At 42.4% G+C, this 57,671-nt stretch carries 48 protein-coding genes, 6 tRNA genes and 1 rRNA gene (1 of these 55 running past the window's edge); 46 read left to right on the top strand and 9 right to left on the bottom strand.

The window, feature by feature from the left end:
• Both PSI14_RS05675 and glnS read right to left on the bottom strand, forming a co-directional pair.
• A protein-coding gene (locus PSI14_RS05675; protein ID WP_273574904.1) for a beta-N-acetylhexosaminidase crosses the window boundary here: on the bottom strand, positions 1-2,480 show its 5' portion. 226 nt of this gene lie to the left of the window's left edge; the window shows 2,480 of its 2,706 coding nt (coding positions 1-2,480); its start codon is at positions 2,478-2,480; its stop codon lies beyond the left edge, outside the window.
• A 250-nt stretch (positions 2,481-2,730) separates the two neighbouring features.
• Complete coding sequence (gene glnS / locus PSI14_RS05670) at positions 2,731-4,398, bottom strand: glutamine--tRNA ligase (RefSeq protein ID WP_273574903.1); 1,668 nt, start codon at positions 4,396-4,398, stop codon at positions 2,731-2,733.
• 601 nt (positions 4,399-4,999) lie between these two features.
• On the opposite strand from glnS, the gene PSI14_RS05665 reads away from it, so the two are divergent.
• The 11 genes from PSI14_RS05665 (at position 5,000) to PSI14_RS05615 (ending at position 12,438) form a co-directional block, all read left to right on the top strand.
• Positions 5,000-6,286 carry a glycosyltransferase gene (locus tag PSI14_RS05665; RefSeq protein ID WP_273574902.1) on the top strand — a complete coding sequence of 429 codons (1,287 nt, stop codon included), beginning with the start codon at positions 5,000-5,002 and terminating at the stop codon, positions 6,284-6,286.
• A 195-nt stretch (positions 6,287-6,481) separates the two neighbouring features.
• Positions 6,482-7,996: an N-acetylglucosamine-specific PTS transporter subunit IIBC gene (gene nagE, locus PSI14_RS05660; RefSeq protein WP_273574900.1), complete on the top strand. Its 1,515-nt coding sequence runs from the start codon at positions 6,482-6,484 to the stop codon at positions 7,994-7,996.
• A 386-nt stretch (positions 7,997-8,382) separates the two neighbouring features.
• Positions 8,383-9,189: a glucosamine-6-phosphate deaminase gene (gene nagB / locus PSI14_RS05655; protein WP_273574898.1), complete on the top strand. Its 807-nt coding sequence runs from the start codon at positions 8,383-8,385 to the stop codon at positions 9,187-9,189.
• A 24-nt stretch (positions 9,190-9,213) separates the two neighbouring features.
• Positions 9,214-10,371 carry an N-acetylglucosamine-6-phosphate deacetylase gene (nagA, locus tag PSI14_RS05650; protein ID WP_273574896.1) on the top strand — a complete coding sequence of 386 codons (1,158 nt, stop codon included), beginning with the start codon at positions 9,214-9,216 and terminating at the stop codon, positions 10,369-10,371.
• Positions 10,372-10,383: 12 nt separating this feature from the next.
• Positions 10,384-11,607: a DNA-binding transcriptional regulator NagC gene (gene nagC / locus PSI14_RS05645; RefSeq protein ID WP_273574894.1), complete on the top strand. Its 1,224-nt coding sequence runs from the start codon at positions 10,384-10,386 to the stop codon at positions 11,605-11,607.
• 155 nt (positions 11,608-11,762) lie between these two features.
• A tRNA-Met gene (locus tag PSI14_RS05640) sits at positions 11,763-11,839 on the top strand.
• Positions 11,840-11,844: 5 nt separating this feature from the next.
• Positions 11,845-11,929, top strand: a tRNA-Leu gene (locus tag PSI14_RS05635).
• A gap of 69 nt (positions 11,930-11,998) precedes the next feature.
• Positions 11,999-12,073 (top strand) — tRNA-Gln (locus PSI14_RS05630).
• Between the two features lie 83 nt (positions 12,074-12,156).
• Positions 12,157-12,231, top strand: a tRNA-Gln gene (locus PSI14_RS05625).
• A 41-nt stretch (positions 12,232-12,272) separates the two neighbouring features.
• Positions 12,273-12,349, top strand: a tRNA-Met gene (locus PSI14_RS05620).
• Positions 12,350-12,363: 14 nt separating this feature from the next.
• Positions 12,364-12,438: transfer RNA gene (locus PSI14_RS05615), tRNA-Gln, on the top strand.
• A gap of 368 nt (positions 12,439-12,806) precedes the next feature.
• Here the strand turns inward: PSI14_RS05615 and ubiF are convergent.
• Entirely contained in the window at positions 12,807-13,994 is a 1,188-nt protein-coding gene (gene ubiF, locus PSI14_RS05610) for a 3-demethoxyubiquinol 3-hydroxylase (protein ID WP_273574893.1), read from the bottom strand.
• Positions 13,995-14,199: 205 nt separating this feature from the next.
• Here ubiF and miaB point away from each other — a divergent pair, with 205 nt between their 5' ends.
• The 20 genes from miaB (at position 14,200) to ybeD (ending at position 35,372) form a co-directional block, all read left to right on the top strand.
• Positions 14,200-15,630, top strand: coding sequence for a tRNA (N6-isopentenyl adenosine(37)-C2)-methylthiotransferase MiaB (miaB, locus tag PSI14_RS05605; RefSeq protein WP_273574892.1), 1,431 nt, complete (start codon positions 14,200-14,202; stop codon positions 15,628-15,630).
• A 93-nt stretch (positions 15,631-15,723) separates the two neighbouring features.
• Positions 15,724-16,701 (top strand): PhoH family protein, encoded by a 978-nt coding sequence (locus PSI14_RS05600; RefSeq protein WP_306309228.1) that lies wholly within the window; start codon positions 15,724-15,726, stop codon positions 16,699-16,701.
• Complete coding sequence (ybeY, locus tag PSI14_RS05595) at positions 16,698-17,165, top strand: rRNA maturation RNase YbeY (protein ID WP_273574890.1); 468 nt, start codon at positions 16,698-16,700, stop codon at positions 17,163-17,165. The genes PSI14_RS05600 and ybeY overlap by 4 nt, the downstream gene beginning before the upstream one ends.
• Before the next feature lie 72 nt (positions 17,166-17,237).
• Positions 17,238-18,116, top strand: coding sequence for a CNNM family magnesium/cobalt transport protein CorC (gene corC, locus PSI14_RS05590; protein ID WP_273574889.1), 879 nt, complete (start codon positions 17,238-17,240; stop codon positions 18,114-18,116).
• Positions 18,117-18,126: 10 nt separating this feature from the next.
• A complete protein-coding gene (gene lnt, locus PSI14_RS05585) occupies positions 18,127-19,674 on the top strand; it encodes an apolipoprotein N-acyltransferase (protein ID WP_273574888.1) in 1,548 nt (515 codons plus the stop codon).
• Positions 19,675-20,127: 453 nt separating this feature from the next.
• Entirely contained in the window at positions 20,128-21,015 is an 888-nt protein-coding gene (locus PSI14_RS05580; RefSeq protein WP_370688820.1) for an amino acid ABC transporter substrate-binding protein, read from the top strand.
• A 153-nt stretch (positions 21,016-21,168) separates the two neighbouring features.
• Entirely contained in the window at positions 21,169-21,909 is a 741-nt protein-coding gene (locus PSI14_RS05575) for an amino acid ABC transporter permease (RefSeq protein ID WP_273574887.1), read from the top strand.
• Between the two features lie 3 nt (positions 21,910-21,912).
• Positions 21,913-22,587, top strand: coding sequence for a glutamate/aspartate ABC transporter permease GltK (gene gltK / locus PSI14_RS05570; RefSeq protein WP_273574886.1), 675 nt, complete (start codon positions 21,913-21,915; stop codon positions 22,585-22,587).
• Positions 22,587-23,312: an amino acid ABC transporter ATP-binding protein gene (locus PSI14_RS05565; protein ID WP_273574885.1), complete on the top strand. Its 726-nt coding sequence runs from the start codon at positions 22,587-22,589 to the stop codon at positions 23,310-23,312. The genes gltK and PSI14_RS05565 overlap by 1 nt, the downstream gene beginning before the upstream one ends.
• A gap of 211 nt (positions 23,313-23,523) precedes the next feature.
• Positions 23,524-26,106 carry a leucine--tRNA ligase gene (leuS, locus tag PSI14_RS05560; RefSeq protein WP_273574884.1) on the top strand — a complete coding sequence of 861 codons (2,583 nt, stop codon included), beginning with the start codon at positions 23,524-23,526 and terminating at the stop codon, positions 26,104-26,106.
• Positions 26,107-26,160: 54 nt separating this feature from the next.
• Positions 26,161-26,751, top strand: a complete 591-nt coding sequence (lptE, locus tag PSI14_RS05555; protein WP_273574883.1) for an LPS assembly lipoprotein LptE — start codon at positions 26,161-26,163, stop codon at positions 26,749-26,751.
• Positions 26,748-27,779, top strand: a complete 1,032-nt coding sequence (gene holA, locus PSI14_RS05550) for a DNA polymerase III subunit delta (protein WP_273574881.1) — start codon at positions 26,748-26,750, stop codon at positions 27,777-27,779. Before lptE ends, holA begins: the two co-directional genes overlap by 4 nt.
• A 94-nt stretch (positions 27,780-27,873) precedes the next feature.
• The gene (gene nadD / locus PSI14_RS05545; RefSeq protein ID WP_273575050.1) at positions 27,874-28,560 is read left to right on the top strand and encodes a nicotinate-nucleotide adenylyltransferase; all 687 of its coding nucleotides are present in this window, start codon (positions 27,874-27,876) and stop codon (positions 28,558-28,560) included.
• Positions 28,561-28,655: 95 nt separating this feature from the next.
• The gene (gene rsfS, locus PSI14_RS05540) at positions 28,656-28,982 is read left to right on the top strand and encodes a ribosome silencing factor (RefSeq protein ID WP_273574880.1); all 327 of its coding nucleotides are present in this window, start codon (positions 28,656-28,658) and stop codon (positions 28,980-28,982) included.
• 2 nt (positions 28,983-28,984) lie between these two features.
• Positions 28,985-29,455 (top strand): 23S rRNA (pseudouridine(1915)-N(3))-methyltransferase RlmH, encoded by a 471-nt coding sequence (gene rlmH / locus PSI14_RS05535; RefSeq protein ID WP_047769160.1) that lies wholly within the window; start codon positions 28,985-28,987, stop codon positions 29,453-29,455.
• Between the two features lie 36 nt (positions 29,456-29,491).
• A complete protein-coding gene (gene mrdA, locus PSI14_RS05530) occupies positions 29,492-31,417 on the top strand; it encodes a peptidoglycan DD-transpeptidase MrdA (protein WP_273574878.1) in 1,926 nt (641 codons plus the stop codon).
• A gap of 8 nt (positions 31,418-31,425) precedes the next feature.
• Complete coding sequence (mrdB, locus tag PSI14_RS05525) at positions 31,426-32,538, top strand: peptidoglycan glycosyltransferase MrdB (protein ID WP_273574877.1); 1,113 nt, start codon at positions 31,426-31,428, stop codon at positions 32,536-32,538.
• A gap of 12 nt (positions 32,539-32,550) precedes the next feature.
• Positions 32,551-33,498, top strand: coding sequence for an endolytic peptidoglycan transglycosylase RlpA (gene rlpA / locus PSI14_RS05520; RefSeq protein ID WP_273574876.1), 948 nt, complete (start codon positions 32,551-32,553; stop codon positions 33,496-33,498).
• A gap of 275 nt (positions 33,499-33,773) precedes the next feature.
• Complete coding sequence (dacA, locus tag PSI14_RS05515; protein ID WP_273574875.1) at positions 33,774-34,982, top strand: D-alanyl-D-alanine carboxypeptidase DacA; 1,209 nt, start codon at positions 33,774-33,776, stop codon at positions 34,980-34,982.
• 126 nt (positions 34,983-35,108) lie between these two features.
• Complete coding sequence (gene ybeD, locus PSI14_RS05510) at positions 35,109-35,372, top strand: DUF493 family protein YbeD (RefSeq protein WP_273555484.1); 264 nt, start codon at positions 35,109-35,111, stop codon at positions 35,370-35,372.
• 189 nt (positions 35,373-35,561) lie between these two features.
• On the opposite strand, the gene PSI14_RS05505 is transcribed toward ybeD, so the two are convergent.
• The gene (locus tag PSI14_RS05505) at positions 35,562-35,720 is read right to left on the bottom strand and encodes a siderophore-interacting protein (RefSeq protein ID WP_273574873.1); all 159 of its coding nucleotides are present in this window, start codon (positions 35,718-35,720) and stop codon (positions 35,562-35,564) included.
• A 227-nt stretch (positions 35,721-35,947) separates the two neighbouring features.
• Positions 35,948-37,408: a TrkH family potassium uptake protein gene (locus tag PSI14_RS05500; protein WP_273574871.1), complete on the bottom strand. Its 1,461-nt coding sequence runs from the start codon at positions 37,406-37,408 to the stop codon at positions 35,948-35,950.
• 181 nt (positions 37,409-37,589) lie between these two features.
• On the opposite strand from PSI14_RS05500, the gene lipB reads away from it, so the two are divergent.
• From lipB to crcB, 3 genes are all read left to right on the top strand, one after another.
• Positions 37,590-38,225 (top strand): lipoyl(octanoyl) transferase LipB, encoded by a 636-nt coding sequence (gene lipB / locus PSI14_RS05495; RefSeq protein WP_273575048.1) that lies wholly within the window; start codon positions 37,590-37,592, stop codon positions 38,223-38,225.
• 118 nt (positions 38,226-38,343) lie between these two features.
• Positions 38,344-39,309, top strand: a complete 966-nt coding sequence (gene lipA / locus PSI14_RS05490; protein ID WP_273574870.1) for a lipoyl synthase — start codon at positions 38,344-38,346, stop codon at positions 39,307-39,309.
• A gap of 15 nt (positions 39,310-39,324) precedes the next feature.
• Positions 39,325-39,699: a fluoride efflux transporter CrcB gene (gene crcB, locus PSI14_RS05485; RefSeq protein ID WP_273574868.1), complete on the top strand. Its 375-nt coding sequence runs from the start codon at positions 39,325-39,327 to the stop codon at positions 39,697-39,699.
• Positions 39,700-39,823: 124 nt separating this feature from the next.
• On the opposite strand, the gene cspE is transcribed toward crcB, so the two are convergent.
• Together cspE and PSI14_RS05475 are read right to left on the bottom strand one after the other, a co-directional pair.
• On the bottom strand, positions 39,824-40,033 hold the full coding sequence (cspE, locus tag PSI14_RS05480; RefSeq protein WP_273574867.1) for a transcription antiterminator/RNA stability regulator CspE: 210 nt from the start codon (positions 40,031-40,033) through the stop codon (positions 39,824-39,826).
• A gap of 190 nt (positions 40,034-40,223) precedes the next feature.
• The gene (locus tag PSI14_RS05475; RefSeq protein ID WP_273574866.1) at positions 40,224-40,709 is read right to left on the bottom strand and encodes a methylated-DNA--[protein]-cysteine S-methyltransferase; all 486 of its coding nucleotides are present in this window, start codon (positions 40,707-40,709) and stop codon (positions 40,224-40,226) included.
• A gap of 1,521 nt (positions 40,710-42,230) precedes the next feature.
• Here PSI14_RS05475 and proV point away from each other — a divergent pair.
• The 8 genes from proV (at position 42,231) to emrB (ending at position 50,641) form a co-directional block, all read left to right on the top strand.
• On the top strand, positions 42,231-43,433 hold the full coding sequence (proV, locus tag PSI14_RS05470) for a glycine betaine/L-proline ABC transporter ATP-binding protein ProV (protein WP_273574865.1): 1,203 nt from the start codon (positions 42,231-42,233) through the stop codon (positions 43,431-43,433).
• Complete coding sequence (proW, locus tag PSI14_RS05465; RefSeq protein WP_273574864.1) at positions 43,423-44,610, top strand: glycine betaine/L-proline ABC transporter permease ProW; 1,188 nt, start codon at positions 43,423-43,425, stop codon at positions 44,608-44,610. Before proV ends, proW begins: the two co-directional genes overlap by 11 nt.
• 34 nt (positions 44,611-44,644) lie before the next feature.
• Positions 44,645-45,607: a glycine betaine/L-proline ABC transporter substrate-binding protein ProX gene (proX, locus tag PSI14_RS05460; protein WP_370688822.1), complete on the top strand. Its 963-nt coding sequence runs from the start codon at positions 44,645-44,647 to the stop codon at positions 45,605-45,607.
• A 240-nt stretch (positions 45,608-45,847) separates the two neighbouring features.
• Positions 45,848-46,612: an AzlC family ABC transporter permease gene (locus tag PSI14_RS05455; protein ID WP_273575046.1), complete on the top strand. Its 765-nt coding sequence runs from the start codon at positions 45,848-45,850 to the stop codon at positions 46,610-46,612.
• Between the two features lie 5 nt (positions 46,613-46,617).
• Positions 46,618-46,953 (top strand): L-valine transporter subunit YgaH, encoded by a 336-nt coding sequence (ygaH, locus tag PSI14_RS05450; protein ID WP_273574861.1) that lies wholly within the window; start codon positions 46,618-46,620, stop codon positions 46,951-46,953.
• A 129-nt stretch (positions 46,954-47,082) separates the two neighbouring features.
• Positions 47,083-47,598, top strand: a complete 516-nt coding sequence (gene mprA, locus PSI14_RS05445) for a transcriptional repressor MprA (RefSeq protein ID WP_092518158.1) — start codon at positions 47,083-47,085, stop codon at positions 47,596-47,598.
• Between the two features lie 238 nt (positions 47,599-47,836).
• The gene (gene emrA / locus PSI14_RS05440; protein WP_273574860.1) at positions 47,837-49,090 is read left to right on the top strand and encodes a multidrug efflux MFS transporter periplasmic adaptor subunit EmrA; all 1,254 of its coding nucleotides are present in this window, start codon (positions 47,837-47,839) and stop codon (positions 49,088-49,090) included.
• 9 nt (positions 49,091-49,099) lie between these two features.
• Complete coding sequence (gene emrB / locus PSI14_RS05435) at positions 49,100-50,641, top strand: multidrug efflux MFS transporter permease subunit EmrB (protein WP_273574859.1); 1,542 nt, start codon at positions 49,100-49,102, stop codon at positions 50,639-50,641.
• A 166-nt stretch (positions 50,642-50,807) separates the two neighbouring features.
• Here emrB and PSI14_RS05430 read toward each other — a convergent pair whose 3' ends face one another.
• Positions 50,808-51,845 (bottom strand): tRNA/rRNA methyltransferase, encoded by a 1,038-nt coding sequence (locus PSI14_RS05430; RefSeq protein ID WP_273574858.1) that lies wholly within the window; start codon positions 51,843-51,845, stop codon positions 50,808-50,810.
• A 134-nt stretch (positions 51,846-51,979) separates the two neighbouring features.
• On the opposite strand from PSI14_RS05430, the gene PSI14_RS05425 reads away from it, so the two are divergent.
• The 4 genes from PSI14_RS05425 to PSI14_RS05410 all read left to right on the top strand — a co-directional run bounded on the left by PSI14_RS05425 (position 51,980) and on the right by PSI14_RS05410 (position 57,442).
• Positions 51,980-52,651, top strand: coding sequence for a tRNA-uridine aminocarboxypropyltransferase (locus tag PSI14_RS05425; protein ID WP_273574857.1), 672 nt, complete (start codon positions 51,980-51,982; stop codon positions 52,649-52,651).
• Between the two features lie 126 nt (positions 52,652-52,777).
• Positions 52,778-55,420 (top strand): bifunctional acetate--CoA ligase family protein/GNAT family N-acetyltransferase, encoded by a 2,643-nt coding sequence (locus PSI14_RS05420; RefSeq protein ID WP_273574855.1) that lies wholly within the window; start codon positions 52,778-52,780, stop codon positions 55,418-55,420.
• Between the two features lie 183 nt (positions 55,421-55,603).
• A complete protein-coding gene (gene pssA / locus PSI14_RS05415) occupies positions 55,604-56,962 on the top strand; it encodes a CDP-diacylglycerol--serine O-phosphatidyltransferase (RefSeq protein WP_273574853.1) in 1,359 nt (452 codons plus the stop codon).
• 126 nt (positions 56,963-57,088) lie between these two features.
• Positions 57,089-57,442 carry a YfiM family lipoprotein gene (locus PSI14_RS05410; RefSeq protein ID WP_273574851.1) on the top strand — a complete coding sequence of 118 codons (354 nt, stop codon included), beginning with the start codon at positions 57,089-57,091 and terminating at the stop codon, positions 57,440-57,442.
• Positions 57,443-57,505: 63 nt separating this feature from the next.
• Here PSI14_RS05410 and rrf read toward each other — a convergent pair.
• Positions 57,506-57,621: ribosomal RNA gene (gene rrf / locus PSI14_RS05405) — 5S ribosomal RNA — on the bottom strand.
• Between the last annotated feature and the right edge of the window lie 50 nt (positions 57,622-57,671).

Here is a 57,671-nt window from a genome sequence, read left to right as displayed (position 1 = left end):
GCTTTATCCAACTTAGCCAACTCACGCTGTCCTATCAGATTGGCAAAGCGCTCCCAATCATGTTGAAGGAGAGCGGTATCAACATAGTGTGTTACGCCTCCTTTATATTCCCTGCCCTGCTGATATTTCTGTTCCCAGTCCGCTTTGTGCCATGCTCGTTCCGCCAGCGGTAGTAAACGTGGATAAATCATATATTCCATTTGCTCATCGGTACGCACGGTTTCACTCCATGATAGCCCTGACATCCCATAAGCCCCCGGCCAATGTTTATTACTATGGGTGTTAAAGCGGTTGCCATCACGATCCACCGAAGTCTCAGCATTTTGTGGCATGTTATTCGGAGCAAAGCTGAAAATTTTCGCTTCATCATTAAAGCGAGTTGCCCAATAGTAGCCCCGCTCTTTCGGATTGACTTCATATGGCATATCCAGATAGACATAATCAGGGCTGGAAACAACAACTTGATATCCCTTATTCGCCCAATCATTGGCGGAATCATAGCCTCCCCAATAAAGGGTATCCCAGAAATTCACCGCAACATGTTCAGTAGCGAAATCCTTTGCCGATTTAGCGTGCTTCAAACCATCCTGCCATGCCTGCATAGTACTGATGCCGTGGGCATTGACGATTTTGCTGACTTCCATGGCAAAATAACTGGCGAGTTCATCAACATCTTTAATAACACCTTGCGTTATCATCTTCTGGCAAACCTGAGATTTGGCCCACGGTTTATCCTCAATTTTTTGGTTGATAATCCCTTTGCCCGGCACAATCGGCCCATCTTTGTCCTGATATCCTGCGCCCAAACGGATATTTTTCGCTTCATCACCACCAAAATGCCATGTATCCAACGGCAGCCCGGCTTCTTTATGCATGGCAACGACTTCGCTGATAACTTTATCAATAAACCGTTTTGAGGAATCCATACATGGATTAAGATAACTATGGCGATCATAGAACTGCACAGATGTTGTATTTGAGGTATCTGTCGGATCAAGCAAACGATATTCATTAGCCTCCTGCTTTTTGCCCTGTGCCATGAGCTTCTTATAACGTGCTTCCATTGACACAACTGCGGCACGAGCATGGGCGGGTATATCAATTTCTGGGATAACTTCTATTTGGCGAGCTTTGGCATAATTCAGAATATCAATGTAATCCTGACGGCTAAAATAGCCACTTCCCATATTATTGCTATCCGGCCCTGATCCCAATTGTGGCAATAAACACTGAGTTTCACTTAAATCATGACAACGTTGACTGCCTATTTCTGTCAATTCCGGTAAACCGGGTATCTCCAAACGCCAGCCTTCATCGTCACTCAAATGGAAATGGAATTTGTTCAGCTTATAATTGGACATTTGATCGAGCAGGCGCAAAACAGCTTCTTTGCTATGAAAATTTCGCCCAACATCAAGGAAAACACCACGATATTCAAACCTTGGTGCATCTTTTGCCGTCAATGTAGCAATATTTGGAATGCCACTGGCGGGAAGTAAGGAAAACAGTGATTGCAGACCATAGAATACGCCAGATTGATCAAACGCGACGATTTGTGTTCCCTTTGTGGTAATCTGCAACGAGTACGCCCCCTTGACTCGCCAAGGCCCCGTAAATTGGTTTGCGTTTATTTGCGTTGCTATTCGATAACCGCTATCTGTTAAATTAATATCATGGGCTTTGAAACGTTCCCTGATCACTTTAATAGATTCACTGCTTAACCCTCCCAACTCTAGTTTCACTCCGCGGGATAAATCCACATCCTGTGAGTGAATGGAAAGTTCTTTCGGGGTCGGAATAATCTGCCCACGGAGTTTATCCTCGTGGATTGTTGCCACCTGTTGGTTTTTTACAAAACGGTTTTCAGGTGTCATCAGGATATTGTTATCCGTTGTAGTACGTTTCCACTGTTCACCTTCCAGATCAGATAAAAATTCACTGATGTTTTCAGTATCTGTATTCATCAATACCTTGGGTATAGCATCACCGGAAGTCGCATACCAACGTGGCATAAAATCGGTACTGAAAATCTGCCAATATTCATCAATAATCGGTAGCACGACCTTTTCATTGGCCTTGATGCCTTTGAATTTCTCCGTCGGTTCCAGCTTATGTAAATCCCCCGTGATATGGGTGATTTTGTATTGCTCATTGTTCAGTTTCAGGATTTGGCGAATACTGTGAAAATAGAGTGCCCAATCAGAAGAGTCGATCGCCTGATTGCCATTGCTCAAGATAATGTTAACCCGATTACAAGCAGCCGAATCCGCACCAAGAATGGCGCAATCTGTACCATGTGAACCAGCCTGATTATCAATGACTTTGAAATTGACTTTTAACTGACTCAGTAAATCCACAATCTGCTGTGGTGACACTGATTGCTGCAATGGCACTAATGATGCCGTTTCTGCATGAATGCTACCTATAAATCCAACTGTCGTGATAAGTGCTGCCAAGGTACGTAATTTAATGATTTTCATAAATTACCTCGTCCGAATTTATTATTTTTTCGATGGGCAAATTCTTGGGTGAATAATGTACAGATTTGGCCAGCCAATAACCCTACACAACATGTGACTATAAGGCAATTTCTAATCTTAGCTAGAAGAGTTAATTTTCATTACGATTCTATTAAGCATAAAAAAAGCGTGAAGATAATCACGCTTTTTAGTGTATGAATTAATAATGTATGGGTTAAATAACCTGAGTCACATTATCTTTGTGAGCTTGTTACTCTTGTGAGATCTTTGCCCAGGTATCACGCAGACCAACTGTACGGTTAAATACCAGACTTTCAGCACTTGAGAGGCGGCTGTCAGCACAGAAATAACCTTCACGCTCAAACTGATAGGTTTTTTCTGGCAAGGCATTTGCCAACCCTGGTTCTACAAATCCTTTACGAATCACCAGCGACTCTGGATTGATAGTAGACAAAAAGTCATCTTCTGCCCCCGGGTTTGCTCCGCTGAACAGACGGTCATACAGATAAAATTCTGCTGGTACGCCGTGTGCAGCACTTACCCAGTGAATGACACCCTTAACCTTGCGGCCATCGGCTGGATCTTTGTTCAGGGTTTGCTCGTCATACTGGCAATAAATCGTAGTGATATTGCCTTCCGCGTCTTTTTCAACACAATCAGCTTTAATCACATAGGCATTGCGCAGACGTACTTCTTTGCCCAAAACCAGACGCTTATATTGACGGTTTGCTTCTTCACGGAAATCAGCACGGTCAATATACAGTTCACGACTGAACGGTACTTCACGGCTGCCCATTTCTGGTTTATTCGGATGATTAGGCATCGTCAGAATAACTTCCCCTTCCGGCATGTTCTCAATCACCAGTTTCACTGGATCAAGAACCGCCATGGCGCGCGGTGCATTTTCATTCAAGTCATCACGGATACAGGATTCCAACGCCGCCATTTCAACGTTGTTATCCTGTTTAGTCACCCCAATGCGACGGCAGAATTCGCGGATAGAAGCTGCGGTATAACCACGACGACGTAACCCCGAAATAGTTGGCATACGCGGATCATCCCAACCATCAACGATGTTTTCTACCACCAGCTGGTTAAGTTTACGCTTTGACATCACCGCATATTCCAGATTCAGGCGAGAAAACTCGTACTGACGCGGATGGCAATCAATCGTAATGTTATCCAAGACCCAATCGTACAAACGACGGTTATCCTGGAACTCCAGCGTACAAATGGAATGGGTAATCCCTTCCAGCGCATCGGAAATGCAGTGGGTAAAATCGTACATCGGATAGATGCACCATTTATTGCCTGACTGGTGATGCTCTGCAAATTTGATGCGGTAGATTACCGGATCACGCATAACAATGAACGGGGATGCCATATCAATTTTGGCACGCAAACATGCCTTACCTTCAGCAAATTCACCGGCACGCATTTTTTCAAACAAAGCCAGGTTTTCTTCTACGCTGCGATCACGATACGGGCTGTTTTTACCTGGTTCTTTTAAAGTTCCGCGATATACACGGATCTCTTCAGGACACAGTTCATCTACATACGCCAGACCTTTATTGATTAATTCAATAGCGTATTGATACAGGGTATCGAAATAATCAGAAGAGTAGCGAATATTCCCACTCCACTGGAAGCCCAACCACTGTACGTCATTTTTAATCGACTCAACGTACTCAATATCTTCCTTGACCGGGTTTGTGTCGTCAAAACGTAGGTTGCATTGTCCCTGATAGTCTTGAGCGATGCCGAAATTCAAGCAGATCGATTTAGCATGACCGATATGCAGATAACCGTTAGGTTCAGGTGGGAAACGGGTATGTACGGATGTATGTTTACCCGTTGCCAGATCTTCGTCAATAATCTGACGAATAAAGTTTGTCGGGCGGGCATCTGCCTCACTCATCGTTTTTTTCCTCAATGCAAAAAATGCTTCAACATAACCTTCTATAATCCAATAAGCTGAACCGAGAAACAATACTTTGTTAGTGGGAAATGGTGGAACAGCTTTAATCTTATCCAACTGAAGAAATCAAATAATGGCAGGTTGAATTTGTCCTCATTATGGAATGACAGGCTATAAATTAACCAATATCGGAAATTTATAATCGTAAAGACTGGCATATTGCTTGCGATTATGCAGATGCCATAAAACCTCATACCAAACAAGAAGATCAAACTTTGATTTCGCTCTCATGCCAATCTCACGATCCCGAAAAGTAAGTTACTTATAAAAGATAACATACATTTTATATATAATATTATTTAATTTTATTGATTATATGAGTATATATTAAAGACATCAGCTCCCCCGAACACATAATGAGTAGTGTAGAGAGTTGATTAAAGAAAAAAGATCACTATCTGGTTTAACTTTATTCAGAAAATGAAGAGCGACTACTTGATTCTTATACCATTCAGCATATCAACACAACTGGAAGTTTTGCCTTTTCTATTATCACCACATCAATATCAAAATATATCTTATATATCAATAGAGAATGAACATGAAGAATCTATCATCAGGCAATAAAAAGATGATTATAGCAATAGTCATTAATGAAAAATATATATCAAATCACTATACAGATGGATTTAAGGTAGGAGCAACATCATTCACATTAAAAATGGTTAACTACTTTATTAAACAGCAGGTTTTTGCTGGATTTATCTTATATAAAAGAGATGAATCATTATTAGCTCCAAAAATTGAACAATTAGAAATAAATGAAATAAAATATATAAAAATTTTCTTTAATTTTTCGATGAATTCAGAAGATATCAGAGAAGCCTTAGCTAAGGGTCTATCATTTCTTTCTATTAACAACAACCAAAAATACAATATTTTCGCTTATTATCAAACAGATACACTTCTATCCTATCATCCATCAAACATCCCATGTGCTGTAACACACCATGGACCTTTTGTTGAAGATTTTCAAAGAAATTATTCACAAGAAGGGGCTTATCAAGCATTTGAAAATAAAGATAAAGCAATTCATCTTTATAAGCAACAATCCATAGGCATTATTACTTTGATTGATAAAGGGTATTTTGTTATACAACACTCTAAACTACAAGGTGATTATCTAGTAAGCAAAGGCGTTCACCGGGAAAAAATAAAACAGGTTAATCCTCCTATGTTTTCCTGTGAAAATCACGAATGCAGTTCATTAAATTCCAATATAAGTAATTTTCTAAACACGAATAAAGATGAAATCTTGTTATTCACTGCTGTTGCTAGATTAGATTACTTTAAAAATATCGAATTGTTAATTAATTCCTCAATTAGTTTATTAGAAAAAGGTATTCCAACAAAAATATTAATTTTAGGTGATGAAGAAAAACATGACCACAGAAGAGATATCCTAAATTTCATGATCCCCGTGGAATATAGAAAATACTTTTTGATCTCACACAAACTATCGCACACTGAACTATTCATAATTTTTAATGAAATAAAGAAAAAAGCTATTTTTGTATGTACGTCACGTTATGAAACATTGGGAATTACTCCTTTAGAGGCAGCACTAAATGGGATCTATACGATTGTTCCAAATTTAAGCTCAGTAGAAGCTTCAGCTTATTTTTCCTCAGAAGATAAGTTTAATTATGACATAGCTTCACTGACGAAAAAAATAATTTCCATATGTGATAAAAATTTATTTATATCCGATACACAACAACAAAAACTCAGAACATTACTGTCAAAAGATATTTTCGAAGAAAGTGTCAATAAAATTTATAATGAAATTTCAGAAGGTTACAGACTTCCACTTATATCCGCTATCTAAATATAGTTTACAATAACATATATAAATAATTTCAAGTCAATGAGTACAGCAATGTACTCATTTTAATTTCATCAATATCGTTACAATGATCACAATTACTTATTTAACTGTGGCTTTTTCTTATTTTTCAATTAAAAATAAGTTATGTCAATCGTGAAAAGTCTCCAATAATATTTACTACAATAGGTGAGCGCCATGGGTATATTTAATTATTTACAGCGTTTGGGAAAAGCACTCATGCTTCCGATCGCTTCACTTCCAGTCGCCGCGTTACTACTGCGGCTCGGTCAACCAGATGTATTCAATATCGCTTTTATTGCCAGTGCAGGTGGAGGAATTTTTGAAAATTTGCCTTTATTATTTGCACTGGGAATCTCTATCGGCCTGGCAAAAGATAATGGCGGAGCCGCGGCACTCGCTGGTGTCGTTGGTTTTTTCATTCTAACGAAAGCAACCGCTGTTATTGATCCTAAAATCAATATGTCATTTTTTGCAGGTATTATTTCGGGGATCGTTGCCGGCCACTGCTATAACCGCTTTTCTGAAACCCAATTGCCCGAATTTTTAGCATTTTTTGCTGGTAAGCGTTTAGTACCCATTATAACCGGAATTATTTGCCTTTTCCTTGCATGGGTTTGTGGGCATATTTGGCCTTATATACAGCATGGCATTGATAATTTCAGCCTTTTAGTATCAAAAAGTGGTATGGCTGGATGGTTTACTTATGGTGTTCTTAATCGTGCCCTGATTCCGTTTGGCCTACACTATATCCTGCATTCCGTTTTCTGGTTCAGCCTAGGTGATTGTATAAAAATTACTTACGATCTGGCAGGATCAATACATAATATCTGTTTGGCTCCTGATGTAGCACGCTCTCTCACTATTGGAGTGGCTATACCCGGAATAGAAGGTTCAAACATTACTCAAATAGCGAGTGACCTCGCTCGTGGTGATTTAAACCGTTTCTTTGCTGGTGATCCCAACGCAGGGGTCTATATGGCGTGGGCCTATCCAATATTTATGGGTGGTTTACCTGGCGCTGCTTTAGCCATGTATTTGGCTGCACCAAAATCACGTCGTCCTCAAATTGGTGGGATGTTATTTTCTGTCGCCTTAACATCATTCCTGACGGGTATCACTGAACCAATAGAGTTTTCATTCTTGTTTTTAGCACCCGCATTATATGTTTTACATGCAATTCTTGCGGGCGTTAGCATGGTGATTACAAACTCTTTAGGCGTCTTACACGGTTTTGGCTTCTCTGCTGGTCTTATCGATTTAGGATTAAGCTGGGGTTTGGCAACAAAACCATGGATATTGATCCCACTTATTATTCTATTCTTTGTTATCTATTTCGTTGCCTTTACCTTAATAATTCGCATTTTCAATCTGAAGACGATAGGCAGAGAAGAGACAAATTCTGATAAAGCAACGTCTGCATCTCAAGATAAGGAAGCTATTATACATTATATCAGTGCCCTCGGCGGGCCGAACAATATTCGTACAGTTGATGCTTGCATCACTCGGCTCCGTTTGACTGTAGAAGACAATACCCAATTAAATGAGGCTCAATTGAAGAAATTAGGCGCTAAAGGAGTCCTAAAAATAGGTAAACAGAGTATTCAAGTCATCCTTGGCCCACAAGCTGAAAGCATCGCTGAACAAGTAAAAGCTCAGTTGAAATTAAGTCACACAAATAAAACTGAATAATTCACACTGCTCAAGATAAAAGGAACGTGATTACGTTCCTTTTTATTAAAACAAAACTAATATCTATCTACATCTACCTATATCTATCTATTTTTAAACAAAAAAATCTTAAATAACTTATTTAAAAATGAAAAAAAACATCTTTTGAAAAACTATATTTTAGTCACAAAATGCACTAATACAGCTAAAAAACTAGCCATAATACCAATCTTATTTTAATATCAAAAATATCTTCCTGTATTAAATGAGACGAAGTCTTATGCAGGACAAGTATAATGCACAATTTTACCCTACTGCTTTCACGTATCACATTGAGATATCAGGCATCGCATATACGTGTATAGCCTTACATAATTAAATTATTGAATGATTTTTAAGAGGTAATCATGAGGCTGATCCCCCTAACTACAGCAAGTGATGTCGGTCGATGGTCTGCTCACTATATTGTGAGTAAGATCAATAAGTTCAATCCAACTATTGATCGCCCTTTCGTACTGGGGCTTCCTACCGGCAGCACACCACTGGCAACCTACAAGGAACTTATTTCTCTATATCAAGCTGGGAAAGTAAGCTTCCAGCATGTGGTGACATTTAATATGGATGAGTACGTTGGTCTTCCGGAAGATCATCCTCAAAGTTATCATTCATTTATGTACCAAAATTTCTTTAATCACATTGATATCCCAAAAGAAAATATCAATTTATTAAACGGAAATGCAGAAGATATTGATGTTGAGTGCCAACGTTATGAAAATACGATCAAAGCATATGGCAAGATCCATTTATTTATGGGGGGTGTCGGTAATGACGGACATATTGCCTTTAATGAGCCGGCATCTTCTCTTTCTTCACGCACGCGAATCAAGACACTGACCATTGAAACACGAACTGCTAATTCCCGTTTTTTCAATAATGATGTGGAACACGTTCCCAAATATGCGTTAACCGTTGGTGTTGGTACTTTAATGGATGCTGAAGAAGTCATGATTCTGGCAACCGGCATGAATAAAGCACAAGCTCTGCAAGCTGCCATAGAAGGAAACATCAACCATATGTGGACAGTAAGTTGCCTCCAGATGCATCCAAAAGCACTCATCGTTTGTGATGAGCCTGCCACCATGGAATTGAAAGTGAAAACAGTGAAGTATTTCCGCCAGTTAGAGGCCGGCATCATCAATGAATTTGCCAGCTAAACTGATTTAGGAGTTAAGATCTCAATGTATGCATTAACCAATGGAACTATTTATACAGGATATGACAGGCTCGATAACCATGCAGTCATTATTGCAGATGGTTTGATTAAACAAGTTTGTCCAATAAGCGAGCTGCCAGAAGAAATTGAAAAACACGATTTACATGGCACTAACCTCGCCCCAGGATTTATTGATCTACAAGTCAATGGTTGCGGTGGAGTCCAGTTTAATGAACGATTGGAAGATATTTCAGAAGAGACTCTGCATACCATGCAGAAAACCAATCAGCGCTATGGTTGTACCAGTTTCCTGCCTACCCTCATCACCAGCCCCGATGAATTAATGATAAAAGCCATTGAAGTGATGCGCACCTACCTGAAAAAAAATCCCAATCAGGCATTAGGGTTGCATCTGGAAGGGCCTTATATCAATCCAATAAAAAAAGGGACCCACAATACCGCTTATATCCGTAAGCCTACGCCCGAAATGGTTAATTACCTGTGCCTGAATGCTGATGTCATAACCAAGATTACCCTCGCTCCTGAAATGGTAGAAAGCAAATATATTCAGCAATTGGCCGAAGCGAGTATTACTGTTTCTGCTGGTCATTCCAATGCTACTTATGAAGAAGCTCGCCATAGCTTCCAAAATGGCATTACATTCTCTACCCACTTATACAATGCCATGCCTCCGATTTCTGGCCGCCAGCCCGGGCTGATCAGTGCCATTTATGATTCTTCAGAAGTCTATGCCGGCATTATTTGTGATGGAATGCATGTATCATGGCCAAATGTCCGTAATTCCAAGAGATTAAAAAATGAAAAACTTATCTTGGTAACGGATGCCATTGTTCCTGCCGGGCTTTCTCCCGATGCCATGGAACAATTTACCTTTGCTAATAAAACAATATATTATCGAAACGGTTTATGTGTTGATGAAAATGGAACACTGAGCGGCTCATCAATCACAATGATTGATTGTGTTAAAAATAGTGTGGAACATGTTGGTATTGCTTTGGATGAAACGTTGCGAATGGTGACGCTTTACCCTGCCCGAGCAATCGGTGTTGATAAACACCTCGGCACGATTGAATCCGGCAAGGTTGCGAATCTGACCGCATTTACTCACGATTTCAAAATCTGCAAAACCATTGTTAACGGGAATGAAGTCAAACTATCGTGAGTATACAGACTGATGAGTAATGAGAACACACAGAAGCAAATCGGTAATATTGATCTAGTCAAACAGCTAAATAGTGCTGTGGTCTATCGGTTGATTGACCAGCATGGGCCAATATCACGTATCCAGATTGCAGAAGAGAGCCAGCTTGCTCCTGCTAGTGTAACCAAAATTACTCGTCAGCTGTTGGAACGTGGCCTGATAAAAGAAGTCGAACATCAGGCCTCCACCGGAGGAAGGCGCGCAATCTCCATCATTACCGAAACACGTCATTTCCATACCATTGGAATCCGGCTTGGGCGCCATGATGCAACGGTGGCTCTGTTCGACATGAGCGGCAAGACGTTAGTGGAATCGCACTATCCCGTGCCGGAAAATACTCAGCAGGCAGTCGAGAAACGGATTATTGACGCCATTGAAAGTTTTATCGACAAAAACCAGCGCCGAATCCGTGAATTGATCGCAATTTCAGTCATTCTTCCCGGTCTGGTTGACCCTGACCAAGGCATCATCCGCTATATGCCTCACATTAAGGTGGACAACTGGCCTTTGATTAAGAATCTCAAAGAACATTTCAATACCTTCTGTTTTATTGGGCATGATATTCGCAGCCTTGCATTGGCTGAAAATTATTTCGGGGCTACTCGCGATTGTGAAGATTCGATTCTGGTACGTATCCATCGCGGCACAGGGGCCGGTGTCATCGTTAGCAACAATATCCTGCTCAATAAACGGGGCAATCTGGGTGAAATAGGTCATATCCAAATCGATCCTCTGGGTGAACGCTGCCATTGCGGTAATTTTGGTTGTCTGGAAACCATTTCTTCCAATTCAGCCATAGAAGCCAGAGTACAACATCAGCTACGTCAAGGTTTTCCAAGCCAGCTTGCCTTGAACAACTGCAATATCCATGCAATTTGCCTTGCAGCCAATGCGGGCGATCCTCTTGCAACAGAAGTCATCAGGCAAGTAGGACACTATCTTGGTAAAGCTATTTCAATAGCAATTAATTTATTTAATCCTCAGAAAATAGTTATTGCAGGGGAAATCACAGAAGCAGAACAGGTATTGCTGCCTACCATTAAAAGCAGCATCAATACCCAAGTACTACAGGCATTCCGCGAAGATCTCCCTGTAGTAATTTCTGAGTTAAATCACTGCTCAGCGATTGGCGCATTCGCACTAACGAAACGGGCAATGCTTAATGGTGTACTGTTGCAACATCTTCTTGGAGGATAATTCCAACTATTTTTGCCGGGTTTGTCGACAAAACGATTACAGGACGAACAAACAAACGATTTTGTGCATATTTATTTAAAAAAGCAGTTGACGCATCTGTCTGATATACGCATAATTCGCCCCGCACCGCCGATGAAGGCAAAGCGAAAAAAGATGGCTACGTAGCTCAGCTGGTTAGAGCACAGCACTCATAATGCTGGGGTCACAGGTTCGATTCCCGTCGTAGCCACCATCTTTGCGGGAGTGGCGAAATTGGTAGACGCACCAGATTTAGGTTCTGGCGCCGCAAGGTGTGCGAGTTCAAGTCTCGCCTCCCGCACCATTTTCTTTATCGGGTTGTACTTAGAATGTGTTTTAGTGACAATTTTAAATTTTAGTGTGTTGTTTCAGGTGGGGTATCGCCAAGCGGTAAGGCACCAGGTTTTGATCCTGGCATGCCCTGGTTCGAATCCAGGTACCCCAGCCATTTAACTGAAACAATAAGTTAAAACGATATAAATTTAACTAAGCATTCTCAGGATAACAAAGGTTGCAGTGATAACACTCAGTTGGGGTATCGCCAAGCGGTAAGGCACCAGGTTTTGATCCTGGCATGCCCTGGTTCGAATCCAGGTACCCCAGCCATATCACTGAAAGTTGTCACACTTCTTACGATAATCGTAAATGGCTACGTAGCTCAGCTGGTTAGAGCACAGCACTCATAATGCTGGGGTCACAGGTTCGATTCCCGTCGTAGCCACCATTTACAAATCCAGTTGGGGTATCGCCAAGCGGTAAGGCACCGGATTCTGATTCCGGCATTCCCAGGTTCGAATCCTGGTACCCCAGCCATATTTGTCAATATTTTATATAAAGTAACGTATTGAAAGAATGGAAGATATATCAGGCCACCAATAAGGTGGTTTTTTTGTTTTCGAAATATCCAAAATATCCCCATAAAAACCACACCAACAATTATTAAGCAAGCATTCGGTTATCTATATTTCCAATTAAACAATATTTAGTTGGATGAAAATAATACTCTTACTTGTATAAGTCCCGAATAGGGACACCTGAATTTGATTACATGGAACAATCAGAGTTAACCATGCAATCAAACTACACAAACAACAGGGCATTGCTCTATACCCAATAATTGTTTTTACTTAATAATTGTTCTTACTCAATAATTGTTCTTACCCAATAGAAGGAAACATCAATCACAATCCTAATGCATATTTCAGAGCAAGATTTTTCATCATTCCTGAGCGTTGCGCGACCATCAATGCCAGATTTCGCGCTATCTTCAATCCCGGTAAATCATTACTGAATGCTGTATGGAAAAGATCCATTCCCGTTTGCATCACCAAATTATCCGGCATCCTGCGACGCTGATAACGCATCAGGACCGTCAAAGAATCCCACTCTTCCAATAACTCTTTAGCACTAGTCAATACCTTGAGCAAAACATCAACATCCCGATAACCTAAATTCACCCCCTGCCCTGCCAGTGGATTGATGGTATGAGCCGCATCCCCTAACAGAACCAATCCTTCTTGCACATAACGGCTGGCATGATGACGAACCAGTGGGAACGAACCTGCGGCAATCGGAGTAACTTTACCCAAGCGAGTAGGGAATGCCTGAAAAATTTCTCGTTCAAGCTGTGTTATTGTCATCGACTGCAATTGGCGTATGCGAGCAGGTGAATCGTACCAAACCAATGAAGCCCATTGATCAAACAACGGCAGAAAAGCCCTGGGGCCAGAAGGAAAAAATTGTTGCCATGTTGTATCTTGTTGAGACTGGTTAGTCTTAACTGTTATCAACATACACGACTGCCGATATTGCCACCCTTTACTGCCAATACCTGCCAATTGACGAACTTGAGAACGGGCACCATCTGCACCAATAATCAGCCGGGTATTAATTTCCGTGCCATCAGCCAATGCCACCAGCCACGTTTTATTCTTGTGCTGGCGCTGCATAGATTTCAACACGGTAGGACAAAACAAGGTCAGGTTTGGATAACGCTCAAACTCCTGCCACAATGCCAGTTGCAAGACACGATTTTCAATCATGTGCCCTAACTCTGGCACTCCCAAGCTTTCAGCGTCGAAAATGACGTTAGAATCATTTTGCTCCCATGTTTCTAACTTCCGATAAGGGGCACTACGCATCCGTAGTACGTTTTCCCATACCCCCAATTGTTTCAATAAATCTACCGAAGCACAGCTGATCGCAGAAATGCGAACATCTGGGTCACTATTCGCATTGTAAGGCGCAGGAAGCTGATGCTCTAATAATGCAACTCGCCAACCTTCCTGCGCTAATCCCAATGCTGTCGCAGCGCCAATCATACCCGCTCCAACGACAACAATATCGAATTTTTGTTGTGAATTATTCATATTCATCACGTCATTAACTTATTGATTAAAATAGTGTACCGGAATTTTCCCTTTCCGGCTGTGAATATCCGGTGTTACAGTCTGGTCACTGGTGCCTCAAATGACTACAATAGCCAACAATATTATGCTAAATACACTATGTGCAATACATTGCGCTTTTCAGTGTTGAAGCATCATTCCACTGGAAACACCGGATACACAAAAAATGTCGACGATAAAAAAACTGTACATCAAAACCTGGGGCTGTCAGATGAACGAATACGATTCATCCAAGATGGCCGACTTGCTGGAAACCACTCACGGTTATCAGTTAACCGATGTCGCCGAAGAAGCAGATATCTTACTCCTGAATACTTGCTCAATCCGTGAAAAGGCTCAGGAAAAAGTCTTTCATCAACTTGGTCGCTGGAAAGGTCTGAAAGATAAAAAACCTGAAATCATAATTGGTGTAGGTGGCTGTGTTGCTTCTCAGGAAGGGGATTATATTCGCCAGCGTGCACCTACTGTCGATATTATTTTCGGGCCACAAACCCTGCACCGCCTGCCCGAAATGATTAATCATGTAAAAGGCACCCACAGCCCAGTCGTTGACATCAGTTTCCCTGAAATTGAAAAATTCGACCGTCTGCCAGCCCCTCGTGCAGAAGGCCCAACAGCCTTCGTTTCCATCATGGAAGGCTGCAATAAGTACTGCACATTCTGCGTTGTACCTTACACCCGCGGAGAAGAAGTCAGCCGCCCTTGTGACGATATTTTATTCGAAATTGCTCAGCTTGCTGCACAAGGTGTACGCGAAGTTAATCTGCTCGGTCAAAACGTTAATGCCTATCGTGGTGCAACGTTTGATGGAGATATTTGCACATTTGCAGAACTGTTGCGTCTGGTTGCGGCTATCGACGGCATCGACCGAGTCCGCTTCACCACCAGCCATCCAATTGAGTTTACTGACGACATTATCACAGTATACGAAGATACACCTGAGTTGGTCAGCTTCCTGCATCTGCCAGTCCAGAGTGGTTCTGATCGCATTCTCACCCTGATGAAACGCGCCCATACTGCGCTGGAATTTAAAGGCATTATTCGCCGTTTGCGCAAGGCTCGTCCAGACATTCTGATCAGCTCTGACTTCATCGTGGGCTTCCCGGGTGAAACACAAGATGACTTTGAAAAAACCATGAAACTGATTGCCGATGTTAACTTCGACATGAGTTTTAGCTTCATTTATTCAGCGCGTCCAGGAACACCAGCAGCCGATTTGCCAGATGACGTAAGTGAAGAAGAGAAAAAACAGCGTTTGTACCTGCTCCAGCAGCGTATTAACCAACAAGCCATGAGCTTTAGTCGCGCAATGCTTGGCAGTACACAACGTATTCTGGTTGAAGGCCCATCACGTAAAAATATCATGGAACTCTCTGGCCGTACTGAAAATAACCGCGTGGTTAACTTTGAGGGAACGCCTGACATGATTGGCAAATTTGTTGATGTCGAAATTGTTGACGTATACGCCAACTCCCTGCGTGGAAAAGTCATCCGTACTGAAGATGATATGGATCTGCGTGTCCATGAGTCCCCTGAGTCAGTCATTGCCCGTACTCGCAAAGAAGATGAAATCGGCGTTGGCTTTTATCAGCCTTAACTGACCCTAACATAGAGATAATCAGTGACACAAATAAACCAACAAGTAGCAACACAAGAGATCTTTCTGGAACCCGCAGATAATCAACGCCTGATGAGCCTGTGTGGACCACTTGATGACAATCTGAAACAACTTGAGCGTCGTTTGGGTATTGAGATCAACCGCCGCGATAACCGTTTCAAACTGGTAGGTAAACCACTGTGTGTTAGTGCAGCAGCAGGAATTTTACGTCACCTTTATGTCGATACCACGCCTGTACGCGGCGTGATACCTGATCTTGAGCCTGAACAGATTCATCTCGCCATCACCGAAAGCCGGGTACTGGAGCAAGCAGCAGAAAGCGTTCCCGAATACGGTAAGGCTGTGAATATCAAAACCAAGCGGGGTGTTGTAAAGCCCCGTACTCCCAATCAGGCACAATATATTGCCAATATCCTCGATCACGATATTACGTTCGGGGTTGGGCCTGCGGGTACAGGAAAAACTTATTTGGCCGTTGCCGCGGCTGTTGATGCCCTAGAGCGCCAAGAGATCCGCCGGATACTTCTGACCCGACCTGCGGTCGAAGCCGGCGAAAAACTGGGCTTCCTGCCCGGTGACCTAAGCCAGAAAGTCGACCCTTATCTGCGCCCGCTTTATGATGCCCTGTTTGAGATGATGGGATTTGAAAAAGTTGAGAAGCTGATCGAAAGAAACGTTATTGAAGTGGCACCACTGGCTTATATGCGTGGACGCACTCTCAATGACTCCTTTATTATTCTCGACGAAAGCCAGAATACCACCATCGAACAGATGAAAATGTTCCTGACCCGCATTGGTTTTAATTCCAAAGCGGTCATTACGGGTGATGTGACTCAGATTGACCTGCCAAGGGGACAAAAATCTGGTCTGAGTCATGCGGTAGAAGTTTTATCTGATGTTGATGAGCTAAGTTTTAACTTCTTATATAGTGAAGACGTTGTTCGCCATCCGGTGGTTGCAAAAGTCGTTATCGCCTATGAAGCATGGGAAGCAGCAGAGCAAGAACGTAAAAAAGCGCTCAATGAGAAACGCAGACAGGAAGTAAAATGAGTTCAGTTATATTAGATTTGCAAATTGCATGTGAAAACCCCAAGGGGCTTCCGGAGGAAGCCTTTTTCCAACGCTGGCTGGAAGGTGTTTTGCCACAATTTCAGGCAGAAAGTGAAGTCACCATTCGCTTGGTCGATGAAGCAGAAAGCCATGATTTAAACCTCACTTATCGTGGGAAAGATAAACCAACCAATGTGTTATCCTTCCCATTTGAAGCTCCGCCTGAAGTTGAATTATCCTTACTCGGCGATTTAATTATCTGTCGTCAAGTTGTTGAAAAAGAAGCAGAGGAGCAACAAAAGAGTGTCGAGGAACACTGGGCACACATGGTGGTTCACGGCAGCCTCCATCTTCTGGGATATGATCATATCGAAGACGATGAAGCGGAAGAAATGGAATCTTTGGAAACAGAGATTCTAAAAAAAATGGGTTATCCTGATCCCTACCTAGTGGAAAAAGAATAACTGTTGCCAACATTTTTATGTTAAACATAACAATCTACGATTTTATTAATGGGGAATTTTCATTAAAACGCCATGAGCGACGACCATCCTTCAAGTAACGATAGCCCTGGCCCTAAGAAAGGCTTCTTTGCGCTTCTTAATCAGCTTTTTCACGGTGAACCGAGAAACCGTGATGATTTGGTTGAACTGATCCGTGATTCTGAGCAGAACGACTTAATCGATCCCGACACCCGAGAAATGCTCGAAGGTGTAATGGATATTGCTGATCAACGCGTGCGTGACATTATGATTCCACGCTCACAGATCGTTACCTTAAAACGCAACCAATCTCTGGACGAATGTCTGGATGTTATTATTGACTCGGCCCATTCACGCTTTCCTGTGATCAGTGAAGATAAAGATCACATTGAAGGCATATTAATGGCGAAAGATCTGCTACCTTTTATGCGTACAAATGCAGAGCCTTTCAGCATTGATAAAGTTCTTCGTCAGGCTGTGGTAGTGCCGGAAAGTAAACGTGTTGACCGTCTGCTGAAAGAGTTCCGTTCCCAACGCTACCATATGGCGATTGTGATCGACGAATTTGGCGGTGTTTCAGGGTTGGTCACCATTGAGGATATTCTTGAACTGATTGTGGGTGAAATAGAGGACGAATACGATGACGATGACGATAACGATGTTCGTGCTTTAAGTCGCCACTCCTATTCAGTGCGGGCATTGACTCAAATTGAGGATTTCAATGACATTTTTGGTACCAACTTCAGCGATGAAGAGGTTGATACCATTGGTGGGCTAGTTATGCAGGCATTTGGGCATCTGCCTTCCCGTGGGGAATCCATCACTATTGATGGTTACCTTTTCAAAGTGGCAATGTCTGATAGCCGTAAAATCATTCAGGTGCATGTAAAAATACCTGATAATGCTGACGTTCCTAGCCTTGATAAACCATAATAGGATCTAGATGAACAAAGCCTCATTCATGAGTTGCCAGCGGCTGCGTGCTGTGTTGGCACTTTTCTTCGGAGCCAGTGGAACGCTGGCTTTTTCACCTTTTGATTTCTGGCCAGCAGCACTTGTTTCTCTTTTCGGCCTGCAAATCCTTTCCTTGCACAGAACAACCCGTCAGGCTAGTTTTATTGGTTTCTGCTGGGGTTTTGGCTTGTTTAGCAGTGGCGCAAACTGGGTTTATGTCAGTATCGCCGACTTTGGAGGTATGCCTACCACCATTAACATCTTTTTGGTGATTTTGCTCTCTGCCTATCTTGCTCTTTATCCTGCGCTATTTGCCGGTTTATTAAACCGCTTTTTCCCAACTACCAACTGTATCAGACTGGTTATTGTCAGCCCGGCACTATGGCAAGTTACCGAATTCTTGCGTGGTTGGGTACTAACAGGATTTCCTTGGTTACAATTCGGCTACAGCCAGATTGATGGTCCGATGAAAGCCATTGCGCCTATCCTGGGTGTAGAAGGCATTACCTTCCTGCTTATGATGATTAGCGGGTTGCTGGTGATTGCCACTGTTCACAAAAAGCTATCAACTTACAAAAAACTATCAGCGGCCATTATTGCCATTCTGCTGCTGCTGTTACCGTGGCCAATGAGACACTACCAGTGGTACACCTTACAGCCGGAAAAAACAACCGCTATCGCACTGGTTCAAGGCAATATTCCCCAGTCCATGAAATGGGATCCCGCCGTTCTTGATAAGACACTGGATATCTATTTAGATAACAGCCGTCCTTTCATTGGTAAAGCGCCAATCATCATCTGGCCGGAGTCTGCCATTCCTGATAACGAACATAATCAAAGTTATTTCCTGACCAAATTGGACACTCTGCTGAGGGAGCACAATACTAGCTTGATCACTGGCATTGTAGATGTCCGACCAACGTTGGAAGGTTATAAATTCTATAACAGCATTATCGTCTTGGGAGATAAGACACCTTACCAATATCCAGCACTTACCCGTTATGACAAACACCATCTTGTACCTTTTGGTGAATTTGTTCCACTGGAATCAATATTGCGCCCATTGGCACCTCTCTTCAATTTGCCAATGTCTTCCTTCAGTCGTGGGGCTTATATCCAGCCACAACTTTCTGTTGCAGGGCACAATATTACCGCTGCTATCTGCTATGAAATTATTCTGGGTGAGCAAGTACGTGATAATTTCAAGCCTGATACAGAGTTCCTCCTAACCGTTTCTAATGATGCTTGGTTTGGGCGTTCCATTGGCCCGTGGCAGCATTTCCAAATGGCTCGAATGCGCTCCCTTGAGCTGGGTCGTCCTCTACTAAGAGGAACCAATAATGGCATTACAGCGGTAATCAACCCAGACGGTTCTATTCAGGCGGAACTTCCACAATTTACTCGGCAGGTATTAGAAGCCAAAGTAACACCCGCCACAGGAGTAACGCCTTATTTTCACTTCGGAAATTGGCCAATATGGGGAACCAGCGCTCTGTTTTTCATCTTTGCTTTTATGAGAAAGCGCCAAAAAACTTAATTCCCCACAATTGATGAAACGTTGATGAGAGTCAGGGTATATTACTTATACCCTGACTTTTTATATCTTTTATCTAATCCCATAGACAAGTTCAGTATCCCCCTTAATCATCGCCTTCATCACCAAAATAAAGCAAATTCGCAATAGATATAACCAAGAACAGAACAATACAATAGATAATCGCTCCAAAAAGCGCAAAGTGTGAACAGCATTCAATATTATTCGCTCTTTAATCACACATAAATGAAGTTGTTTATTTATAGTGCGATGCAAGTCCCGAAATTGAAACATTATGGTTTCAAAAAAGTAACATTATGAATTATTTTTTTACGACATATAAACAAAATAATGCAGAAAATCGTTTCTACAGACAGTTTTTTCCATCCAAGTAGAAACATAATTCTCTGTAAAAAATCTAATTTCACAAATAACAACCAAATACAGGAGCTGTATATGCGTAAGTTGATATTAACCATGATGTTGCTTAGCGCGGTTGGAGCTGCCCATGCTGAGGAATTGACTGGAACACTGAAAAAAATCAAAGATAATGGCATTATTGTTGTTGGACACAGAGAATCTTCTGTCCCATTTTCTTACTATGATAATCAGCAAAACGTCGTGGGTTATTCTCAAGATTATTCCAACCTGATCGTTGATGCTGTCAAGAAAAAACTGGATATGCCTAACCTACAGGTCAAATTGATTCCAATTACCTCTCAGAACCGCATTCCCCTACTGCAAAACGGTACATTCGATTTTGAATGTGGATCGACAACCAATAATCATGAACGGCAGAAACAGGCAGCATTCTCTAACACCATCTTTTCCGTTGGCACTCGTCTTTTGACCAAAAAAGATTCAGGCATCAAGGGATTTGATGATTTAGCAGGAAAAAATGTCGTTGTCACTTCTGGCACAACCTCTGAAATCTTGTTGAATAAGCTCAATGATAAGAAGCAAATGAAAATGCGCATCATCAGTGCCAAAGACCATGGCGATTCATTCCGTACTCTAGAATCAGGCCGTGCTGTCGCCTTTATGATGGACGATGCCCTGCTCGCTGGTGAACGCGCAAAAGCGAAAAAACCCGATCAATGGATCATTGTTGGTAAACCACAATCAGAAGAAGCGTATGGCTGTATGCTACGCAAAGATGACCCTCAATTTAAGACATTGATTGATGACACCATTGTCAAAGTACAAACCTCCGGTGAAGCAGAAAAAATGTTTGATCGCTGGTTCAAAGAACCTATTCCACCTAAGAAACTGAATTTGAACTTTGCCATGTCAGATGAAATGAGAGCCTTGTTTAAATCGCCAAACGATAAAGTATTAAATTAAGCAAGGAGCTAAAAAATCCCGGTTTTATTGGCACGACGGGTATGAGGTAGTCGTTCCCTACCTCATTTTTTTAGATCATTTTGGGTTCAATAAATTACAACAAATGAATCATTTTTAAGTATTACCGCCAACCCCATTTCAGGGAGCATGTTTATGTCTGTTGATTGGAATTGGGGCATCTTTTTACAAGCTGCCCCTTTTGGTAATACCACCTATCTGGGGTGGCTTATTTCTGGCTTTCAAGTAACGGTTGCACTTTCCATCTGTGCGTGGATCATTGCACTCGTTGTCGGTTCATTGTTCGGTATTCTCCGTACCGTCCCGAATAAATTCCTTTCTGGGCTTGGAACCTGTTATGTTGAGTTATTTCGCAACGTTCCTCTCATTGTCCAATTTTTTACATGGTATCTGGTGGTTCCCGAATTCCTGCCTAAAAACCTGAGCGATTGGTTCAAAATGGAGCTGGACCCCAATATCCAATTTTTTATTTCCTCTGTCGTTTGCTTAGGATTATTCACTGCTGCCCGTGTATGCGAACAAGTTCGTGCAGCAATCCAATCACTCCCAAGAGGGCAAAAAGCCGCAGGACTGGCAATGGGCTTAACCCTGCCACAAACCTACCGCTACATTCTGCTACCAAATGCCTACCGAGTGATAATTCCTCCAATGACTTCGGAAATGCTCAATTTGGTAAAAAACTCTGCCATTGCTTCCACAATCGGATTGGTTGATATGGCTGCCCAAGCAGGTAAATTGCTGGATTATTCCGCACACGCCTATGAATCATTCACAGCGATCACATTGGCTTATGTGGGCATTAACCTCGTGATCATGCTTGCCATGAGCTTACTGGAGAAAAAAGTACGTTTACCGGGCAATATGGGAGGGCGATAAAAAATGTATCAGTTTGACTGGAGTTCGATTATACCAAGTTTGCCCTTTCTTCTGAGTGGGTTGATGATAACAGCAAAAATTACCGTGATAGCCATTATCATCGGCATTGTCTGGGGAACCATTCTGGCGATTATGCGCCTCTCATCCATCAAGGTATTGAGTTGGTTCGCTGCCCTGTATGTTAACCTTTTTCGCTCAGTTCCACTGGTGATGGTATTACTGTGGTTTTATCTGATTGTGCCTAACTTATTACAAAATGTTCTAGGTATATCACCAAAAACCGATATCCGTTTGATTTCTGCAATGGTAGCGTTTTCGCTCTTTGAAGCAGCTTACTATTCCGAAATAATTCGAGCAGGTATCCAGAGCATTTCCCGTGGGCAGTCCTCTGCTGCGCTGGCATTGGGTATGACTCATATGCAAAGTATGCGTCTGATCATACTGCCACAAGCATTTCGGGCAATGATCCCATTGCTGCTGACACAAGGCATTGTATTATTTCAAGATACTTCTCTGGTATATGTACTCAGTCTGACGGATTTTTTCCGTACAGCGACGAATATTGGTGAGCGCGACGGAACTCAGATTGAAATGGTTCTGTTTGCTGGCTTTGTTTATTTTGTGATTAGTTTTTCCGCTTCTATGCTGGTTAACTATTTGAAGAAAAGGACTGTTTGATGATTTCCCTGAAAAATGTATCCAAGTGGTATGGCCAATTTCAGGTTCTTACTGACTGCTCGACTGAAGTCAAAAAAGGCGAAGTAGTCGTGGTCTGTGGGCCTTCTGGTTCCGGCAAATCCACACTGATAAAAACGGTCAATGGCCTCGAACCTGTCCAGCAAGGTGAAATTCGAGTAAACGACACAAAAGTCAATGACAAGAGCACCAATCTGGCGCAATTGCGTTCAAAAGTGGGAATGGTGTTTCAGCACTTTGAGCTTTTTCCTCATCTATCCATCATTGAGAACCTGACGCTGGCTCAGGTTAAGGTACTAAAGCGCGATAAGAAAGAAGCTACCGAAAAAGGCTTGAAACTCCTGGAGCGAGTTGGATTATCCAGCCATGCGGATAAGTTCCCCTCACAACTCTCTGGTGGCCAGCAGCAGCGTGTCGCCATCGCCCGCGCACTCTGTATGGACCCCATCGCCATGCTGTTTGATGAACCTACCTCCGCACTTGATCCCGAAATGATTAATGAAGTGCTGGATGTCATGGTGAAATTGGCAAACGAAGGGATGACCATGATGGTTGTAACCCATGAGATGGGATTTGCCAAAAAAGTGGCACACCGTGTTATTTTCATGGATGAAGGCAAAATTGTCGAAGATAGTAAGAAAGAAGATTTCTTCGCTAACCCAAAGTCAGAGCGTGCACGTGATTTTCTAGCTAAAATTCTGCAATGATTTCTCTTCGTCTTTATCTTCGTCGGCGGAGGGAAAAACTACCGCCGACCTTAAATTTCCCCTTAAAAAGAAGTAATTTTCCATATTCCTCCTTTAACAAGAGTTGTTGCGCCTATCCCTTATCAGCTATGCTATGGAATCTTTGATTTCATAAACAAACTATGCGCGCCAAAGGCGTAGCTTTATTACTCACCATAGGATTATCGGTGCCATGCAAGAACAATATCGTCCAGAAGACATAGAACAACAAGTCCAGCTTCATTGGCAAGAGAAGCAAACGTTCAAAGTGACAGAAGACAGCAGCAAGGAAAAATACTATTGCCTGTCCATGCTACCTTATCCTTCTGGCCGACTACATATGGGCCATGTCCGTAACTACACCATTGGTGATGTGATTTCCCGTTATCAGCGTATGCTAGGCAAAAATGTACTTCAACCTATTGGTTGGGATGCATTTGGTCTGCCGGCAGAAGGTGCTGCGGTCAAGAATAATACCGCTCCTGCCCCGTGGACTTACGCCAATATCGAGTATATGAAAAACCAGTTAAAAACACTGGGTTTTGGCTATGACTGGGATCGTGAAGTCACTACTTGTGCACCAGAGTATTATCGCTGGGAACAGTGGTTCTTCACTAAACTGTATGAAAAAGGTCTGGTATACAAAAAAACTTCCGCAGTTAACTGGTGTCCACATGACCTGACTGTTCTGGCTAATGAGCAAGTTATTGATGGCTGCTGCTGGCGTTGTGATACCCAAGTTGAGCGTAAAGAAATCCCTCAGTGGTTTATTAAGATCACGGATTACGCAGAAGAACTGCTGAACGATCTGGATAAACTGGAAGACTGGCCTGAGCAGGTCAAAATCATGCAGCGCAACTGGATTGGCCGTTCTGAAGGTGTCGAAATCACGTTCAATGTTGCCGACAGTCAAGAAAAACTCACCGTTTATACCACTCGCCCAGATACATTCATGGGAGCAACCTATGTCGCTGTAGCGGCTGGTCACCCTCTGGCACAACAAGCCTCGGAAAATAATCCGGCACTGGCAGAATTTATCAACGAATGCCGCAATACCAAAGTTGCCGAAGCTGAGATGGCAACTATGGAGAAAAAAGGCATGTCAACAGGCATGTTTGTTATTCATCCATTGACCAACGAAAAGATCGCTATCTGGGTTGCTAACTTTGTCCTGATGGAATACGGCACTGGTGCTGTTATGGCTGTTCCTGCACACGATCAACGTGATTGGGAATTTGCCACTAAGTACAACCTGCCAATAAAAGCCGTTATTCTCGACAACGATGGCAATGTACCAAGCGTTCAGGAAGCGGCTGTCACAGATAAAAATGCACTGGTTAACTCCGGTGAATTCAGTGGCCTGAGCCATGAAGAAGGTTTCAATGCTATTGCTGACAAGCTGGTTGCAATGAGTGTCGGCCAACGTAAAGTCAATTACCGCCTGCGCGACTGGGGAGTTTCCCGCCAACGTTATTGGGGTGCTCCAATTCCAATGGCAACATTGGAAGACGGTACTGTCGTTCCTGTTCCAGAAGATCAATTACCGGTTATTTTGCCAGAAGATGTCGTGATGGATGGGATCACCAGCCCAATCAAAGCTGATCCTGAATGGGCAAAAATAACTATCAACGGTCAGCCTGCGCTGCTTGAAACGGATACCTTTGATACTTTCATGGAATCCTCATGGTATTACTCGCGCTATACCTGCCCGGATTACGATAAAGGTATGTTGGATTCGGATGCGGCCAACTATTGGCTGCCAGTAGATCAATACATCGGTGGTATTGAGCACGCTATCATGCACCTGATGTATTTCCGTTTCTTCCACAAATTGATGCGCGATGCTGGCATGGTCAACTCTGATGAACCCGCCAAGCGCCTTCTGTGCCAAGGTATGGTTCTGGCAGACGCCTTCTATTACACAGGCAATAGCGGGGAGAAAGTCTGGGTATCTCCAGCTGATGCTATTGTTGAGCGTGACGAAAAAGGCCGCATTGTGAAAGCAACGGATCAAGACGGTCATGAACTGGTTTATACCGGCATGAGCAAAATGTCGAAATCCAAGAATAACGGTATCGACCCACAAGTTATGGTTGATAAATATGGCGCTGATACTGTTCGTCTGTTCATGATGTTCGCAGCACCACCAGAACTGACGCTGGAATGGCAAGAATCTGGTGTGGAGGGTGCAAACCGCTTCCTGAAGCGTATTTGGCGTCTGGTTTACGAGCACAGCAACAAAGGTGCAACCCAGCCACTGGATGCCAGTAGCCTGACCACTGAACAAAAAGATCTGCGCCGTGACTTGCACAAAACCATAGCAAAAGTCACTGATGATATTGGCCGCCGCCAAGCGTTCAATACCGCCGTTGCAGCAATCATGGAACTGATGAATAAACTGACTCGAGCTCCACAGGAAACTGAGCAGGATCGTGCCCTGATGCAAGAAGCAGTCACTGCGGTTGTACGTATGCTGTCACCTATCACACCACACGCTTGCTTCATCATGTGGAAAGCGCTTGGCAATGAGAACGACATTGATACTGCGGCATGGCCACAAGCTGATGAGCAGGCAATGGTAGACGATACTAAGCTGGTAATTATCCAGATTAACGGTAAGGTTCGTGGTCGTATTACTGTACCGGCAGATGCAACAAAAGAGTATGTCCAAGAGATGGCGACACAAGAGTACAGCGTGACGAAATATCTTGAAGGCGTCAGTATCCGCAAGGTCATCTACGTTCCGGGTAAATTACTGAATCTCGTTGTAGGTTAATAACAGTAGGTTAATAACAGTAGATTAATAACAGTAGGCTGATAACAGGAGGCCATGTTTGTGGTAAAACGTGTGGCAAGAAGTGTGGTAGGAAATAATCTACGACATTGTATTTTCACGTTGTTGCTCGGGTTAGCGGTGCTAGTCACCGCTGGCTGCGGTTTTCATCTTCGGGGCACAACACAAGTACCAAAAGAGCTTCAAACATTGCAGCTAAGTTCTGGTGACCCATATGGGCCTCTGGCACGGGCAGTACGTCAACAACTTCGTCTGAACGATGTCAAAATTATTGAACATGGCGATGCCTCAATCCCTATCCTGAAACTTGTTGGTTCTGATGAAAACAAAGAGACAGTATCTGTCTTCCAGGATGGTAAATCAGCTGAACGCCTGTTAGTACTGAACGTGGATGCTCAAATTCTGATGCCAGATGGTAGCATCTATCCATTGCGGGCAAAGGTTGATCGTTCTTTCTTCGACAACCCATTGGAAGCACTGGCAAAAGATGCAGAAAATGAACTAGTGCAACAGGAAATGCGCGAGCAGGCTGCCCAGCAGCTTATGCGTCAATTGCTGACCGTTCATAGTGCAGAACTCCAGAAAGCCGAAGAAAAACAAAAATCTGCGGCTATACAGAAGCAATGATCCGACTTTATCCTGAACAACTTCTCTCGCAGCTCAATGACGGGCTGCGAGGCAGCTACCTGTTATGGGGCAACGAACCATTGCTATTGCAGGAAAGTCAGGACAGCATCCGCAAAGTGGCTGAACAACATGAGTTTCTGGAGCATTTCACCTTCACATTGGATAACCATACCGATTGGGATGAAATCTTTAGTCTGTGTCAGTCACTTAGCCTGTTTGCCAGCCGTCAGTCTCTTATCCTGCTGCTTCCGGAAAATGGCCCAAATGCCGCAATGGCAGAACGGCTGACCAAGCTGTCGGGGTTGCTGCATTCAGATATCTTGCTGATATTGCGTGGACATAAACTCACCAAAGCACAGGAAAATAGCCCTTGGTTCAAAGCGATTGGGCAAAATGGAGTATACGTCAGTTGTCTGACGCCTGAGCAAAATCGTCTGCCACAATGGGTGGCGCAACGAGCCAAAAATATGGGCCTATCACTGGAAGATGAAGCCAATCAATTACTGTGCTATTGCTATGAGGGAAATTTATTGGCGCTGGCTCAGGCTCTGGAGCGTCTTTCCCTACTTCATCCCGATAACCGGTTAACACTTCATCGCGTAGAAGAAGCCGTTAACGATGCGGCTCATTTCTCTCCCTATCATTGGGTTGATGCTTTGCTGGCAGGAAAAATAAAGCGGGCATGGCATATACTGAAACAGCTTCAGCAAGAAGATATCGAGACCGTGATTTTGCTTCGTACTATACAGAGGGAGTTGATGCTGCTTCTGGTACTTAAGCGCCAATATACGACTGTCCCTTTGAAGACCTTGTTTGATCAACACAAAGTTTGGCAAAATCGCAGATCATTGCTGTCAACCGCACTACAGCGTCTGTCACAGCGAGAACTGCAATCTGCCATACATTTGTTGACCCAGATGGAGCTGCGTGTCAAACAGGATTATAGCCAATCCATTTGGGCTGACCTGGAAACGCTTTCCATGCTGTTGTGCGGAAAACCATTACCAGAGAGCTTCTTAAATGCCTGATTCTATTGCTCCAACCAATACTGATCTCCAAGATATTGTTCCCCAAAATATTAGTTTTCAAAATATTAGCCTTCAAAATACTGACTCAGAAAATATGGCTCCGATAAATGCCATTGGTTCTGCAACCAATGTGGACTCTCCGGTTATTCAGGCTCTATTTGGCGGCACATTCGATCCTATCCATTATGGTCATTTGCGTCCTGTAGAAGCATTGGCTCAATTGGTGGGACTCAAGCAGGTTATCTTATTGCCTAATCACGTTCCCCCGCATCGCCCTCAACCAGAAGCAAGCACCCAGCAACGGCTGGAGATGGTTCGTCTGGCTGTACAGGATAACCCTCTGTTTACTGTGGATACCCGCGAGCTGGAACGGCAAACGCCATCTTACACAGTAGAAACACTGAAATCCTTTCGTCAGGAAATCGGTGAGCAATACCCGTTAGCATTTATCATTGGACAGGATTCATTACAAACTATCCATACATGGTATAAGTGGGCAGAATTGCTCGATATTTGTCACTTGTTGGTCTGTTCCCGTCCGGGTTACCAAAGTCAGCTTTCAGCCCCAGGAATGCAACAATGGCTTGAAAAACACCAGATTGTTTCTCCACTCCCATTGAGCCAAAAACCACACGGTTATATTTACTTGGCTGCTACTCCGTTATTAAACATTTCGGCAACAGATATTCGTCAACGCCACCAGCAAGGAATAAGCTGTGATGATTTACTTCCTCCAACGATAAAAAATTATATCGATTCACATAGGCTATATAAGAAATAGCGAAATCAGGTGGTTATTTGCAGCTAACTCGCTTACTTTTATAGAGATTGGCATGCTATTATTCTGCGTTACTTAACCTATTTTATGAAATAAAGGTGATCCTTTTGCAAGGCACAGAACTACAACAATTTGTTATTGATAAACTTGAAGATTCCAAAGCACAGGATATTGTTTCTATCGATGTTCGCGGAAAATCCAGCATTACTGACTGCATGATTATCTGTACCGGAACATCAAGCCGCCACTTGATGTCTGTGGCAGATAACCTAGTAGATGACTGCCGCCAAGCAGGCATCATGCCTTTAGGCGTTGAAGGGCAAGGTATTTCAGACTGGATAGTCGTGGATCTCGGCGAAATCATGGTTCATGTTATGCAAGAAGACAGCCGCCGTATGTACGAACTGGAAAAACTCTGGAGTTGAGTTTGAAGTTACAACTGGTTGCTGTAGGAACAAAAATGCCGGACTGGGTACAGACCGGCTTCATGGATTATTTGAACCGTTTTCCCAAGGATATGCCTTTTGAGCTGATTGAAATTCCAGCGGGAAAACGAGGCAAAAATGCTGACATCAAGCGAATTCTGGAAAAAGAAGGTGAACAAATGCTAGCCGCGGTTGGTAAAGGCAACCGTATTGTGACATTGGATATTCCAGGCTCTCGCTGGGATACTCCGCAGTTGGCACAACAGCTTGAACGCTGGAAGCTGGATGGCAGAAATGTCAGTCTGTTGATTGGTGGCCCTGAAGGTTTAGCCCCAGCCTGCAAAGCAGCAGCGGAACAAAGTTGGTCACTCTCTCCTTTAACCATGCCACATCCCCTTGTCCGGGTTCTGGTTGCGGAGAGCCTTTATCGGGCATGGAGCATCACTACTAACCACCCTTATCATCGGGAATAAATTGGGTAATCTGACACCGTGAATTCTGGTAATGGGATGAAGAATAAACGAACGCCTTTTCGCGATCACTCGGCTGAATCGGCTCTATTCATACGCCGCGCACTCGTGGCGTTTATAGGCATTATTATTTTGACCGGCATCTTAATTGCCAATCTCTATAATCTCCAGATTACACGCCACGAAGATTACCAGACTCGATCGAATGGAAATCGCATTAAGATCGTTTCCATAGCCCCAAGCCGGGGCATCATTTATGACCGCAATGGCACACCACTGGCGACTAACCGAACCATTTATCAGTTAGAAATTGTGCCACAAAAAGTTACTGACCTTGATAAGACATTAAATGAACTGCGCTCTATCGTTGGACTCACTGATGAAGACATTGAAACTTTCAAAAAAGAACGTCAACGTGCGCGTCGTTTTGCCTCTGTTCCCCTTAAAACTTCACTGACCCCAGTTCAGGTTGCTCGGTTTTCAGTCAATCAATACCGCTTTACAGGGCTGGAAATCAAAGGCTACCAACGTCGCTATTACCCTTATGGTTCCGCTCTCACCCATGTGATCGGCTACGTTGCCAAAATCAACGACAAGGATGTAGAACGACTGGAAAAAGAAGGAATTCTTTCAAACTACAAAGCTACCCACGATATCGGGAAACTGGGCATTGAACGTTATTATGAATCTATCCTGCATGGCAAACCGGGTTATGAAGAGGTCGAAGTCAACAACCGGGGTAAAGTGATCCGCCAACTACAAGAACAATCACCACAGGCCGGAAAAGATATTTACTTGTCAATCGATTTAGAACTGCAAAACTATATTGAAAAGATACTGACAACCAGCCGTGCAGGTGTTGTTGTTACCGATCCCCGTACCGGGGAGGTTTTGGCTATGATATCCAATCCAAGCTACGATCCGAATCTATTTGTCGATGGTATTTCGAGTAAGGACTATAAACTCCTGCTCAACGACCCAAATCGTCCCTTAATTAACCGGGCTACGCAAGGTGCTTATCCACCTGCATCAACAGTAAAGCCTTTTATTGCCGTTGCCGCTCTCAGCAGTGATGTCATTACAAAGAACACCACGACAAATGATCCCGGTTGGTGGCAACTACCAAACTCAGAGAAACGTTACCGTGACTGGAAACGCTGGGGACATGGCAAACTGAATGTACATAAAGCGATTGTCGAATCAGCGGATACTTTTTTCTATCAAGTCGCCTATGAGATGGGCATCGATAAAATGTCCGAATGGATGACAAAATTTGGTTATGGTCAATTTACAGGCATTGATTTAAAAGAAGAAAATCAGGGCAATATGCCCACCCGTGAATGGAAGTCCAAACGCTATAAAAAACCGTGGTATCAAGGTGATACAATCTCCGTTGGTATCGGTCAAGGATACTGGACTGCAACTCCGATGCAGATGGTAAAAGCCCTAATGATCCTGATTAATGATGGCGAGGTGAAAACACCCCATTTCTTGCTGAATACTCGCGTAAATGGCGAAATGCAACCTTACCATCCCCCAGTCAGTGAACCCATCGGAGATATTCACTCTGGGTATTGGGAAATTGCTAAAGATGGCATGTATGGGGTTGCCAATGCCCCAAATGGTACAGCTCGCAGGTCCTTTGCCGGTACACCTTATAAAGCAGCCGCAAAATCAGGTACTGCTCAGGTTTTCAGTTATGAAACCTATAATGCAAGCAAACTTGCTGAGCACTTACGTGACCATAAGCTGATGGTTGCCTTTGCGCCTTATGACAACCCGACAGTTGCTATTTCTATTATTCTTGAAAATGGTGGTTCCGGGCCGCCTGTCGGCACTATCGTTCGTCAAATTTTGGATCATATTTTACTCAGGGATAATAAAAAAATCTCTCCTGCCAGCTCCCCTGTGGCAACAGGAGTAAACACGATCCGAACACAAGCCATTAGGACACCAGCTAATTGAATAAGGCCATGACAGACTCACAAAATAAGGTTCCTTTCTGGGCCCGACTACATATAGATATTCCATTACTACTGTGCGTTCTGGCATTACTGGCTTACAGTCTTTTCATTATGTGGAGTGCCAGTGGTCAGGACATTGATATGATGGAACGTAAAATCGGACAGGTTATCATAGGCCTCATAGTGATGTTCATTTTGGCTCAGATTCCTCCACGCATATACGAAAATTGGGCACCTTATCTTTATATTGGCTGTGTCGTCCTGCTAATCCTCGTTGATGTTTTTGGGCAGATTAGTAAAGGCGCGCAACGCTGGCTGGATCTGGGTATTGTTCGCTTCCAGCCATCAGAAATTGCCAAAATCGCCGTTCCCTTGATGGTAGCTCGTTTTATGAATCGAGATCTCTGCCCTCCTTCACTGAAAAACACGGGTATTGCGCTGGTTTTGATCTTTGTCCCTACTCTATTGGTCGCAGCACAACCCGATTTAGGAACATCTATTCTGGTTGCCGCTTCTGGGTTATTCATCCTGTTTTTGGCAGGAATGAATTGGAAGCTAATTGGCGTTGCCGTTTTACTGCTTGCCTGTTTCATCCCAATATTATGGTTCTTCCTGATGCATGACTACCAACGCGCCCGCGTTATGATGCTATTAGATCCAGAAAGTGATCCATTGGGTAAAGGCTACCATATCATTCAATCCAAAATTGCCATTGGCTCAGGTGGGATATCTGGAAAAGGCTGGCTACAAGGCACTCAGTCGCAGTTGGAATTCCTGCCGGAGCGACATACCGACTTTATTTTTGCTGTTCTGTCTGAAGAATTAGGGATGATAGGGGTTCTGGTGTTGCTCGGACTCTATTTGCTGATCATTATGCGAGGTTTGTTTATTGCAGCCAAAGCGCAAAATACCTTTGGCCGAGTCATAGTCGGAGGGCTGATACTGATTTTATTCGTTTATGTCTTTGTAAATATCGGCATGGTAAGCGGTATCCTACCAGTAGTCGGCGTCCCCCTGCCGTTGATTAGTTATGGGGGTTCAGCACTAATTGTCTTAATGGCGGGGTTCGGCATTATTATGTCGATACATACGCATCGTAAGTTATTGTCCAAAAGTTTATGAGGAAGAAGTTTCATGCGTCAACAGTGGCTTATACTTAGCATCGTAGCAGTACTGATTTCAGGCTGTACCATAACAGGCAATAATCAGACATCTTCTCTTCCCCCAATTCCCACTCGGGATGTTTTGGGTGCAGAGCCTCAATATGAGCCTTATCACCCAAGCGCCAATCAAGACTATCAACGGGATGGGCAAACATATCACATAGTGCAAGACCCCGCTCACTTTACCCAAACAGGTTACGCCAGTTGGTTCAGTGAAGAATCCAATGGAAAACTGACAGCAATTGGTGAACAAGCCAGTCCTTATGCTTTAACCGCCGCACACCCGACGTTGCCTATTCCAAGTTATGTTCGTGTCACCAATTTAGGTAATGGACGCATGATGGTTGTCAGGATCAACGATCGAGGTCCTTATAATAAGCAGGGAAAAATCATTGAATTATCTCGTGCAGCAGCAGAACGACTCAATTTGATGCCACAAAGCAAAGTGAAATTGGATGGTATTCTGGTTTCACCTGATGGTTCATTATCTGGTTTGGGAACGGTTGGCTCAACGATCGTTAAACAGAGCTTTGCTTTACCTGACAGACCCGATATTGGTTCACAATCATCTACAGTAAAACAATCACCTACAGTAAAACAATCATCGGCTGAACAAAACCTTTCTGGAAATACAACAGGCCAGTCTGCCACATTACCTCCTGCGACTACATCACCTGCTCCTGAATCGGCAAAGGGTTATATGGTACAAGTAGGAGCTGTCAGCGTTGAACAAAAAGCCAAAGAGTGGCAACAGTCATTGAGCCAGCGTTTTAACGTACAAGGGCGTATCATCCAATTTGGTAATGTCTATCGAGTCCAATTAGGGCCATTTAATAGCCGTCAGCAAGCTACAGAACTACAAAAAAAATTAACGGATCAGATGCACCAATCCTCTTTTATTGTTGCCCCTGATTCATGAAACACTATCGATCATGAAACAACATCGATCAAGAAACACCATCGATCCATGAAACACCATCGCAATAAATAGCACCATTGCCTGCTGATATTGACATATTTCATTACTGTCAGCAGGCAAATAAAATTTGCTGCGAACATTTTCTGCGAACAAAAGTCGGGTAAAAAAGTGTAAACCTTCACCCCATTCAATTTTGTTTAATGTCAGCTTTTTTTGCATTTGTTATTATGTCATTTATTATCAATCCCTCTCTCACGGATGTTATCTAATCAATCATGAAATACATAGTTACTTCCCGTTTTATTAAAAGTGCCACCTTAGGCCTTGCTCTGACCGCCAGCGTTTCCACATTCGCCAACGCTGGTGATAACTTCAAAACTATGATCCCGGGTGTACCAGAACTGGATTCAGAAGCTTATATTCTGATTGATTACAACTCAGGAAAGGTATTGGCTGAAAAGAATGCAGATATCCGCCGCGATCCCGCAAGTCTGACCAAAATGATGACCAGCTATGTTATTGGTCAGGCCATTAAATCAGGAAAAATCGGCCAGAATGACATTGTTACCGTAGGTAAAGATGCTTGGGCTACAGGTAATCCGGTGTTTAAAGGCTCATCCTTAATGTTTTTAAAACCCGGTGACCAAGTTTCTGTTGCCATGCTCTCCCGTGGTATCAACTTGCAATCTGGCAACGACGCTTGTGTCGCCATGGCGGATTATGTGGCAGGTAGCCAAGATGCATTCGTCAACTTGATGAATAAATATGTGCAAAGCTTGGGGCTACAAAATACACATTTTCAAACCGTCCATGGCCTTGATGCCCACGGCCAATACAGCTCTGCCCGTGATATGGCATTGATTGGTCAGGCGCTAATCCGCGATGTGCCGGATGAATATTCTATCTACAAAGAAAAAGATTTTACTTATAACAATATTCGCCAACCCAATCGTAATGGCTTGCTGTGGGATAAGAGCCTGAATGTTGACGGTATTAAAACAGGCCACACCAGCGGGGCGGGATACAACCTTGTTTCTTCAGCAACCGAAGGCAACATGCGTTTGGTTTCTGCTGTAATGGGTAGCCCAACCTTCAGGGGACGTGAAACCGACAGCAAAAAATTGCTGACGTGGGGCTTCCGTTTCTTCGAAACTGTCTCACCATTGCAAGTTGGTAAAGAATTTGCGTCAGAACCGATTTGGTTTGGTGATACCGATAAAGTTCAACTGGGCGTTGACAAAGATGTTTACCTAACGATCCCCCGTGGCCGTTTGAAAGATCTGAAAGCCAGCTATGTATTGAACAATACCGAACTGCATGCACCACTCACTAAAAACCAAGTTGTTGGAACTATCAATTTCCAGCTTGATGGTAAAACCATTGAACAACGTCCGTTGGTCGTAATGAACGAAGTAAAAGAAGGTGGCTTTTTCAGCCGCATGATCGACTATATCCGATTGATGTTCCATCACTGGTTTGGTTAATCTCTTGAAAGCTAATTTCTCTTGAAAACCCAGCATTGAGCCTTATATTAATTAAATATTGTTAGAAAATTATCACGCCACGGCAAATCAATCATATGCCGTGGCAATTATATTTTAGGAGCGCCCATGAAAACCAAATTAAATGAACTGCTAGAGTTCCCTTGCTCATTCACCTACAAAGTGATGGGGTTAGCTCAACCTGAGTTAGTGGATCAAGTTATTGAAGTAGTTCAGCGCCATGCCCCGGGCGATTACTCTCCTGCCGTTAAACCAAGCAGCAAAGGCAATTACCACTCTGTTTCTATTACCATCAACGCGACGCATATTGAACAAGTTGAAACTTTGTATGAAGAATTGGGAGCACTGGAATTGGTACGCGTTGTGCTGTAATTCATCAACCGTATTGATAGCTCCAGAGTTATGCAATTGGGCTAATGTGTTGCTGTCGGTTAAACAGACAGCAACACATAATAATATTTGTTCTTGAAATAATTCAGAAATGGCTATCTCTCGGAGAATTAACCCAATACGCCATAAAATTAATTAATCTTCGATCTCAATGACGCGCCTAGTGAAGGATTATTTTTCTGGGGAGAATAATAGCCTTATACGTTGATCTGGGGCGTATCGTCGCATTTTATGCGCCTCAGAACCTTCAAAAACACAACGCAATATAGATGGTGATACAGTGATTCGTTCTTTCAAGAACAAGTGAAAAATAGAGTAAGTTGAAGACATAATATTATATTAACAAACAGGTTTGTTATTCTCTTGATTGGTAAAATTTTATACAAGTCAAATCAATCAATAATCCAAATCAACATAATAATGAGAATTATTATTAATAATGCCAATGATGGCACTTTAGCCCAAAAGGCTTTGCAAGGATGCTCAAAAAACGTGCCCACTTATCTATTATTATTCGATTACATACTGATTTAATTATTTTTTTAATTAACAATCACTCAAAAACGCCAAAATGCTTTTGAGCACAAAATAAGTATTGGGTAAATTTCCAGTCGTCCCATTAACATGGCGGCACACATCATCCACTTTGCTATAGGCTTAAGATCACCAAAACCTTGTGCGGTATCACCGTATCCTATCCCCATGTTATTAATACAAGCCGCAACGGTAGCAAATGAAGTCACCAAATTATATCCCAGCAGGTTCAGTGCCCAAATAAAGAAACAACTGAAAAAGACATAGAGGAAGAAGAATCCCCAGACAGAACGCAACACTCTTTCCTGCACCACAGATTTGCCAATTTTAATCGTTGAGATGGCATTTGGATGGATGAGCTGGTTAATTTCACTGGCGCTCTGCTTTGCCAATATCATGAAACGGAGAGCTTTAATGCCTCCACAAGTCGATCCCACGCACCCCCCAAAAAAGCTCACTGCCAACAACAGCAACATTGTATGGTGAGGCCATTGCTCATAATCAGCCACCGCCAGACCATTATCCGTCATCATGGAACTGGTCATGAAAAAACTATGAACAAACGCATCTTTTACGCCATACATGCCCGAACGGTATAATTCTAACCAAATAATCCCAATTACCACCGCCAGCACCAGCAAAAAAAATCGCAGTTCAGCATTTTTGAGTAATGGTTTTAAGCTCCAACGCGTTAGCGAAACAAAATAGAGTGTAAAGTTGATTGCCGATAATATCGAAAAAATTCCTCCCACCATTTCAATAGCAGAGCTATCGTAATAACCAAGACTTTCATTGCGGGTAGAGAATCCCCCTAAAGCAACTGTTGAGATCCCATGACAAATAGCATCAAACCACGACATTCCCGCGATCCAGAAACTGATTGAACATAGCGCTCCCAATAACAAATAGATTATCCACAGGCTTTTGGCACTGTCCGCAAGACGTGGAGTCAATCGTTCTTCTTTGAAGGGACCGGGCATTTCAGATTGATAAAGTTTAGCTCCACCAATTCCCAGTAAAGGCAGGATAGCAACTGCAAGGACGACTACACCCAATCCACCGATAAAATTGAGCTGAGCACGATAATAGAGCACGGATTTAGGCAAGTCTGAGACATTATTCAGTGCTGTGGCACCTGTGGTAGTGATACCTGAAATCCCTTCAAACATCGCATCTACCAAATTGATGTTTAAATTTTTATCGAGTATAAAAGGCAAGGCACTAAGTAACGAGAACAACAGCCAGAATAATACAATGATAAGAAACCCATCCTGCGTACTGGGCTGAGCTTTAGATTTACGGGTAAAGTACCAACCAATGCCTCCTGTAACTAATCCGATGATAAATGTATCAAAAAAAGCAAAAACATTTTTTTCTTTATAAAACAAAGCCACAAAAATAGGCAACAACATTGAGAGACTGTAAAGAAGCACCAGAAAACTACAAAGATGCCCAACAATCAGGAATTGGTTTTTTTTTACCATCTGTTAGCTCAAACAGAGATTAAAGGAAATATTATCGAAATATATAACTATAATAACATAAAATAAAAATATATTCGTCTAATGAACAATATTATTATTTTAAGGCATTCTCAAACTGGTGGGAATCATCTTACAGCGTTATACTGGCGGGCACTTTTTGTTAACAAATGATGAATTCCCATTGCAACATAACACCGTTATTTTACGCCAGTTAGGTATTCAGCCCTACAAACCGGTTTCTGATGCCATGCACCAGTTTACCGAACAGCGTACTGCGGAAACACCTGATGAAATCTGGCTTGTCCAACATGAAAAAGTGTTTACGCAAGGCCAGGCCGGTAAAGCCGAGCATGTACTTGTGCCCGGTGATATCCCTGTCGTCCAGTCAGATAGGGGAGGACAAGTCACCTATCATGGTCCCGGACAACAGGTCATGTATGTTTTGATTGACTTGAAACGGTCAAAAATTGGGGTTCGTCAATTAGTAACTGCAATCGAAAATACCGTGATTGAAACTCTGGCACATTTTGGCGTGGAAGCGTATGCCCGTCCAGATGCCCCCGGAGTTTATGTCGCAGGTAACAAAATATGTTCCCTCGGGCTACGTATCCGAAAAGGATGCTCTTTCCATGGTTTGGCACTGAATATTGCAATGGACTTACAGCCATTTTTGCGCATAAACCCTTGTGGTTATGCAGGAATGCAAATGATCCAACTCAGTGGCCTCGTCACCGGAGTGACCATTGAAGATGTACAACCCGTTCTGGTGGAAAAATTCTGTCAGATCTTGGGATTCCAACTACTCAATGAAAGATGATATAATTTTTTAACATTTTTCAAAAAAATTTGAATTGATTTATTTGCCTCGATATTTTTCTTATAACCATCAGGCAGTAAGTCAAAATCTGAAGAATATAACTGGAACCAGCACGATTATGAGTAAACCAATTCAGATGGAACGTGGTGTTAAATACCGCGATGCAGACAAGATGGCTTTGATCCCTGTGAAGACAGTCGCCACAGAACGTGAAGCACTCTTGCGTAAACCTGAGTGGATGAAAATCAAACTTCCTGCGGATTCCAGCCGCATTCAGGGTATCAAGGCTGCAATGCGCAAAAATGGATTGCATTCCGTCTGTGAAGAAGCCTCCTGCCCTAACCTTGCTGAGTGTTTTAACCACGGAACCGCCACTTTTATGATCCTTGGCGCCATTTGTACCCGTCGCTGCCCATTCTGTGACGTAGCCCATGGCCGCCCGAATGCACCTGATGTGAATGAGCCTACCAAGCTCGCGCAGACTATTCAGGATATGGGGCTGCGTTATGTCGTTATTACATCGGTTGACCGTGACGACTTGCGTGATGGCGGTGCCCAACATTTTGCTGACTGTATCGCCGCGATTCGTGAAAAAAATCCATCAATTAAGATCGAAACTTTGGTACCGGATTTCCGCGGTCGCATGGATCATGCACTGGAAATTCTAACCGCAACTCCCCCCGATGTGTTCAACCACAATTTGGAAAACGTGCCACGGATTTATCGTCAAATTCGTCCGGGAGCAAACTACAATTGGTCATTGAAACTATTGGAAAGATTCAAAGAAGCGCATCCAGATATCCCGACTAAATCGGGCTTAATGGTAGGGTTGGGCGAAACTAACGAAGAAATTTTAGAGGTCATGCGAGATTTGCGTAGCCATGGTGTTACCATGCTGACCTTGGGGCAATATTTACAACCAAGCCGCCATCATCTGCCAGTGCAGCGTTATGTCAGCCCCGCTGAATTCGAAGAAATGAAAGAAGCCGCATTAGAAATGGGCTTTACTCATGCAGCCTGTGGCCCGTTTGTTCGCTCTTCTTACCATGCTGACTTGCAAGCTAAGGGCATGGAAGTCAAATAATCCGTTGCCACCATCATGATGAATATTGTGTTTGCTGTATTTATCGGTGGTGGCTTGGGTAGCGTGTTACGCTGGCTCATCAGCCTCCGCCTGAGCACCCTCTCTTCCCCAATTGCCGTTGGTACGCTGACGGCTAATTGTATTGGTGCATTTATCATTGGATTGGGTTTGGCCTATTTTAACAAAGCCACGCATTTCGATCCGGTTTGGAAACTGATGCTAACTACAGGTTTTTGTGGTGGGCTAACAACCTTCTCCACCTTTTCTGCTGAAGTAGTTTATCTATTGCAGGTAGGAAAAATGAGTTGGGCACTGTTGAGTATTTTGATGAATGTAATCGGTTCATTGTTGATGACAACATTTGCTTTTGCGGTGATGAACAAACTTTGATAATACAGAGCAAAACAAATCTACTGTGGTCAGAATATTTATCTAAAAACTGAAATTTCTAAAAACCAATAAGATAAAAAAAAACCCGTTATCAAAACGGGTTTTCAGAATATGGGATTCTAAATTAGATTGCGACAACGTTCGCAGCAGATGGGCCTTTCTCGCCCTCAGCAATATCAAACTCTACTTGTTGGCCTTCGACCAGAGTTTTGAATCCATTAGACTGAATGGCAGAAAAGTGCACAAAAACATCTTTACTACCATCCTGTGGAGTGATAAAACCGAATCCTTTAGATTCATTAAACCACTTAACGTTACCTTTAACTTTTGACATCAAAACTTACCTTCAATAAAAAAGACACAAACTTAGCGTCACGCACAGTACACCAAATAATATAGTCCACTGTCTGCAACATAGATCACGAAATATATAACAGAATGTAAAAAAAACGTACTTTTCGTTTAGTTACATGGATTGATTTTATACGCTAATGGTGATTTCACAAATAAATTAGCGTTTTATTTCAACTCTGTTTACTTTTCGATTTTCTGTTCTTTTCATGCTCTAGTAGCCATCCTTTGATATCTAGCCCACCGGTATAGCCAACCAATTTACCATCGTGCCCGATCACTCGATGACAAGGCACAATCAATGAAATAGGATTGCGTGAATTCGCCATACCGACTGCACGACAATAATTTACTGATCCCAACGTTAGTGCCAATTGTTTATAGCTCCACATTTCGCCATAAGGGATGTTACAAAGCTGCTGCCAGACGCGCTTTTGGAATTCAGTTCCCTGCATACTTAAAGGAACTGTAAAAGTTATCCGCTTTCCTTTGAAATACTCCTGTAATTCTTTTGCACACTGCTTAGTAATAACACTTTTAGATTCTAATTTTTCCTTTTCGTTGACGAAATAGATGCTGGTTACTCCTTCATCGTCCGCACTGATATGTACATAAGGCTTGGGAAATCCTTCTGGAGTATTCAGGTAATGATGATACATAAACTACCTCCATTTAATTTATTATTGAAAATTTCTGTACTAGCCTAAATCTCTCGTTCATCAATTTGCAATGATGAATTCGGTTACACATCTGACAATTTGATAAAGAAACCATCGCGCCCTCTGACAATTAAAATTATGGCTCTGCCAATAAGTTATGACACTTTATTTTTAATGTCACCTATTTAAAAAAGATAAAAACACTATATATAGATAAAATCTATATTATTATCGCCATATATAGCATTTATTTCAAAAATGAATTATCTCAATATAATATACGAGTGTTAGTTTTTATTACTGTTAATAATATATAACACCAAGAAATTTTACTAGAAGTGTTATCATTTATAGCAAACACTTGTGGTATATACCCAGTAGATTTCAAGTTACAGAACAATAATCAGGGGGGAAATCTCCCGAAAGAGATACACTACACCGGAACTCATTAATCTAATGGAGCAAAAAAGCCAGTTATATCCAATCATTAAAAGCGTTCACTACAAACCGTGATGAAAATCATACCTCAATTATGGCTCAGGCTTTTCTACAAGGCACATACAACGTAGAAATGCCCTCATGCTCTGGTTCCTGAACAGTAAGCATTTTTTATCTTTCAAACTGTGGAATTACGAATCAGATCTAAAAGATTTCAAGTTGGAGAGCAGTGGCAAAAATGGAAAACCCTACCAACAAAATAGAAACTTGGAAGATAAAAGACAAAAGACGAAGGGTGTATACTCACTTACTCCATCATTTGATGGTGTAATTATGGATAACTTCTGCAATTTTTGCTGATTGTTGCAATTTTCAGCCTATTTGGCATACAGTGAAATACTGCAAAAAAATAACTCAGGACTTACAATGCTCCTGCTATTTTATCAATCCTCAGATACTCAGATCACTATCCATTAACATACTGTTTAATATAAAAATCCACTGACAACTTAGCAATAAAAAATCAAGTCTCAGAAATAAATATTAATCTCTGATATTCAATTTCGCTCTTCTATTAAATGAATCAGAACAAAAAATAAATATAAAAAACACATTCCATTGTTATATCAATATTTATATTCCACAAAAACACCATTTAAAATATTACACATATAATTATACCCAGAAACCCTATAAACATATTGCAATGATAATTTAAACTGTTAACCTATCAAAAACCTTATTTTGTTTATTAAAAAATTAACTTATTAATGAACTAAATCTTATCTAAAAAGTAGGTGATAAAGCCTGAAAAATCTATAAAAACCAATGCAATATCACTCCTGAAAATAAATTATCATAATTCATAGTGATAGTTTTTTGTTTTCTGAAAAATTGGAAAATAATCCAAACAAATGAATCCATTACACCACCAAATGCAATTGAATAAATATCATTTTTATTAATAATTTTAAATAAGGTGTTGTCAGTGCATTTCAATATGTTAGGGTATATGTTGGTAAATATAGTGCTGGAGCGTTCAAAAACAATATATCATCATAAACAACAGGAAATATTTATTCCATGACCATCAAACTTGAAGTTAAGAATCTCTATAAAATATTTGGCGATAATCCTGAGCCTGCATTCAGGCTATTAGCATCCGGTCTCAGCAAAGAACAAATATTCGAAAAAACGGGTCTCACTGTCGGTGTTCAAAATACCAATCTGGTCATTGAAGAAGGCGAAATATTTGTGATCATGGGGTTATCTGGTTCAGGTAAATCCACACTAGTACGTCTTCTCAATCGCCTGATAGAACCTACCAAAGGTCAGGTACTTATCGATAATGAGGATATTTCCACCATCACAGAAACCCAGTTACGGGAAGTTCGTCGCAGTAAAATCAGCATGGTATTCCAGTCATTTGCGCTGATGCCACATTTGAATATTCTTGAGAATACGGCGTTTGGCATGGAGCTTGCCGGTATCCCAAAAGAAGAGCGCCATCAAAAAGCATTTGAAACGCTGAAACAAGTTAATCTGGAAAGCTATGCCCTATCATACCCCGATGAACTTTCCGGTGGTATGCAGCAACGTATTGGGCTAGCCAGAGCTTTGGCCAACAATCCTGATATTCTGTTAATGGATGAGGCCTTTTCAGCTCTCGATCCTCTAATACGTACTGAAATGCAAGATGAACTACTGCGCCTGCAAGGAGAGCATCAACGTACCGTTGTTTTTATTTCCCATGATTTGGATGAGGCAATGCGTATCGGTGATCGCATTGCCATCATGCAAGGCGGCATTGTCGTCCAGGTCGGTACACCTGATGAGATTTTGAATAATCCCGCTAACGATTATGTCAAAACTTTCTTCCGTGGTGTGAATATCAGCCATGTCTTCTCAGCAAAAGATATTGCCCGCCGTCGGCCAGAAGCACTGCTTCATACCGCAGCAGGTTTTGGCCCCCGCTCTGCATTGAAAGTACTGGATAATGAGGACAGAAATTATGGCTATTTGATCGAAAGAGGCCAAAAGTTTATTGGCGTGGTGTCTGTCAATTCCCTGCAACAAGCATTGACAGAAAAAAAGTCCATTGAACATGCCATATTGGAAGAACCAGCCGCCGTTTCGGCAGATATTCCTCTGAATGAATTGATATCCACCGTCGCACAATCTCCCTGCGCAGTTCCTGTCATCGATGACGATGGTCGTTATTTAGGCATCATTTCCAAAGGAATATTGCTACAGGCTTTAGATAAGGAGACCCCCAATGAACAATAACTCTCCACAAGCAGTCACAGCTCCTGCTATCGGCAGTGATCCTTGGATAGACAGCGCCACCGCTTCTCCCTCATCAAACTATGATTGGCTGAATACATCTGCAACTGATATTCCTCCAGAACACTTTAATATCATGTCACCTTTTCAGCACAAGCTAATTCCGTTTGATTCATGGGTGACCAATATTGTTGATTGGGTTGTCGTACATTTCCGGCCAGTTTTTCAGGTAATTCGTGTCCCCGTAGATTTTATCCTCAACGGCTTTGAACAATTCCTGATGACATTGCCCCCTCCCATCACTATTCTGTTTTTCGCATTGCTGGCCTGGCAACTTGCTGGTGCTGGAATAGGTGCGGTTTCCTTAATTTCATTGATCATGATCGGTGCCATTGGTGCATGGACAGAAGCTATGATCACAATGGCTCTCGTGCTTACCGCCCTATTGTTCTGCATTATAATCGGACTTCCTCTCGGGATCTGGTTGGCTCGCAATGAACGACTAGCCAAAATTGTTCGTCCCTTGCTGGATGCTATGCAAACGACTCCCGCTTTTGTTTATCTCATTCCTATTGTCATGCTGTTTGGTATAGGTAATGTACCCGGCGTCATGGTCACAATCATTTTTGCTTTGCCTCCCATTATTCGTCTGACAATTTTGGGAATAAAACAAGTTCCATCAGATTTAATTGAGGCCGCCAGATCATTTGGAGCAAGTCCACGACAGATGTTATTCAAGGTTCAACTTCCGCTGGCGATGCCTACGATTATGGCTGGTGTGAATCAGACATTAATGCTGGCGCTTTCCATGGTCGTCATTGCTTCCATGATTGCGGTTGGCGGCTTGGGGCAGATGGTATTGCGCGGTATTGGTCGTCTTGATATAGGGTTAGCATCTGTTGGCGGTACAGGAATTGTTATTCTCGCCATTATTCTTGATCGCCTGACCCAATCTATGGGAAAAAATAATCGAACCAAAGGAGGCTACTGGTATCATTCTGGGCCAATAGGGTTACTTCGCCTACTTTTTCTCTCAATTCTCCCAATAAGAAAAAAAATTGCCCATCAAAACCAAAATGGTGCCAGTCAAAACAATCCTCTAAAAACGATATCCATCCTGACAAAAAAAGGAGGAAACAATCATGCGCATAACCGCCTTACGCAAAAAACTCATAAATAAGGGGATAATTTTTGGAGCATTTCTAATAGCATTCATGGGCCTTTCTTTATCATCTGTGGCATCTGCGACTGAACTTCCGGGCAAAGGAATCAGTGTACAACCTTTGCAAAGTACCATCAGCGAAGAAACATTTCAGACTTTGATTGTCTGCAAGGCATTAAAAGAACTCGGCTATGATGTCAAACCGATCAAGGAGGTTGATTATAATGTCGCTTATGCTTCCATTGCTGCCGGTGACGGCACATTTATGGCCGTCAATTGGGTGCCGCTCCATGATGCCTCATACAAAGCGGCAGGGGGGGATAACATATTCTACCGTAAGGGAAATTATGTCGTTAATGCGGTTCAGGGATATCTGATTGATAAAAAAACGGCAGAAAAATACCACATCACCAATATCACTCAATTAAAAGATCCTAAACTGGCCAAACTGTTTGATAGCAATGGAGATGGAAAAGCTGATTTAACAGGCTGTAACCCTGGGTGGGGATGCGAAAAAGTGATCAACAGTCAATTGAAGGCTTATGGATTGAAAAATACCGTGAAGCATAATCAGGGCAATTATGCTGCCATGATGGCAGATACTATTGCCCGTTATCGGGAAGGTAAACCTATCCTCTATTATGCTTGGACACCTTACTGGGTTAGCGATGTGCTGAAACCCGGGAAAGATGTCGTCTGGCTTCAAGTGCCCTTTTCCGCCCTTGGTGACGGAGAAACAATTGATACCCAGTTGCCCAATGGCCGTAACTATGGTTTCCCTCCCAGTACCATGCATATCGTGGCAAACAAAGCATGGGCAGATAAAAATCCCGCTGCGGCAAAACTTTTTGCTGTTATGACTCTACCCATTGCTGATATCAATGCTCAAAATCAACATATGCATAGCAATAAAGTTTCTGAAGCTGATATTGAACGCCAAGCTGAAGGCTGGATCAAGTCACACCATAAAACAGTAGATCATTGGCTAAAAGCAGCAAAAAAAGCCGCTAATTAAAGTGTAAATTGACCTTCTCCCTCTACTCTGTGCTGAATAGCCGTGAAAATATTAATAAAATTCATGGCAATTCAGTGCATGTTCTTCATACCACCACTAAATCCTTTGTTCCCAATGGAATTATTTAAATAATTTATATATTTCATATTTTCACTTTCATAATATTTTGTTAAGGTTGTTTTATCTATTAACAAAAAAACAAAATACTCCATGCCAATGCCTGATAAATCTGCACCTGATATGCCAATATCTGATGTATCAGAATCCGAGACGGCTCAACCACACAAGGTTTCTTCATTTAAAGAAGGTGTTTTTGATAGTCTCCCTATCGCCATTGGCTATATTCCTATCTCTTTTGCATTTGGCTTAAGCGCCATTAAACTGGGATTTACTCCCATAGAAGCCATCTTTTTTTCATGTGTCATTTATGCTGGAGCCAGCCAGTTTGTTATCACCGCCTTACTGAGCGCAGGTATGTCATTGTGGGTTTCGGCTCTGACCGTAATGGCAATGGATATCCGCCATATTTTGTATGGCCCTGCCTTACGCCATCGCATCAAGCAAACACTATCGGAAAAGAAAACCGTGATTTGGGCCTTTGGCCTGACAGATGAAGTTTTTGCAGCAGCCACAACCAAACTAATTGAAAACCAACGGAGTTGGAGTGAAAACTGGATGGTCGCTATTGCAATATGCTCCTGGCTCTCTTGGGTATTGGGTACTGTAGCAGGCGCCATATTAGGCAATGGTTATCTGAGTTCTTATCCCGCTGTTGAAGCCGCCATGACATTTATGCTTCCGGCTCTATTTTTGAGTTTTTTATTAGCATCATTCAAAAAACAAAACAGCTACTGTGTTACCGCTGCCTTATTAGGCGCTTTAACGGGCATTACATTTTTTTCAATACCCGTTGCCATTCTTGCGGGAATTATCAGTGGATGTGTAGCAGCACTTCTGCAAACTAAAAATGCACAGTTGAATACAAGTACAACACATGGAAAGTAAATTATATGTTTGATAATAAAATTTTTTTCATCGGAATTGTTGTAGGCGTAGCCAACTTTTTATTCCGCTATCTTCCTCTGCGCCTAGGAGGTAACCGCTCATCGACAGGAACAACGGGGAAAATGGGAGTCATACTCGATAGCATTGGTATTGCATCAATTTGCTCACTCCTCATCGTCTCAAGCATTCCTAACATAATGGAAGAGCACAACAAATTTTTTCCGACTTTAATTGGATGCCTAACCATTTGCCTTTTCTTCTATAAAACACGAAGCATCATCATCTCTACACTATCTGGTGCCGTGGTTTTTGGTGTAATATTCAAGGTATTTATGAATTAGGTATCAATATTAAAAGAAATATGATGATAACAAATAACTATAATTGCTAAATTTAACTTTTAATATAGTATTTGTATGGTTTTTAACAGAAGTTACTTTACCGGTTGAAACTAATAAGGTATCTAAACAATGGAAAGTTCATTCACTCCCACAGAAGAGTTACTTAATTGCCGTGTAGCACAGCAAAAGAGTTTACCCTATCAAGAGATTTTACTCACTCGCTTATCTATGCATGTCCAGAGTAAACTTCTGGAAAATCGCAATAACATGCTGAAAGCACAAGGAATCAATGAAACCTTGTTTATGGCTCTGATGATTCTGGATACCAAAGACAGTCGTAGCATTCAGCCATCAGAACTTAGTGCTGCATTAGGCTCTTCCCGTACAAATGCAACCCGAATTGCAGATGAATTAGAAAAGCAAGGTTGGATAGAGAGAAAGGAGAGCCATAACGATCGTCGTTGTCTCCATCTTCATCTTACAGATAAAGGTTCAAATTTCTTGAATAGTTTGCTCCCACCTCAGCATGAATGCCTAATCAAACTTTGGTCTATTCTTGATTTAAATGAGAAAGAGCAATTAGAGAAATTAATGAGAAAAATTTTAGGGCAATTAGATAACATTGGTGATTGTTTAAGTAAGTGATTTCCCTTCTTCTAAACAGTTTTGAACCAAGAAAGCATGTTATAGCAACATGACCTAAAAAACTTTTCTACAAGCCTGTATCATCTGATACTCCATATGGCTGCTATTATCTTCAGATAATATTTCAATCCATACCGTTCACCCTTCCAGTAGTGTAAACACGCACTACTGGAAGCGTGTTGTATCCAGCAAAACTATACAAGCAATAATCAGTTATGAACAAATACGGGGACTCTCTATGAGTGTTAGTGAGAAAACACCACTTCCGTCGAGCGCCGAGCCGCTTCCTTTGAGCAAAAAAAATGATGCTGAAAAACAAGATCCTAAAAAACATAGCTCTAAAAAACATAGCTCTGAAAAACGAAAACGCCGTAGCATCATTACGTTATTGACGTTACTCTTCCTTTTACTTGGTGCAAGTTATACCGTTTACTGGTTTATCACTTTACGTTATCAACAAGAGACCGAAAATGCTTATGTCTCCGGCAATAAAGTACAAGTGATGTCGCAAATTGCTGGCAGCGTCGTGACTGTTAATGTTGACGATACTGATTTTGTGAAAAGTGGTCAGCCCATCGTCCAGCTCGATCCCCGTGATGCCGAACTGGCCTTGAAACGAGCCGAAAATGAATTAGCCAATACTGTCCGGGCTACTCATCAGCATATGGTCGATAGTAAAAGATACCAAGCTATCATTGAGCTGAAAAAAATTGCTCTCAGAAAAGCCCAGAATGACCTTAACCGAAGGGAAGTACTGGGAACTCGAAATTTAATCGGTAAAGAAGAGTTGCAACATATGCGTGAAAACGTTGCTGCTGCTCAAGCCGATCTGGATATTGCAATAGCCCAATATAAAAGCAATCAAGCTATTATTCTGGATACTCCTCTGGAAAAACAGCCAGCCGTCGAAAAAGCAGCTTCAGGCGTTCGTGATGCATGGCTCACCTTACAGAGAACCAACATTGTCAGCCCTGTCGATGGTTATGTTGCTCGCCGTGGCGTTCAGATAGGCTCCCGTATCAATTCAGGAACCCCATTAATGGCGATCGTACCTGCCAACAATATGTGGATTGACGCTAATTTCAAAGAAACTCAACTTGCAAATATGCGTATTGGTCAGCCCGCTAAAATCATCAGCGATTTCTATGGTGATGATATTATCTATACTGGCAAGGTTGTTGGTATTGATATGGGAACCGGTAGCGCCTTTTCCATATTACCAGCACAAAATGCCAGCGGAAACTGGATTAAGGTTGTACAACGCCTGCCAGTCCGTATTGCGCTTGATCCTGAACAATTAAAACAACACCCCCTGCGGATCGGGTTATCCACAAAAGTCATTGTAGACACGATGAACACCAATGGAACAGTATTGGCAACAACTGAACGCACTCTCCCTGCCTACCACACCAATGCCTTGACGATCAATATGGCTCCTGTAAACAAAATAGTTACTGACATTATTAACAGTAACTCAGGAAATCAACCTTAAGGGGGAAGCATGGTAACAAGAGAACCGTTTACAGGTGCGAAACTCGCTCTTTTGACTATTACTCTTTCAATGGCGACTTTCATGCTTGTTCTCGACTCTACCATTGCCAACGTCGCCATACCGACGATTGCTGGTAATCTAGGTGCATCAAGCTCACAAGGAACATGGGTGATAACTTCCTTCGGTGTCGCAAACGCCATTTCCATTCCAATTACCGGTTGGCTAGCGAAGCGCTTTGGTGAAGTAAGATTGTTCATCTGGTCTACCGCGATTTTTACTCTTTCATCTTGGCTGTGCGGTCTTTCCAACAGCCTCAGCATGTTGATTTTCTTCCGTGTTGTTCAAGGATTGGCGGCTGGCCCCGTACTTCCTCTTTGCCAAAGTCTGCTACTCAATAACTATCCAATCGCTAAACGAAACATGGCATTGGCGCTGTGGTCAGTAATGATCGTGGTTGCTCCCATTTGTGGGCCTATCCTTGGCGGCTATATTAGTGACAATTATCATTGGGGATGGATTTTTTTCATCAATATTCCCCTTGGTATCGCAATTATCTTTGTCATCATGCAATTATTGCGCGGCCGAGAAACAAAAACAGAAATACGCCCTATCGATATTACTGGGCTATTTTTGCTGGTGATTGGTATAGGCAGCCTGCAAATTATGCTTGATCAAGGCAAAGAACTTGATTGGTTTCACTCCACGGAGATTATTGTCCTTACTATTATTGCGATTGTCGCACTCATTTTCTTGATTATATGGGAACTAACTGATGATCATCCGATAATCGATCTATCTCTGTTTAAACAACGCAATTTTTCCATTGGGACACTGAGTATCAGCCTTGGTTTCATGATGTACTTTGGTTCGATTGTTTTACTGCCACAACTGCTGCAAGAAGTTTTCGGCTATACCGCAACTTGGGCTGGCTTTGCAGCCGCACCTGTAGGATTGCTACCACTATTGCTGTCCCCCGTCATTGGTAAATTTGGTCACAAGATAGATATGCGCTATATCGTGACATTCAGTTTCGTCACTTATGCTATTTGTTTCTATTGGCGAGCATATACCTTTGAACCCGGCATGGATTTTGCCGCCGTCGCATGGCCTCAATTTGTTCAGGGGCTTGCCATGGCATGTTTCTTTATGCCATTGACAACCATTACATTATCAGGGCTAGCACCAGAGCGAATGGCCTCGGCTTCCAGCCTGTCAAATTTTACCCGTATACTGTCGGGTTCAATCGGAACATCCCTCACAACTACAATATGGACACAGCGTGAATCCATACACCATGCCAATTTTGTAGCAAACATCAACCCATATAACCCCGATTATCAGCAAATTCATCAGCAGCTTTCTCAACTGGGTATGAATGATGAACAAATCTCAGCTTATCTGGCAAAAGAGATCACACACCAAGGATTAATTATCTCAGCCAATGAAATATTTTGGCTTTCAGCAGGTGCATTTCTTGTCTTGATCTTATTGATCTGGATGGCAAAACCGCCTTTTTCTGCCGGGGGCAAAGATCAGGGAGGAGCGCATTAAATTTATTTCATTAAATATACTGTTTTAACGGGAGTACTTACTCCCGTTATGGACTGCTGACTAAATAATCAGGGCCAATTAATAATGGCGATTAAACTATCTCTTTCTGTTTTCCAGTCACTCATCTTTAACTAAATAGCAACTTGAGAACTGATCTATATAAAGATTACACTTTATTCTGGCGCCACCATTCCGCCAGCATAATACCTGTTGCAACAGAAACGTTCAGGCTCTCCACTCGACCAGTTCCACCGATGGAAAGGCGGATGTCGCCATCTTCCCAAGTACTGTCACTTAATCCGTCACTTTCCTGACCCAATACCAAGACCATTTTTTCCGGTAATGTTGCTTGTGCCAGTGTTGTGCTGCCTTTATGACTTGATGTAGTCACAATGGTGTAACCTTCATTACGGAACTTACTCAGCGTAGCCGTAAATCCATCTGCATCAATACCTTTGATGTGTTCAGCACCTCCCTCTGCTGTACGGACAGCCGCGCCTGATTCCAGCATCGACGTATCCTGCAAAATCACACCCTGCACGCCAAAATGCGCACAACTACGCATAATTGCCCCAAGATTATGTGGATTGCCTACGTTTTCCAATGCCAACACACAATCTTTCGCCGGGGCCTGCTGCAAATAAGTTTCCGCATCCAAGCCATTGCGTTTCTTAATCAGGAAACATACGCCACCATGATGCTCTGTACCTGATGCCTTAGATAGTTCTTCATCGTCAACCACATGGTAAGCTTTGCGATTTGCCGCCATCCATTTCAGTGCATTGCGAAAACGCGGGGTGACTGATTGAACAAACCAAGCCCGAACAATCGCATCAGGGCGGTTCTGGTACATTGCCTGACAAGCGTTTTCCCCATAGATACGGGTTTCTTCCAAACGCTGGCGGCGAAGCTGTTCAGGATCAATATGACTTTTGCCACTGATACCACTATGCTCTAGCTTTAAAGATTCTCCCTCAGGGCGAGAGATCGTTTTCCATGGAGAACTATCGCCTGAACGTGCCGGACGATCATTGTCACGACGACGGTCATCTTGCTCACGCCCTTTACCAAACGGACGTTTATCATTTTTACGGTTGTCACTGTTTTTACGACGATCACCGCCTTTACGGCTATCGTTATTGTCCTCATTGCGGACATACATTACTTTGACTTTGCCACTTTTACCACTATAGGAATCGTTCATTTATTTCTCCAACTACGTTATGGCGCGAAGATTACCCGATGTACGCGCCCGAAGCTACCTCTGGCAACGACAATCCATTAAAATATCCGCTAATTTTTTATTGGCTTTATCCACAGACATGTTTGAGTTCTTAAATGAGAAATAACAACGCCGTTTATCAGCTTCGCCAACATCGCCTTGCCCGTTCTACCCGCCCTTTTCAGGCAAGGGGTTGCCGGGTGCAGCGTTGCCCGCATTGTTTATTACCCCAAAAAAAATGCCTGTGTGAAATGATTTCACCAGCAAATGCAGCAAGCCGCTTCTGTCTCATCATGTTTGATACTGAGCCAATGAAACCCAGTAATACCGGAAAGTTGATTGCAGATATTCTGCCCGATACACACGCTTTTCTCTGGTCCAGAACCGAGCCAGATCAACAACTGCTTGAAGTGTTGCGCGATCCAACCCGACAACCCTACCTGATCTTCCCGGACAGTTATGCCACGCCTTCTCGAACGGTGTATCAGAAGATCCCTGATAACCCAAAATCACCTCTGTTCATTATATTGGATGGTACTTGGCCCGAAGCAAGAAAAATGTTTCGCAAAAGTCCATATTTGGATGATATTCCTCTGTTATCTATTAATGGCATTGCCAAAATGGACTATTTACTTCGGGTTCCTTCCAGAACAGAGCAGCATTGTACCGCCGAAGTTGCAGCTGCGGCACTAGAATTGGCAGGGGATGTTGAAGCGTCACAATCATTATTGTGCCATTTCAATCATTTTCGTGAACAATATCTGGCAGGAAAATCTAATCATCTGTAGGAGCAAATCACAGTAATGCTTGACAATCCGCGCTAAAGTGACTGATTGTGGTCAAAGTTATTCATGATAATTGTTTAATCAATAGTGATTGTTTATTGATGTGATAACTGATGAGGAATCCCAAAAATGAGCCAGCGCGGACTTGAAGCATTATTACGCCCTAAATCTATCGCCGTTATTGGTGCTTCTGAAAAGCCAGAAAAAGCTAGCTCAATGTTAATGCGGAATTTGTTGATGGGTGGGTTTACGGGACCGATTCTTCCCGTCACACCAAATAAATCTGCCGTTTTAGGGGTGTTAGCTTATCCTTCAATCGATAAATTACCATTGACTCCGGATTTGGCGGTGATCTGCACTCATCACAGCCGCAATTTGTCTTTGCTGGAGCAACTGGCTCAACACGGATGCAAAACCGTGATTATTTTATCCTCTCCACCAGTACAATTTACTGAATTGAAACAATGCGGCCAAAAACATCATATCCGAATTCTGGGACCAAATAGCCTTGGCATTCTGGCGCCTTGGTGTGGGCTGAATGCCAGTTTTTCACCCATCCCTATTCTTAAGGGAAAACTGGCTTTTATTTCGCAATCAGCAGCAATATCAAACACAATTCTGGACTGGGCAAATCATCGTAATATTGGTTTTTCGTATTTTATTGCCTTGGGAGACAGTGTTGATATTGATATTGATGACCTGCTCGACTTTCTGGCAAGAGACAGCAAGACCAGTGCCATTTTGTTACACCTCGAACACATCAGCGATGCCCGACGTTTTCTTTCAGCCTCCCGAAGCGCTTCGCGCAATAAACCTATTCTGGTCGTGAAAAGCAGCCGCACCCGAAAAGCCCAGCAGTTATTGGGAGAACAACAAAATTTTGATGCTGCTTATGACGCTGCTATTCAACGTGCCGGATTACTACGTGTACAGGATACGCATGAAATGTTTTCCGCTGTGGAAACATTGAGTTTTATGCGTCCATTGCGCGGGGAACGTTTATTAATCGTCAGTAATGGTACAGCACCAGCGGCCATGGCGCTGGATGAATTACTCAGAAGAACAGGCAAGCTCGCTATGTTAGGAGAGGAAACGCTCAATGGATTATCTGCTATCTTGCCCAATATGTTTATTTTACGTAATCCATTAGATATTGGTGATGATTCCTCAACCGAGCAGTATATTACTGCACTCAAACTACTTTTGGATAACCACGATTATGATGCCTTGCTGCTAATCCATTCTCCTTGTGCCATATCCCACAGCCAAACGACAGCAGTTCGGGTTATACAGACCATTAAAGAACATCCTCGTGGAAAATGGATCACCATTTTTACTAATTGGTGCGGAGAATATTCTTCATTAGAAGCTCGACGCTTGTTCAGTGAAGCCGGTATTCCGACTTATCGGACGCCTGAAGGAGCCATTACCGCATTTATGCATATGGTGGAATATCAACGAAACCAAAAACAGCTAAAAGAAACACCATCTTTACCAATTGGCATTACATCAAATACGGCACGAGCCCATGAATGTATACAACATGCCCTTGATAACGGGCATGTCTGGCTGGATACCCATGAAGTACAACCTATCATTGATGCTTACGGTTTAAATACTTTGCCAACTTGGATCGCTCACACCAGTGACGATGCAGTCAATATTGCAGAAAAAATTGGCTACCCTGTGGCATTAAAACTTCGCTCACCAGATATTCCACATAAATCAGAAGTTCAGGGAGTAATGCTTTATTTACGTAATGCCGATGAAGTGAAAACAGCAGCACAAGCGATTATTGAACGTGTCAAACAAAACTTCCCGCAAGCCAGAATTCATGGATTGCTAGTACAAAGCATGGCTAACCGGGCTGGTGCACAAGAGTTAAGAATTTCTATTGAACAAGACGAGATATTTGGTCCCTTAATCATGCTGGGAGAAGGGGGAATTGATTGGATACATGAAACACAAGCAGCAGTCGCCCTTCCCCCCCTTAATATGGCATTAGCCCGTTATCTGGTTATTCAGGCAATTAAGAGTGGCAAAATAAAATCTGGTGGCTCAATTTTACCTCTGGATATTCTTGCCCTCAGTCAGTTATTGGTCAGAGTATCCAATCTTCTGATCGACTGCCCTCAAATTATTCGCATGAATATCCATCCACTGCTTGCATCAGGCAATGAGTTCACTCTATTGGATGTAGCAATGGAATTGACGCCAGTAACAGGCGATCCTCGCAAAAGACTTGCTATCCGGCCTTATCCCAATGAACTGGAAGAAACTATCTATATAAAAGACGATCTTAAGTGTTTTCTAAGACCAATCCTGCCGGAAGATGAACCTTTGTTGAAAGAATTTATCGGTCAAGTGACAAAAGAAGATCTTTATTACCGCTATTTCAGTGAAATCAGCGAGTTTACTCATGATGATCTCGCAAACATGACCCAAATTGACTACGACCGAGAAATGGCATTTGTGGCGATCCGCCATCCAACAACAACACCTGAAATTATTGGTGTCGCTCGTGCCATGGCCGATCCCGATAATATCGAAGCAGAATTTGCGATATTAGTTCGATCAGATCTCAAGGGAATTTCGTTAGGCTATCAGCTTATGACTAAGTTGATCCACTACACAAGGGAACATGGTATTCAGGCACTAACAGCCATCACTATGCCTGAAAACCGTAACATGATTCAACTGGCGAAAAAACTTGGATTTACTATTGATATACAGTTAGAAGATGGCATTGTTAATCTTATGTTGAAACTTTAGCAACTCTAATTTCAGCATATATCTCATGATTCGTGATAAATTGCACAGAGTTAGACCAATCATCTCAGGAACGTTAATTCATACTCACAATGAACGAAACTAATGGTATTATCGTCAATTCATTTTTATTCATACACCTTATGATGGTATTGACTCCATCTAAACTAAGAGAAAAAACGCACTGTGATGTTGTCCATATTTAAGCAAGCAAAACACCAACAACACCTTGCACAACTGCCTAAGCTACCACAGTCAGTTGCTGACATTGAGACTCTTTATCAAACTAAAGTGTTTCGCAGTGCCTTACTAGAGCACATTGCAAATGCCCAAAAACGTATTTATATCGCTGCATTATATTTAGAAAATGATGATGCCGGATGGGATATTCTGACTGCGCTATATGTTGCAAAAAAAAATCGCCCAGAATTGGATATCAAAATTCTGGTTGATTGGCATCGTGCTCAACGTGGTCGGATTGGTGTAGCAGCTGCGGCAACAAATGCAGATTGGTACTGTTCCATGACTGAAAGATATCCTGGTGTTAATATTCCTATTCTGGGTGTTCCGGTGAATACACGTGAAGCACTGGGAGTTTTACATCTAAAAGGGTTCATCTTTGATGATACGGTTATTTATAGCGGAGCCAGCATTAATGATGTCTATCTGCACCGTTATGAAAAATATCGTTATGATCGTTATCATATATTGCATAACGCAAAACTTGCCTCGGTCATGAAGCAATTTATTGATGACTGTATTATTAGTGCTGAAGCCGTAAAGAATTTGGCCAACTACAATCGTCCTCGTAGTCTTGAAATTAAAAGTTTGATCCGTCAATTTCGTGCTTCATTGAGAAATTCCGAGTATCACGTTGAAAATCAAGCATCAAATGAAGAATTGGCGGTAACTCCTCTTGTTGGGTTGGGGAAAAAGAATCTACTGAACAAAACCATTTATCATCTCATGTCTTGTACCGAAGATAAGTTGGTTATCTGTACACCTTATTTCAATTTACCGGCAGTGCTGGTGCGAGCAATATCTCGGCTACTCCGTCAAGGAAAACAGGTTGAGATTATCATTGGAGACAAAACCGCCAATGATTTTTATATTCCACCAGAAGAACCATTTAAGATCATTGGTGCATTGCCTTATTTGTATGAAATTAATTTGCGTCGTTTTGCTAGTCGACTGCAAAAATTTATCAATAACCAGCAATTAACTATCCGGTTATGGAAAGACCAAGATAATACTTATCACTTAAAAGGGATCTGGATTGATAATAAATGGCAATTAATTACTGGTAATAATCTTAATCCTCGTGCGTGGGGGTTGGATCTAGAAAATGCCATTCTTATTCACGATCCCCATCAAGAGATGAAAGAACAACGCACAATGGAGCTAGATTGCATTCGTACTCATACCAAAATTATTTATGATTATCAGGAACTGGAAAGTATCCAGCTCTATCCTGTTAAGGTACGGAAACTAATACGACGTTTACGCCGTATTAGAGTAGACCGACTAATCAATAGGATACTATAAAAATAGTTAACTAGTTGATAATTAATATTTTTAAAATCCCCTCTCGTTATTGCCTGAGGGGATTTTTTGTATATTACTTATCAAACAGCTATGATTTTAAGAAAATAAATCATGGCATAGATTACGATGAAAAAAAACATCATCATCCTAATAAAAAATATATTAATAATTTTCCCTATCCTATTGACTACTTCTTGCTCTAATTTGCGTCAATCAAATGATAACTGGACAGGAAAAGATAAAGCACAACATTTTTTATTTTCTGCAATTGTAGCTGCCGCAGGAAATGCTTATGGCGATCGTCAAAATTGGGGACATCGTGAAAGTGCACAACTTGGTGTATTACTATCAGTCAGTATTGGTGCAGCAAAAGAACTTTATGATAGCCGACCATCAGGAACAGGCTGGAGTTGGCATGATATTGCTTATGATATAGCAGGAGCAGTAGCTGGTTATAGTTTATACCAATCCATGAAATAATTTTTAAATCCCCAAATGCAAAAAAGCCATCCGCGAGCGGATGGCTTTTCTGGCTGATTAGTTGTCTGGCAGTGTCCTACTCTCACATGGGGAGACCCCACACTACCATCGGCGCTACGGTGTTTCACTGCTGAGTTCGGCATGGGGTCAGGTGGGACCACCGCGCTGTTGCCGCCAGACAAATCCTGTGTTCAATCCCGAACAAGCTGTTGACCATTTGAAACCCGGT

Origin of the sequence: Xenorhabdus anantnagensis, assembly GCF_028598555.1 — a bacterium.
GTDB lineage: Bacteria > Pseudomonadota > Gammaproteobacteria > Enterobacterales > Enterobacteriaceae > Xenorhabdus > Xenorhabdus anantnagensis.
This window is presented reverse-complemented; position numbering and strand designations above follow the sequence as displayed.

Bases quoted from the DNA above. Each gene is read 5' to 3' on its own strand.
- glnS (WP_273574903.1), bottom strand. From the start codon at position 4,398: ATGAGTGAGGCAGATGCCCGCCCGACAAACTTTATTCGTCAGATTATT.
- PSI14_RS05665 (WP_273574902.1), top strand. From the start codon at position 5,000: ATGAAGAATCTATCATCAGGCAATAAAAAGATGATTATAGCAATAGTC.
- nagE (WP_273574900.1), top strand. From the start codon at position 6,482: ATGGGTATATTTAATTATTTACAGCGTTTGGGAAAAGCACTCATGCTT.
- nagB (WP_273574898.1), top strand. From the start codon at position 8,383: ATGAGGCTGATCCCCCTAACTACAGCAAGTGATGTCGGTCGATGGTCT.
- nagA (WP_273574896.1), top strand. From the start codon at position 9,214: ATGTATGCATTAACCAATGGAACTATTTATACAGGATATGACAGGCTC.
- nagC (WP_273574894.1), top strand. From the start codon at position 10,384: ATGAGTAATGAGAACACACAGAAGCAAATCGGTAATATTGATCTAGTC.
- ubiF (WP_273574893.1), bottom strand. From the start codon at position 13,994: ATGAATAATTCACAACAAAAATTCGATATTGTTGTCGTTGGAGCGGGT.
- miaB (WP_273574892.1), top strand. From the start codon at position 14,200: ATGTCGACGATAAAAAAACTGTACATCAAAACCTGGGGCTGTCAGATG.
- PSI14_RS05600 (WP_306309228.1), top strand. From the start codon at position 15,724: ATGAGCCTGTGTGGACCACTTGATGACAATCTGAAACAACTTGAGCGT.
- ybeY (WP_273574890.1), top strand. From the start codon at position 16,698: ATGAGTTCAGTTATATTAGATTTGCAAATTGCATGTGAAAACCCCAAG.
- corC (WP_273574889.1), top strand. From the start codon at position 17,238: ATGAGCGACGACCATCCTTCAAGTAACGATAGCCCTGGCCCTAAGAAA.
- lnt (WP_273574888.1), top strand. From the start codon at position 18,127: ATGAACAAAGCCTCATTCATGAGTTGCCAGCGGCTGCGTGCTGTGTTG.
- PSI14_RS05580 (WP_370688820.1), top strand. From the start codon at position 20,128: ATGCGTAAGTTGATATTAACCATGATGTTGCTTAGCGCGGTTGGAGCT.
- PSI14_RS05575 (WP_273574887.1), top strand. From the start codon at position 21,169: ATGTCTGTTGATTGGAATTGGGGCATCTTTTTACAAGCTGCCCCTTTT.
- gltK (WP_273574886.1), top strand. From the start codon at position 21,913: ATGTATCAGTTTGACTGGAGTTCGATTATACCAAGTTTGCCCTTTCTT.
- PSI14_RS05565 (WP_273574885.1), top strand. From the start codon at position 22,587: ATGATTTCCCTGAAAAATGTATCCAAGTGGTATGGCCAATTTCAGGTT.
- leuS (WP_273574884.1), top strand. From the start codon at position 23,524: ATGCAAGAACAATATCGTCCAGAAGACATAGAACAACAAGTCCAGCTT.
- lptE (WP_273574883.1), top strand. From the start codon at position 26,161: ATGTTTGTGGTAAAACGTGTGGCAAGAAGTGTGGTAGGAAATAATCTA.
- holA (WP_273574881.1), top strand. From the start codon at position 26,748: ATGATCCGACTTTATCCTGAACAACTTCTCTCGCAGCTCAATGACGGG.
- nadD (WP_273575050.1), top strand. From the start codon at position 27,874: ATGGCTCCGATAAATGCCATTGGTTCTGCAACCAATGTGGACTCTCCG.
- mrdA (WP_273574878.1), top strand. From the start codon at position 29,492: ATGAAGAATAAACGAACGCCTTTTCGCGATCACTCGGCTGAATCGGCT.
- mrdB (WP_273574877.1), top strand. From the start codon at position 31,426: ATGACAGACTCACAAAATAAGGTTCCTTTCTGGGCCCGACTACATATA.
- rlpA (WP_273574876.1), top strand. From the start codon at position 32,551: ATGCGTCAACAGTGGCTTATACTTAGCATCGTAGCAGTACTGATTTCA.
- dacA (WP_273574875.1), top strand. From the start codon at position 33,774: ATGAAATACATAGTTACTTCCCGTTTTATTAAAAGTGCCACCTTAGGC.
- ybeD (WP_273555484.1), top strand. From the start codon at position 35,109: ATGAAAACCAAATTAAATGAACTGCTAGAGTTCCCTTGCTCATTCACC.
- PSI14_RS05505 (WP_273574873.1), bottom strand. From the start codon at position 35,720: ATGTCTTCAACTTACTCTATTTTTCACTTGTTCTTGAAAGAACGAATC.
- PSI14_RS05500 (WP_273574871.1), bottom strand. From the start codon at position 37,408: ATGGTAAAAAAAAACCAATTCCTGATTGTTGGGCATCTTTGTAGTTTT.
- lipA (WP_273574870.1), top strand. From the start codon at position 38,344: ATGAGTAAACCAATTCAGATGGAACGTGGTGTTAAATACCGCGATGCA.
- crcB (WP_273574868.1), top strand. From the start codon at position 39,325: ATGATGAATATTGTGTTTGCTGTATTTATCGGTGGTGGCTTGGGTAGC.
- cspE (WP_273574867.1), bottom strand. From the start codon at position 40,033: ATGTCAAAAGTTAAAGGTAACGTTAAGTGGTTTAATGAATCTAAAGGA.
- PSI14_RS05475 (WP_273574866.1), bottom strand. From the start codon at position 40,709: ATGTATCATCATTACCTGAATACTCCAGAAGGATTTCCCAAGCCTTAT.
- proV (WP_273574865.1), top strand. From the start codon at position 42,231: ATGACCATCAAACTTGAAGTTAAGAATCTCTATAAAATATTTGGCGAT.
- proW (WP_273574864.1), top strand. From the start codon at position 43,423: ATGAACAATAACTCTCCACAAGCAGTCACAGCTCCTGCTATCGGCAGT.
- proX (WP_370688822.1), top strand. From the start codon at position 44,645: ATGGGCCTTTCTTTATCATCTGTGGCATCTGCGACTGAACTTCCGGGC.
- PSI14_RS05455 (WP_273575046.1), top strand. From the start codon at position 45,848: ATGCCAATATCTGATGTATCAGAATCCGAGACGGCTCAACCACACAAG.
- ygaH (WP_273574861.1), top strand. From the start codon at position 46,618: ATGTTTGATAATAAAATTTTTTTCATCGGAATTGTTGTAGGCGTAGCC.
- mprA (WP_092518158.1), top strand. From the start codon at position 47,083: ATGGAAAGTTCATTCACTCCCACAGAAGAGTTACTTAATTGCCGTGTA.
- emrA (WP_273574860.1), top strand. From the start codon at position 47,837: ATGAGTGTTAGTGAGAAAACACCACTTCCGTCGAGCGCCGAGCCGCTT.
- emrB (WP_273574859.1), top strand. From the start codon at position 49,100: ATGGTAACAAGAGAACCGTTTACAGGTGCGAAACTCGCTCTTTTGACT.
- PSI14_RS05430 (WP_273574858.1), bottom strand. From the start codon at position 51,845: ATGAACGATTCCTATAGTGGTAAAAGTGGCAAAGTCAAAGTAATGTAT.
- PSI14_RS05425 (WP_273574857.1), top strand. From the start codon at position 51,980: ATGAGAAATAACAACGCCGTTTATCAGCTTCGCCAACATCGCCTTGCC.
- PSI14_RS05420 (WP_273574855.1), top strand. From the start codon at position 52,778: ATGAGCCAGCGCGGACTTGAAGCATTATTACGCCCTAAATCTATCGCC.
- PSI14_RS05410 (WP_273574851.1), top strand. From the start codon at position 57,089: ATGAAAAAAAACATCATCATCCTAATAAAAAATATATTAATAATTTTC.